The sequence below is a fragment of the Actinomadura sp. CNU-125 genome, from assembly GCF_001942465.1.
Taxonomy (GTDB): Bacteria; Actinomycetota; Actinomycetes; order Streptosporangiales; family Streptosporangiaceae; genus Spirillospora.
Map to the genome: position 1 here is coordinate 1 of NZ_MKJY01000155.1, position 56,908 is coordinate 56,908.

Annotated in this window: 52 protein-coding genes and 9 pseudogenes (1 of these 61 cut by a window edge); 26 read left to right on the plus strand and 35 right to left on the minus strand. The window is 72.7% G+C overall.

The window, feature by feature from the left end; translation table 11 throughout:
• On the minus strand, window positions 1-1,035 hold a 1,035-nt coding region (locus tag BJF79_RS19070), incomplete at its 3' end, for an NAD-dependent epimerase/dehydratase family protein (protein ID WP_075899245.1).
• A 91-nt stretch (window positions 1,036-1,126) separates the two neighbouring features.
• Here BJF79_RS19070 and BJF79_RS19075 point away from each other — a divergent pair.
• The 4 genes from BJF79_RS19075 (at window position 1,127) to BJF79_RS55575 (ending at window position 3,818) form a co-directional block, all read left to right on the plus strand.
• Window positions 1,127-2,548 carry a zinc-dependent metalloprotease gene (locus BJF79_RS19075; RefSeq protein WP_075899247.1) on the plus strand — a complete coding sequence of 474 codons (1,422 nt, stop codon included), beginning with the start codon at window positions 1,127-1,129 and terminating at the stop codon, window positions 2,546-2,548.
• On the plus strand, window positions 2,545-2,721 hold the full coding sequence (locus BJF79_RS55570; protein WP_158079233.1) for a hypothetical protein: 177 nt from the start codon (window positions 2,545-2,547) through the stop codon (window positions 2,719-2,721). Before BJF79_RS19075 ends, BJF79_RS55570 begins: the two co-directional genes overlap by 4 nt.
• A complete protein-coding gene (locus tag BJF79_RS19080; protein ID WP_316043385.1) occupies window positions 2,718-3,290 on the plus strand; it encodes an NUDIX hydrolase in 573 nt (190 codons plus the stop codon). Before BJF79_RS55570 ends, BJF79_RS19080 begins: the two co-directional genes overlap by 4 nt.
• A 177-nt stretch (window positions 3,291-3,467) precedes the next feature.
• Window positions 3,468-3,818 (plus strand): hypothetical protein, encoded by a 351-nt coding sequence (locus tag BJF79_RS55575; protein WP_158079234.1) that lies wholly within the window; start codon window positions 3,468-3,470, stop codon window positions 3,816-3,818.
• Between the two features lie 111 nt (window positions 3,819-3,929).
• On the opposite strand, the gene BJF79_RS19090 is transcribed toward BJF79_RS55575, so the two are convergent.
• Entirely contained in the window at window positions 3,930-4,472 is a 543-nt protein-coding gene (locus BJF79_RS19090; protein WP_083733580.1) for a M48 family metallopeptidase, read from the minus strand.
• A 208-nt stretch (window positions 4,473-4,680) separates the two neighbouring features.
• Entirely contained in the window at window positions 4,681-5,469 is a 789-nt protein-coding gene (locus tag BJF79_RS19095) for an enoyl-CoA hydratase/isomerase family protein (RefSeq protein WP_075899250.1), read from the minus strand.
• 174 nt (window positions 5,470-5,643) lie between these two features.
• On the opposite strand from BJF79_RS19095, the gene BJF79_RS19100 reads away from it, so the two are divergent.
• A complete protein-coding gene (locus BJF79_RS19100; protein ID WP_075899252.1) occupies window positions 5,644-6,975 on the plus strand; it encodes an ABC1 kinase family protein in 1,332 nt (443 codons plus the stop codon).
• Window positions 6,976-7,159: 184 nt separating this feature from the next.
• On the opposite strand, the gene BJF79_RS19105 is transcribed toward BJF79_RS19100, so the two are convergent.
• From BJF79_RS19105 to BJF79_RS19125, 5 genes and pseudogenes are all read right to left on the minus strand, one after another.
• On the minus strand, window positions 7,160-7,390 hold the full coding sequence (locus BJF79_RS19105) for a hypothetical protein (RefSeq protein WP_075899254.1): 231 nt from the start codon (window positions 7,388-7,390) through the stop codon (window positions 7,160-7,162).
• Window positions 7,391-7,593: 203 nt separating this feature from the next.
• Window positions 7,594-7,871, minus strand: a pseudogene (locus tag BJF79_RS19110) (WhiB family transcriptional regulator).
• Window positions 7,872-7,992: 121 nt separating this feature from the next.
• Window positions 7,993-8,382, minus strand: coding sequence for a hypothetical protein (locus tag BJF79_RS19115; RefSeq protein WP_143220035.1), 390 nt, complete (start codon window positions 8,380-8,382; stop codon window positions 7,993-7,995).
• 218 nt (window positions 8,383-8,600) lie between these two features.
• A complete protein-coding gene (gene tesB, locus BJF79_RS19120) occupies window positions 8,601-9,461 on the minus strand; it encodes an acyl-CoA thioesterase II (protein WP_075899258.1) in 861 nt (286 codons plus the stop codon).
• Window positions 9,462-9,543: 82 nt separating this feature from the next.
• A pseudogene (locus tag BJF79_RS19125) lies at window positions 9,544-11,612 on the minus strand (ATP-dependent DNA helicase UvrD2).
• 153 nt (window positions 11,613-11,765) lie between these two features.
• On the opposite strand from BJF79_RS19125, the gene BJF79_RS19130 reads away from it, so the two are divergent.
• The gene (locus BJF79_RS19130) at window positions 11,766-12,059 is read left to right on the plus strand and encodes a mycoredoxin (RefSeq protein WP_075899260.1); all 294 of its coding nucleotides are present in this window, start codon (window positions 11,766-11,768) and stop codon (window positions 12,057-12,059) included.
• 175 nt (window positions 12,060-12,234) lie between these two features.
• On the opposite strand, the pseudogene nudC reads toward BJF79_RS19130, so the two are convergent.
• A pseudogene (nudC, locus tag BJF79_RS19135) lies at window positions 12,235-13,144 on the minus strand (NAD(+) diphosphatase).
• A gap of 22 nt (window positions 13,145-13,166) precedes the next feature.
• Window positions 13,167-14,549 (minus strand): dipeptidase, encoded by a 1,383-nt coding sequence (locus BJF79_RS19140; protein WP_075899318.1) that lies wholly within the window; start codon window positions 14,547-14,549, stop codon window positions 13,167-13,169.
• A 100-nt stretch (window positions 14,550-14,649) separates the two neighbouring features.
• Between BJF79_RS19140 and BJF79_RS19145 the strand changes: the two genes are divergently transcribed.
• Entirely contained in the window at window positions 14,650-14,961 is a 312-nt protein-coding gene (locus tag BJF79_RS19145; RefSeq protein ID WP_075899262.1) for a DUF4031 domain-containing protein, read from the plus strand.
• Here the strand turns inward: BJF79_RS19145 and BJF79_RS19150 are convergent.
• Window positions 14,947-15,555 carry an HD domain-containing protein gene (locus BJF79_RS19150; RefSeq protein ID WP_075899264.1) on the minus strand — a complete coding sequence of 203 codons (609 nt, stop codon included), beginning with the start codon at window positions 15,553-15,555 and terminating at the stop codon, window positions 14,947-14,949. The two genes, BJF79_RS19145 and BJF79_RS19150, sit on opposite strands and share 15 nt — an antisense overlap.
• Window positions 15,556-15,687: 132 nt before the next feature.
• On the opposite strand from BJF79_RS19150, the gene BJF79_RS19155 reads away from it, so the two are divergent.
• The 5 genes and pseudogenes from BJF79_RS19155 (at window position 15,688) to BJF79_RS19170 (ending at window position 21,145) form a co-directional block, all read left to right on the plus strand.
• Window positions 15,688-16,839, plus strand: a complete 1,152-nt coding sequence (locus tag BJF79_RS19155; RefSeq protein ID WP_075899266.1) for an acetyl-CoA carboxylase biotin carboxylase subunit family protein — start codon at window positions 15,688-15,690, stop codon at window positions 16,837-16,839.
• A 71-nt stretch (window positions 16,840-16,910) separates the two neighbouring features.
• Window positions 16,911-18,173 (plus strand): annotated as a pseudogene (locus BJF79_RS19160) (IucA/IucC family protein); the annotation flags it as partial.
• Between the two features lie 38 nt (window positions 18,174-18,211).
• Window positions 18,212-18,484 (plus strand): hypothetical protein, encoded by a 273-nt coding sequence (locus BJF79_RS60690; RefSeq protein WP_262402277.1) that lies wholly within the window; start codon window positions 18,212-18,214, stop codon window positions 18,482-18,484.
• Between the two features lie 146 nt (window positions 18,485-18,630).
• Window positions 18,631-19,878, plus strand: a pseudogene (locus BJF79_RS19165) (IucA/IucC family protein); the annotation flags it as partial.
• A 193-nt stretch (window positions 19,879-20,071) separates the two neighbouring features.
• Window positions 20,072-21,145 carry an alanine racemase gene (locus BJF79_RS19170; protein ID WP_075899268.1) on the plus strand — a complete coding sequence of 358 codons (1,074 nt, stop codon included), beginning with the start codon at window positions 20,072-20,074 and terminating at the stop codon, window positions 21,143-21,145.
• Window positions 21,146-21,338: 193 nt separating this feature from the next.
• On the opposite strand, the gene BJF79_RS19175 is transcribed toward BJF79_RS19170, so the two are convergent.
• Genes BJF79_RS19175 through BJF79_RS19185 form a run of 3 tightly spaced genes read right to left on the minus strand, consistent with a single transcriptional unit; the run spans window position 21,339 to window position 22,995 of the window.
• Complete coding sequence (locus tag BJF79_RS19175; protein WP_075899320.1) at window positions 21,339-21,752, minus strand: hypothetical protein; 414 nt, start codon at window positions 21,750-21,752, stop codon at window positions 21,339-21,341.
• The gene (locus BJF79_RS19180; RefSeq protein WP_262402265.1) at window positions 21,749-22,363 is read right to left on the minus strand and encodes a maleylpyruvate isomerase N-terminal domain-containing protein; all 615 of its coding nucleotides are present in this window, start codon (window positions 22,361-22,363) and stop codon (window positions 21,749-21,751) included. Before BJF79_RS19180 ends, BJF79_RS19175 begins: the two co-directional genes overlap by 4 nt.
• Entirely contained in the window at window positions 22,360-22,995 is a 636-nt protein-coding gene (locus tag BJF79_RS19185) for a maleylpyruvate isomerase N-terminal domain-containing protein (RefSeq protein ID WP_075899322.1), read from the minus strand. Before BJF79_RS19185 ends, BJF79_RS19180 begins: the two co-directional genes overlap by 4 nt.
• 238 nt (window positions 22,996-23,233) lie before the next feature.
• On the opposite strand from BJF79_RS19185, the pseudogene BJF79_RS19190 reads away from it, so the two are divergent.
• Window positions 23,234-24,213 (plus strand): annotated as a pseudogene (locus tag BJF79_RS19190) (AMP-binding protein); the annotation flags it as partial.
• 165 nt (window positions 24,214-24,378) lie between these two features.
• Window positions 24,379-24,669, plus strand: a complete 291-nt coding sequence (locus tag BJF79_RS60695; RefSeq protein WP_262402275.1) for an AMP-binding enzyme — start codon at window positions 24,379-24,381, stop codon at window positions 24,667-24,669.
• 24 nt (window positions 24,670-24,693) lie between these two features.
• Here BJF79_RS60695 and BJF79_RS19200 read toward each other — a convergent pair whose 3' ends face one another.
• The 8 genes and pseudogenes from BJF79_RS19200 to BJF79_RS19230 form a co-directional block, all read right to left on the minus strand.
• On the minus strand, window positions 24,694-25,833 hold the full coding sequence (locus tag BJF79_RS19200; protein ID WP_262402266.1) for a class I SAM-dependent methyltransferase: 1,140 nt from the start codon (window positions 25,831-25,833) through the stop codon (window positions 24,694-24,696).
• 118 nt (window positions 25,834-25,951) lie between these two features.
• Window positions 25,952-27,547: a PD-(D/E)XK nuclease family protein gene (locus tag BJF79_RS67085; RefSeq protein ID WP_410050112.1), complete on the minus strand. Its 1,596-nt coding sequence runs from the start codon at window positions 27,545-27,547 to the stop codon at window positions 25,952-25,954.
• A 223-nt stretch (window positions 27,548-27,770) separates the two neighbouring features.
• Window positions 27,771-29,336: an ATP-dependent helicase gene (locus tag BJF79_RS67090; protein ID WP_410050113.1), complete on the minus strand. Its 1,566-nt coding sequence runs from the start codon at window positions 29,334-29,336 to the stop codon at window positions 27,771-27,773.
• A 24-nt stretch (window positions 29,337-29,360) separates the two neighbouring features.
• Window positions 29,361-32,518 (minus strand): annotated as a pseudogene (locus tag BJF79_RS19210) (ATP-dependent helicase).
• A 141-nt stretch (window positions 32,519-32,659) separates the two neighbouring features.
• Window positions 32,660-33,864, minus strand: a pseudogene (locus BJF79_RS19215) (RNA-guided endonuclease InsQ/TnpB family protein).
• 192 nt (window positions 33,865-34,056) lie between these two features.
• Window positions 34,057-34,365, minus strand: coding sequence for an MGMT family protein (locus tag BJF79_RS19220; protein WP_075899272.1), 309 nt, complete (start codon window positions 34,363-34,365; stop codon window positions 34,057-34,059).
• Complete coding sequence (locus BJF79_RS19225) at window positions 34,365-35,705, minus strand: S8 family serine peptidase (RefSeq protein ID WP_083733587.1); 1,341 nt, start codon at window positions 35,703-35,705, stop codon at window positions 34,365-34,367. Before BJF79_RS19225 ends, BJF79_RS19220 begins: the two co-directional genes overlap by 1 nt.
• On the minus strand, window positions 35,699-36,439 hold the full coding sequence (locus tag BJF79_RS19230) for a hypothetical protein (RefSeq protein WP_083733581.1): 741 nt from the start codon (window positions 36,437-36,439) through the stop codon (window positions 35,699-35,701). Before BJF79_RS19230 ends, BJF79_RS19225 begins: the two co-directional genes overlap by 7 nt.
• 214 nt (window positions 36,440-36,653) lie before the next feature.
• Here BJF79_RS19230 and moeZ point away from each other — a divergent pair, with 214 nt between their 5' ends.
• Window positions 36,654-37,835, plus strand: coding sequence for an adenylyltransferase/sulfurtransferase MoeZ (moeZ, locus tag BJF79_RS19235; RefSeq protein ID WP_075899276.1), 1,182 nt, complete (start codon window positions 36,654-36,656; stop codon window positions 37,833-37,835).
• A 49-nt stretch (window positions 37,836-37,884) separates the two neighbouring features.
• Here the strand turns inward: moeZ and BJF79_RS19240 are convergent, their stop codons facing one another.
• Window positions 37,885-39,858, minus strand: a complete 1,974-nt coding sequence (locus BJF79_RS19240; RefSeq protein WP_083733582.1) for a hypothetical protein — start codon at window positions 39,856-39,858, stop codon at window positions 37,885-37,887.
• 139 nt (window positions 39,859-39,997) lie between these two features.
• Between BJF79_RS19240 and BJF79_RS19245 the strand changes: the two genes are divergently transcribed.
• Window positions 39,998-40,639, plus strand: coding sequence for a TetR/AcrR family transcriptional regulator (locus tag BJF79_RS19245; RefSeq protein ID WP_075899278.1), 642 nt, complete (start codon window positions 39,998-40,000; stop codon window positions 40,637-40,639).
• A 49-nt stretch (window positions 40,640-40,688) separates the two neighbouring features.
• On the opposite strand, the gene BJF79_RS19250 is transcribed toward BJF79_RS19245, so the two are convergent.
• Window positions 40,689-40,955 carry a hypothetical protein gene (locus tag BJF79_RS19250; RefSeq protein ID WP_143220036.1) on the minus strand — a complete coding sequence of 89 codons (267 nt, stop codon included), beginning with the start codon at window positions 40,953-40,955 and terminating at the stop codon, window positions 40,689-40,691.
• Between the two features lie 197 nt (window positions 40,956-41,152).
• Here BJF79_RS19250 and BJF79_RS60700 point away from each other — a divergent pair.
• From BJF79_RS60700 to BJF79_RS19260, 3 genes and pseudogenes are all read left to right on the plus strand, one after another.
• Window positions 41,153-41,311, plus strand: a pseudogene (locus tag BJF79_RS60700) (helix-turn-helix domain-containing protein); the annotation flags it as partial.
• An 85-nt stretch (window positions 41,312-41,396) separates the two neighbouring features.
• The gene (locus tag BJF79_RS19255; protein ID WP_262402267.1) at window positions 41,397-42,005 is read left to right on the plus strand and encodes a DUF5753 domain-containing protein; all 609 of its coding nucleotides are present in this window, start codon (window positions 41,397-41,399) and stop codon (window positions 42,003-42,005) included.
• Complete coding sequence (locus BJF79_RS19260; RefSeq protein WP_075899282.1) at window positions 42,002-42,250, plus strand: DUF397 domain-containing protein; 249 nt, start codon at window positions 42,002-42,004, stop codon at window positions 42,248-42,250. The genes BJF79_RS19255 and BJF79_RS19260 overlap by 4 nt, the downstream gene beginning before the upstream one ends.
• Window positions 42,251-42,268: 18 nt before the next feature.
• On the opposite strand, the gene BJF79_RS19265 is transcribed toward BJF79_RS19260, so the two are convergent.
• Complete coding sequence (locus BJF79_RS19265) at window positions 42,269-42,628, minus strand: hypothetical protein (protein WP_143220037.1); 360 nt, start codon at window positions 42,626-42,628, stop codon at window positions 42,269-42,271.
• A gap of 406 nt (window positions 42,629-43,034) precedes the next feature.
• Window positions 43,035-43,607, minus strand: a complete 573-nt coding sequence (locus tag BJF79_RS19275) for a TetR/AcrR family transcriptional regulator (RefSeq protein ID WP_083733583.1) — start codon at window positions 43,605-43,607, stop codon at window positions 43,035-43,037.
• Window positions 43,608-43,670: 63 nt separating this feature from the next.
• Between BJF79_RS19275 and BJF79_RS19280 the strand changes: the two genes are divergently transcribed.
• Window positions 43,671-44,642, plus strand: a complete 972-nt coding sequence (locus tag BJF79_RS19280) for an SDR family NAD(P)-dependent oxidoreductase (protein WP_075899286.1) — start codon at window positions 43,671-43,673, stop codon at window positions 44,640-44,642.
• A 175-nt stretch (window positions 44,643-44,817) separates the two neighbouring features.
• On the opposite strand, the gene BJF79_RS19285 is transcribed toward BJF79_RS19280, so the two are convergent.
• The 4 genes from BJF79_RS19285 to BJF79_RS19295 all read right to left on the minus strand — a co-directional run bounded on the left by BJF79_RS19285 (window position 44,818) and on the right by BJF79_RS19295 (window position 46,908).
• Complete coding sequence (locus BJF79_RS19285; RefSeq protein ID WP_075899288.1) at window positions 44,818-45,444, minus strand: LysE family translocator; 627 nt, start codon at window positions 45,442-45,444, stop codon at window positions 44,818-44,820.
• Window positions 45,445-45,461: 17 nt separating this feature from the next.
• On the minus strand, window positions 45,462-45,644 hold the full coding sequence (locus tag BJF79_RS60705) for a hypothetical protein (RefSeq protein ID WP_262402268.1): 183 nt from the start codon (window positions 45,642-45,644) through the stop codon (window positions 45,462-45,464).
• Complete coding sequence (locus BJF79_RS19290; RefSeq protein WP_262402269.1) at window positions 45,599-45,997, minus strand: DUF1707 domain-containing protein; 399 nt, start codon at window positions 45,995-45,997, stop codon at window positions 45,599-45,601. Before BJF79_RS19290 ends, BJF79_RS60705 begins: the two co-directional genes overlap by 46 nt.
• A gap of 86 nt (window positions 45,998-46,083) precedes the next feature.
• A complete protein-coding gene (locus BJF79_RS19295; RefSeq protein ID WP_075899290.1) occupies window positions 46,084-46,908 on the minus strand; it encodes an SDR family oxidoreductase in 825 nt (274 codons plus the stop codon).
• A gap of 91 nt (window positions 46,909-46,999) precedes the next feature.
• Between BJF79_RS19295 and BJF79_RS19300 the strand changes: the two genes are divergently transcribed.
• A complete protein-coding gene (locus BJF79_RS19300; RefSeq protein ID WP_075899292.1) occupies window positions 47,000-47,599 on the plus strand; it encodes a TetR/AcrR family transcriptional regulator in 600 nt (199 codons plus the stop codon).
• An 8-nt stretch (window positions 47,600-47,607) separates the two neighbouring features.
• On the opposite strand, the gene BJF79_RS19305 is transcribed toward BJF79_RS19300, so the two are convergent.
• Window positions 47,608-49,086 carry an MFS transporter gene (locus BJF79_RS19305; protein WP_075899294.1) on the minus strand — a complete coding sequence of 493 codons (1,479 nt, stop codon included), beginning with the start codon at window positions 49,084-49,086 and terminating at the stop codon, window positions 47,608-47,610.
• A gap of 71 nt (window positions 49,087-49,157) precedes the next feature.
• Here BJF79_RS19305 and BJF79_RS19310 point away from each other — a divergent pair, with 71 nt between their 5' ends.
• Window positions 49,158-49,340 carry a YciI family protein gene (locus BJF79_RS19310; RefSeq protein ID WP_083733584.1) on the plus strand — a complete coding sequence of 61 codons (183 nt, stop codon included), beginning with the start codon at window positions 49,158-49,160 and terminating at the stop codon, window positions 49,338-49,340.
• Between the two features lie 7 nt (window positions 49,341-49,347).
• On the opposite strand, the gene BJF79_RS19315 is transcribed toward BJF79_RS19310, so the two are convergent.
• The 3 genes from BJF79_RS19315 to BJF79_RS19325 form a co-directional block, all read right to left on the minus strand.
• Window positions 49,348-50,106: an SDR family oxidoreductase gene (locus BJF79_RS19315; RefSeq protein WP_262402270.1), complete on the minus strand. Its 759-nt coding sequence runs from the start codon at window positions 50,104-50,106 to the stop codon at window positions 49,348-49,350.
• A gap of 46 nt (window positions 50,107-50,152) precedes the next feature.
• A complete protein-coding gene (locus tag BJF79_RS19320; RefSeq protein WP_075899296.1) occupies window positions 50,153-50,599 on the minus strand; it encodes a VOC family protein in 447 nt (148 codons plus the stop codon).
• A gap of 97 nt (window positions 50,600-50,696) precedes the next feature.
• Entirely contained in the window at window positions 50,697-51,713 is a 1,017-nt protein-coding gene (locus BJF79_RS19325; protein WP_262402271.1) for an MFS transporter, read from the minus strand.
• Between the two features lie 241 nt (window positions 51,714-51,954).
• Here BJF79_RS19325 and BJF79_RS19330 point away from each other — a divergent pair, with 241 nt between their 5' ends.
• Complete coding sequence (locus BJF79_RS19330; protein WP_075899298.1) at window positions 51,955-52,872, plus strand: LysR family transcriptional regulator; 918 nt, start codon at window positions 51,955-51,957, stop codon at window positions 52,870-52,872.
• Here the strand turns inward: BJF79_RS19330 and BJF79_RS19335 are convergent.
• Window positions 52,833-53,564 carry a TetR/AcrR family transcriptional regulator gene (locus tag BJF79_RS19335; protein ID WP_075899300.1) on the minus strand — a complete coding sequence of 244 codons (732 nt, stop codon included), beginning with the start codon at window positions 53,562-53,564 and terminating at the stop codon, window positions 52,833-52,835. The genes BJF79_RS19330 and BJF79_RS19335 overlap by 40 nt on opposite strands.
• A gap of 167 nt (window positions 53,565-53,731) precedes the next feature.
• Here BJF79_RS19335 and BJF79_RS19340 point away from each other — a divergent pair, with 167 nt between their 5' ends.
• The 3 genes from BJF79_RS19340 to BJF79_RS19350 form a co-directional block, all read left to right on the plus strand.
• Window positions 53,732-55,903 carry an MMPL family transporter gene (locus tag BJF79_RS19340; protein WP_075899302.1) on the plus strand — a complete coding sequence of 724 codons (2,172 nt, stop codon included), beginning with the start codon at window positions 53,732-53,734 and terminating at the stop codon, window positions 55,901-55,903.
• A gap of 174 nt (window positions 55,904-56,077) precedes the next feature.
• Complete coding sequence (locus BJF79_RS19345) at window positions 56,078-56,380, plus strand: hypothetical protein (RefSeq protein ID WP_075899304.1); 303 nt, start codon at window positions 56,078-56,080, stop codon at window positions 56,378-56,380.
• Between the two features lie 187 nt (window positions 56,381-56,567).
• Window positions 56,568-56,908, plus strand: the 5' portion of a protein-coding gene (locus BJF79_RS19350; protein ID WP_075899306.1) for a hypothetical protein. It continues 322 nt past the right edge of the window; only the first 341 of its 663 coding nucleotides appear in the window; the start codon lies at window positions 56,568-56,570; its stop codon lies off the right edge, out of view.

Below are 56,908 nucleotides of genomic sequence, written 5' to 3' on the forward strand. Positions count from 1 at the left end.
CGGCGGACGGCGGCGCCCGCGGCGGTCGCCGGCGGCGGCCTCCCGGCCCCCGACGCGGCGGCCGACGACCGCGTGCCGGCCGGCGATCTCGTCCATCAGCCCGCGCAGGGCGGCGGCGTTGTCGTACATCGGTTTCCAGCCGGCGGCGCGCAGCCGGGCGCAGTCGACGACCCACGGGTAGGCGACGTAGCGCAGCTCGGTGGCGGGCGCCGGGGTCATGCCGAGGCGGTGCAGGCGCTGCGCCGTCCCGAAGGTGAGGGCGGCGGGCAGTTCGAAGCCGCGCTTGCCGGTGATCTCGGTGACCTCGTCGAGCCCGATCCAGCCCTCGCAGCCGACGGCGACGGGGCCGGCGATGTTCTCGGTGACGATCACGTCGAGGGCGGACGCGAGGTCTTCGAGGTGGCAGAACTGCCAGCCGGGGGTGCTGCCCTTGACCGACAGCAGCCGCGGCGCCTCGAAGTGGCGGGTGACGAGCGTGTCCACGCCGGGCCCGACGAGCGCGGCCGGGCGGACGACGGTGATCTCCAGCCCGGGATGGGTGAGCGGCGCGGCGGCGGCGAGCTCCTCGATCTCCAGGTGGTCGCCGGCGATGCCGGTGTCGGCCTCGGCGAGCAGCGGCGCGTCCTCGGGCAGCGGGACCTCGTTGCCGGGTTCGGCGCCGTACACCATGGCGCTGGTGACGAGCACGACCCGGCGGACGCGCGCGGCGGCCGCGGCGGTCACGACGGTCTGCGCGCCCCGCACGTTGTGGGTGCGGCGTTCGCGCTGCTCGACCTCGGGCGACTGCTCGACGTCGAGGTGGACGATGACGTCGACGTCCGACAGCCGCCCGGACAGCAGCGGGTCGCGGACGTCCATGACGCGCCAGGTGACGCCGGGCACGTCTCCCCGCTGCCCGTCGATGGCCACGACCTTGCGGATCTCCTCGCGCTCGGCGAGCCGGGCGGCCAGCAGCCGCCCCGCCCCGGTGGCCGCGCCGGTGACCGCGACGACCGGGCCCTTGCTACGCCGAGGGCGAACCTTGCCCGTTGCCACGGAGGTGCCCCCTTCCTTTTGTTCGCGACCTTGCCTGGACCGGCTAACGTTGCGGATATGAGCCCATCATGCATCCCAGGGGCGAACCGATATGAGTGACACACCCTTCGGCTTCAACCGTCCCGGTGACGGAGACGACGACCGGCCCCAGGATCCATTCAAGGGCATGGGCGGCGACATGGCGCAGTTCGCCGACATGCTGCACCGGTTCGCCGACATGATCGGCGGCCAGGGCGCCGCCGGTGCGGGCGGCCCGGGCGGCGGCCCCCTGAACTGGGATCTGGCCAAGAACATCGCGCGGCACGCGGTCGCCGAGAAGGGCGACCCCTCGATCGTGGACGCCGAACGGCGCCAGGTCGAGGAGGCGCTCCGGCTGGCCGAGCTGTGGCTCGACGAGAGCACGACGCTGCCCGCCGGTATCCGGACGCCGCAGGCGTGGAGCCGCTCGGAGTGGATCGAGCAGACGCTGCCGGTGTGGGCGAAGGTCTGCGACCCGATCGCGACGCGCATGGTCGAGTCCATGGGCGGCGCGCTCGGCGGCGGCGAGATCCCCGCGGACGTCCAGGCGATGGCCGGGCCGCTGATCGGCATGGTCAAGCAGATGGCCGGGGCGATGGTCGGCGGGCAGGCCGGGCAGGCGCTCGGCGAGCTGGCCCGCGAGGTGACCGGTTCGGCCGACGTGGGCCTGCCGCTGGCGCCGGACGGCGTCGGGGCGCTGCTGCCCGCGGGCGTCGAGGCGTTCGGGTCGGGCCTGGAGGTGTCGGGCGACGAGGTGCGGCTGTACCTGGCGCTGCGCGAGGCGGCCCACCAGCGGCTGTTCGCGCACGTCCCGTGGCTGCGGTCGCATCTGCTGGGCGCCGTCGAGGAGTACGCGCGCGGCATCACCGTCGACCTGTCGGGCATCGAGCAGGCCGTCCAGGGCCTCGACCTGAGCAACCCGCAGGCGATCCAGGACGCGCTGGGCGGCGAGCTGTCGCTGCAGCCGGAGGAGTCGCCGCGGCAGAAGGCGGCGCTGGCCCGGCTGGAGACGGCGCTGGCGCTCGTCGAGGGCTGGGTCGACACGGTCGTCAACGAGGCGGCGCGCAACCGGCTGCCCGAGTCGGTGAAGCTGGCCGAGGCGGTGCGGCGGCGCCGCGCGACCGGCGGCCCGGCGGAGCGGACGTTCGCGACGCTGGTGGGGCTGGAGCTGCGGCCCCGGCGGCTGCGCGAGGCGGCGGCGCTGTGGCGGACGCTGACGGACGTGCGGGGCGTGCAGGGCCGCGACGCGCTGTGGGACCACCCCGACCTGCTGCCGACGTCGGACGACCTGGACGACCCGGAGGGGTTCGTCCACGGCCGCGAGGACGCCCTGTCGGACTTGGACCTGTCGAAGCTCACCACGGGCGAGGGCCCGTCCGAGGCGCCGTCCGAGCCCAAGGACGAGCCCAAGGACGAGACCGACGCCAAGGGCGACGCCGACGACGACGAGAACGGCGGGGACGGCGGGTCCGGCGACGCGGGGCCGCAGCGGTGAGCCGGCAGCGGCAGCACCGGGTGGGCGGCTGCCGGTACGAGCCGGGATCGTCCACGAACGTGATCCGGCGGCGGGTCGAACGGGCGAGCCTGTGCTGGCAGCGCCCCATCGACCAGGAGCGCCGGCGCCGCCATCTCGTCAACTCCCGTTATCCGCGCATCGGCCGCGCGTGACCGGCGACACCGAACGCCTGCTCGCCACGGTCCGGCTCGGCAAGGACGTGGTCGACGTGCTGCACCGCTGGCGCCCGCCGGACGACGCGCAGCGCGACCTCGCCCTCGATTTCATGCGGCACCTGCGCGATCACACGCAGGACGGCGTGTGGCGGGAGTGCGCGGCCGGGCACATCACCGCGAGCACGCTCGTCCTGGACCACACCCGGACCCGGGTGCTGCTGACGCTGCACTCGAAGGTGAAGGCGTGGCTGCAGCTCGGCGGTCACCTGGAGCCGGGCGACAAGACCCTGGAGGCGGCGGCGCTGCGCGAGGCGCGGGAGGAGTCGGGCATCCGGGGCCTGCGGTTGCTGGGCGAGGGCCCCGTCCAGCTCGACCGGCACTCCGTGCGCTGCCACCCCGAAGGGTCGTGGCACCTGGACGTCCAATACGCGGCGATCGCCCCGGCGAGCGCGCGGCACGTGCGCAGCGACGAGTCCGACGACCTCGCCTGGTGGCCGGTGGACGCGCTGCCCGAACCGACGGACGACGCGCTCCGGCGGCTCGTCGCACGGGCCGTCGCGTCCTGAGGCCGGGTCAGCCCCGGAGCGGGTGGCCTTCCAGCAGGGCGCGGGTGTTCTCCCAGCCCTCCAGTCCCGGGTCGAGGAAGCGCAGGTCGGCGGCGGTGCGGATGCGGTGCCAGCCGGGTCTGCGGGACGAGCCCGGGGCGGGGCGCGGCGGCGCGGAGCCGGGCGAGCGCGTCGGGGGTGTCGAGGTCGACCTCCGCGAGGATCCCGGCGAGCCAGCCGGGCAGCGGGAGCCCGTGGACGGCGAGCGCGACGAGCCCGTCCGGACGGGCGGCGCACGCGGCCGCCGGGGCCTGCCCGAGCGCCCGGAACAGCTTGCCGATCAGCAGCGGCGGCAGGTCGGGGGCGTCGCCCGCGACGAGCACCCGCTCCGCCGCCCCGGCCGCGTGCAGCGCGGCGAACGCGTCCGGCGGGGTCGCGGCGCGGACGATCTCGGTGCCGGGCCACGTGACGGCTTCGGCGTCCGGCTGGTCGGGCGGGTCCAGCACGAGGGCCGGGACGACCAGTTCGAGTCCGGCGACGACCTCGTAGGCGTCTTCGAGCAGCGCGAGCCGGAACTCGGCGGGTCGACCCCGGGCGGGGCGGCGGGCGCGTCCGGACGGCCGCGGAGCTTCGACAGCACCGCGGCGTGGCGGGCGGAGCTCAACCGGCGACCCCGTACCGCTGGTCGCGGTGCAGGACGTCGCCGCTGTGGGCGTCCTTGCCGGGGTCGTCGCCGGGCGCGTCGGCCTCCATCGGCAGGTGCGCGGCGGCGGCGACGCCCTCCAGGTAACCGCGGGCGCGGTCGGCCTTCGGGTAGTTGCCGACGAGTTCCCAGAAGTCGGCGCCGTGACCGGGGATCAGCAGGTGCGCCAGCTCGTGGACGAGGACGTAGTCGACGACCCAGCCGGGCATTCCGCGCAGCCGCGTGGAGAGCCGGATCGTCCCGTCGTCGGGGGTGCACGATCCCCAGCGGTGCCGCTGGTTGTCCACCCAGCGGACGCTGACGGGATCGGCACGGCCGTCCAGGTAACGGCGGGAGAGCTCGCGAGCGCGCGATTCGAGGTCGGCGTCGCTGGGACGCCGTTTGCGTTCGCGCTCCTCCAGCCGTTCCAGGATGGTCGCGATCCACTGTTCCTCTTCGGCCTTGCTCAGCCTGGACGGAACCATCACCACCACCTTGTCCCCGTCGCGGTAGGCGGACACCGTCCGCCGGCGGCGGGAGCTGCGGCGGACCTCAACGTTTGGGGGCACGCCAGAACCGTACCCAAAAATTTGCGTCCGCCACAGGGGGTGTTTGGTGTTATCGCAGGTCAGACACCATCTTTTAACTGCCTCATTGGGCCCGGAACACGCCCGCGCAACCTTGTGGAGACCGTTCTCGGCGGTCGCACCGCCGCGAGCATGGTATTGATCATTCGCCGGTGAAGCGCGGAGTGCGGCGCTCCCGCTGTGCGGTGAGGCCCTCGATCATGTCCTTGGTGGCCATCGTGACGGGCTGCGCGAGCGATTCCCAGCGCAGCGCCGATTCCATGTCGGGGTGGCCGCCGCCGGCGAGCGCGACCTTGGTGAGCCGGGTCGCGACGGGCGCCTGCGCGGCGATCCGTCCGGCGACCTCCAGGGCCGTCTCCAGCACGTGCTCGCGCGGGACGGCCCGGTTCACGAATCCGGACGCCTGCGCCTCGTCCCCGGTGAGGACGCGTCCGGCGAGCAGCATCTCGCGGGCGATCGGCAGCCCGGCGACCTCGGGGAACAGCCAGGTGGCGGCCATTCCCGGGTGCAGGCCGAGGGCGGTGAACGGGGCGAGGAGCTTGGCGTCCCGCGCGGCGTACCGCAGGTCGCAGGCCAGCGCGAGGCACAGTCCGGCGCCGACGGCGTGCCCGTTGACGGCGGCGATCGTGGGGACCTCCAGGTCCCGGATGGCGAGCCACGTCCGGTAGAAGGTCAGCATCCGGTCGCGCAGCGCGGGGACGGCCACGGAGTTCGTGTCGGCGAGCCACGAAAGGTCGCCGCCGGAACTGAACGCGCTGCCCGTTCCGGTGACGACGACGCAGCGGACCGCCGGGTCCTCGCGCAGATCCGCGACGGCCTTTTTCCAGGCGGCGGTCATCGCGTCGGCCATCGCATTGCGGCGGTCGGGGTCGTTCAGCGTGAGAACGGCGATTCCGTCCGGGCGGCGTTCGACGAGCAGCTCTTCGGGCACGGGACGCACCGTACCCTGCGGGCCCGCGGCGCCGGGCGGCGGGGTTCGGCGACGCGTGAGAAAGCGCACACTTACCACATTCGTACTGGTCACGCGAGTGCACCGTTTCCGGCCATCCTGATTATTCGCGCCGCACTGTGGCGGAATCGGCGGCGGATCACGGAGAATGGCCGGGTGAGCGATCTTCCCCGCCGCGCGGTGACGCGGTCAGCAAAGCTGGCGTCCCTCCCCCTCGGCTTCGCGGGGCGTACCGCCCTGGGCGTGGGGAAGCGGACCTTCGGTAAGCCCGCCGAGGCCGTCGCGATGGAGATCCAGACGCGAACCGCCGAGCAGTTGTTCAAGGTGCTCGGCGAGCTCAAGGGCGGGGCGATGAAGCTCGGCCAGATGCTGTCGATCTTCGAGGCGGCGCTGCCGGCGGAGATCGCCGGGCCGTACCGCGCCACTTTGACGAAGCTGCAGGAGGCCGCGCCGCCGCTGCCCGCCTCGGCCGTCCACAAGGTCCTGGCGCAGGCGCTCGGGGAAGACTGGCGCGACTCGTTCGCCGAGTTCGACGACGAGCCCGCCGCCGCGGCGTCCATCGGGCAGGTCCACAAGGGCGTCTGGCACGACGGCCGCGTGGTCGCGGTCAAGGTGCAGTACCCCGGCGCCGGGAAGGCCCTGATCAGCGACTTCAACCAGCTCGCCCGCGTCGGCCGGCTGTTCGGCGTGCTGATGCCCGGCCTGGACGTCAAGTCGATGCTCGCCGAGCTGAAGGAGCGGGTGGCCGAGGAGCTCGACTACGAGATCGAGGCCGAGTCGCAGACGATCATCCGCGAGGCCTACCTCGACGACCCCGACTTCTACATCCCCGAGGTGATCGCCCAGGCCGGCGACGTGCTGGTCACCGAGTGGATCGACGGCACCCCGCTCTCGAAGATCATCAGCGAGGGCGACCAGGAGACGCGGAACCACGCGGCGCTGCTGTACTGCCGGTTCCTGCTGTCCGGGCCGAAGCGCTCCGAGCTCCTGCACGGCGACCCGCACCCGGGCAACTTCCGCCTGATGGAGGACGGACGCCTCGGCGTCCTCGACTTCGGCGCGGTCGACCACATCCCCGGCGGGTTCCAGAAGCGGCTCGGCCTCCTGCTGCGCATCGGCACGATGGCCGACATCGACGAGGTCGAGGAGGCCCTCCGCCGGGAGGACTTCATCCGCGACGACGTCGAGATCGACGCCGAGTCCCTGCAGACGTTCCTCGGCCCGATCACCGAGCCGTTCGTCACCGAGACGTTCGCGTTCAACCGCGAGTGGCTGCGCGACCAGGCCGCCCGCGTCACCGACCTGCGCCCGACCAACGTCGTCCGGCAGCTCAACCTCCCGCCCGAGTACGTGATCATCCACCGCGTCCTGTCGGCCGGCACCGGCGTGCTCTGCCAGCTCGACTGCGAGATCCCCGCCCGCGGCGAGTCCCTCAAGTGGATCCCCGGCTTCGCCGACGACGAGGACGAAGAGCTGGCCGTCGGCTGAGCGGCCCGAGCCCACGAAAAGGGCCCCGCGCACCGGACCGGTGCGCGGGGCCCTTCTTCGCGGCGTCCGGCAGTGGGTCCGGACGCCTCCCGAGGCCCGCCGGGAGGCCGCGCGCCCCCGTCCATGTCCGTAGCCGGACATGGACGGCGGGCGCCGCCTGCGAACCGGACGGGCCGTCGACGCCTCAGGCCCGGCCGTGCCTCCGAGGACGGCCGCGCGGCGGCGGGTGGGGGTCGCCGGTCGCCGTCGGGGCGAGGAGCACGCGGCGGACGCGCGACGCGCGGATCTGCGCGTCCCGGCGGGCGCGGCGCAGGGCTCGCACCCGCACGGCCAGTTCGTCGGCGGCGATCGTGGTCGTCGGCTCCGTGGTCGTCGGCTCCGGCCCGATACCGGGCCCTTCGGTCATCGTCGTCATTTCGTCCTCCCGGGTCCGTATTGCCTTCCCGGGTGTTATTTCCCCTTTGGGGTATTTGCGTTTCGGTTCGGCCGGCGGGAGGCGCGTATCGATTCGGAAACGCGCCTCCCGGCGGCGGTCGGGACCGGGTCGCGACCTGGGCATATCACCCACGGTCGCCGCATCGGTGCTCGACGAGTGAGCGGCTGCCGCCGTCCCGTCCGTCAGACGGTCACGTCTTCCGGGCGGGGGTGCTTGCGCGGGCGGCCACGCGGCCGCTTGCGGGGCACGATCACGCCGCGGACGAACAGCTCACCGCCCCAGACGCCCCAGGGCTCCTTCCGCTCGAGCGCCCCGGCGAGGCACTGCTTGCGGACGGGGCACTCCTGGCACAGCGCTTGGCGAGCTCGACGTCGGCGGGGTCCTCGGCGAAGAACAGCTCCGGGTCGGTCCGGCACGGAAGCGTGAGGTCCTCCTCGCTCACTGCGAGAGCCCCCTGCATCACAGTCACCCTTGTTCCTCTCGTTGGATCTTGGCGGGCGTGTCGGTGGGTCGTCTGGGCAAATGAAAAGGCCGCGGATCCGGTGTCTGGATCCGCGGCCTGGGGGCTTGCCGGTGTCTTGCTAGACCGGTCGCCTCCAGGGGTACGGACCCGACACGCCGCCCATCAGGGGGGCGCCCTCGCGGGCCTTGGCCGAAGCCTGGATGGTCACGTCTTCGAGAAGCCGTTCGAAGACACTCCACCCCTGCTCGTCCTGGAATCGCTGCGCACGACGGACGTCGCGCAGATCGCGCGAGTCATGCCGCTTGCCGCCGAGTTCGGCGCAACGCTCATCGGTGCGAATCGACTCGTTGCCGAGCGCCGATCCGCCGATCCGCCCGTTGCCGCCGACGGCGGACGCGCCGCGTAGTCTCGGCGTGCGCGGGGTGACGGACATCGGGGAATAGGCCATCGAGGCACCGGGGCGCGTGGCGTTCCGGGACGGCGTGTTCACGAACAACGTGTTGATCACCGGACTGCGCACCACCTCTCTGGTTCCTCGGGCCGGTCCGGTCGGATCAAGATCCATCCGGCGGCCGCCTGATTGCTCGCGTACGAGACTACGGGGACTTCGGCAAATCGAGCAAGGTATTTTTGACCTGCGCTTTTGTGGGTCACTTCACCACATTTCCCGGGAACCCGCGCCGCCGTGCCGGCGTCGAAACTCTCGGGAGACCCTTACGGGACGATTCAGTCCGACACGCGGATGAGCCCCTCCTGCATCACCGACACCACCAGTTCCCCTGAGCGGGTGAACACCTGTCCCCGGGCGAGCCCGCGCGCGCTTCCGGCGAACGGGGTGTCCTGGTAGTACAGCAGCCAGTCGTCCGCGCGGAACGGACGGTGGAACCACATCGCGTGGTCGAGGCTGGCGCCCATCGTCCGCTTGTCGCCCCAGGCGAGACCGTGGTTGAGCAGGACGGTGTCGAGGAGCGTCATGTCGGACGCGTACGTCATCAGGCACACGTGCAGCAGCGGGTCGTCCGGCAGCTCCCCGTCCACTTTCAGCCACACCTTCGACTCCGGCGTGGTCAGCGACGGGTCCTTGGCCGCCTCCCACGTCAGCGGGGTCGCGTGCCGGATGTCGATGGGGCGCCGGTTCACGAACTCCTCCGCGCCGCGCCGTCCGAACAGGGGCGTCAGCCGGGTGAGGGAGTCGGGGAGGGTTTCGGGGGCGGGCGCGTCCGGCATGGACGCCTGGTGCGCCGGCCCATCCTCGACGATCTGGAACGACGCCGACAGCGTGAAGATCGCCTTGCCGTGCTGGACGGCGGTGACGCGGCGCGTGGTGAAGGACCGGCCGTCGCGGACGCGGTCGACGGTGTAGACGATCGGGACGAGCGGGTCGCCCGGCCGCAGGAAGTAGGCGTGCAGGGAGTGCACGGGACGGTTCACCGGGACGGTCCGGCCGGCGGCGACGAGCGCCTGCCCGGCGACCTGACCTCCGAAGACGCGTTGCCGGTGCTCGTCGGACGTGCGGCCGCGGAAGATGTCGTTCTCGATCTGCTCGAGGTCCAGCAGGTCCAGCAGTGCCTTCAGAGTCTCCTTCACGCCCGACAGTCTCCCCCATCCGGCCGTGTGACCGCCCTCTCACCCCGCCGGAACCCGCGACCGGACGCCGCGACGCGCCTGCTCAGCCGCCGCAGAGCCCGAGGACGGCGGTGCCGTACCGGTCGAGCTTGACCTTCCCCACACCGGGGATCCCGGCGAGTTCCTCCATCGACTCCGGGCAGCGCTCGGCGATCGCCTGCAACGTGGCGTCCGTGAACACGACGTACGCGGGGATCCGCTGCTCGGACGACACCCCGGCGCGCCAGTCCTTGAGGGCGACGAGCAGTTCCTCGTTCAGCTCGGCGGGGCAGTCCTCGCAGCGGCCCAGCTTGCGCTCGACGGCCGCGGTCAGCGGGCGTGCGCACACCCGGCACGGCTGCGGCCCCCGGACCGGACGCCGCTTGGTGGACCGGTCGAGACGGGCGGGGGTGTGCGTCGCGGTCTTGCTCGTGAGGCCGTCCAGGAACCGGGACGGGCGCCGCGCCTGGGCCCCGCCGGGCGAACGCGCCAGCGCCCACGACAGGTTCAGGTGGACGCGCGCGCGCGTGATGCCCACGTAAAGCAGGCGGCGCTCCTCCTCGACCTGCGCGGGCGTCTTCGCGTAGATGATCGGGAGCGTGCCCTCGGCGACCCCCACGAGGAACACCGCGTCCCACTCCAGGCCCTTGGCGGAGTGCAGCGACGCGAGCGTGACGCCCTCCAGCGGCGGCGCGTGCTGCGCCGCCGCCCGCTCCTCCAGTTCGGCGACGAAGTCGGGCAGCCCGGCCTTCGGGTTGTCGGCGGCCATGTCCTCGGAGAGCTGGGCCAGCGCCGCCAGCGACTCCCAGCGCGCCCGCGCCGCCCCCGCCCCCTCGGGCGGCCGGTCGGAGAACCCCGCGCCCGACAGCACGTGCCGGACCGTCCGGATCAGCCCGGTGCCGTCGGTCTCGGCGTCCGCGCCCGCGCGGGCCGCGCCGCGCAGCCGCACGACCGCCTCCCGCACCTCCGGCCGCTCGAAGAACCGTTCCGCGCCCCGCAGCACGTACGGGACGTTCGCGGCGGCCAGCGCCGCCTCGTACGCCTCCGACTGCGCGTTCACCCGGAACAGGATCGCGATCTCGCGCGCCGGGACGCCCTCGTCGACGAGCTTGCGGACGCCCGCGCGGTGTCGTCGGCCTCGGCGATCTCGTCGTCGTACTCGTTGAACGCCGGCTCCGGCCCGTCCGCGCGCTGCGCCACCAGCTCCAGCCGGTGACCGGACGCGGGCGACCGCCCCAGCAGCCCGTTCGCCAGCCCCACGACCTGCGGCGTCGACCGGTAGTCGCGGACGAGCCGGACGACCGTCGCGCCGGGGTGGTCGGCGGTGAAGTTCAGCAGGTGCGCGGCGCTCGCGCCGGTGAACGAGTAGATCGTCTGGTTGGGGTCGCCGACGACGCAGATGTCGTCGCGGTCGCCGAGCCAGACGTCCAGCAGCATCTTCTGCAGCGGGTTGACGTCCTGGAACTCGTCCACGACGAAATGCCGGTACTGGTCGCGGACCTGGGCGGCGACCTCCCGGTGCTCGGTCAGCACGGCGGCGGTCAGCTCCAGCATCCCCTCGAAGTCGAGCAGGTTGCGCTGCCGCCGCAGCTCCTCGTACATCGCGTACACCCCGGCCACGTCGGCGATCTCGACGGACGGGCGCCGCGCCGCCTTCGCGGCGGCCGCCGCGTAGTCCTCGGGGCGGTTCTGCGTGACCTTCGCCCACTCGATCTCGCCCGCCGCGTCGCGCAGCTCGCCGCCGCCCAGCGACACCCCGATCTCGCGCGCCGCGTCCGCGACCAGCCGGATCTTCGACTCCAGGATCTTCGGCGGCTCGCCCCCGACCACCCGCGGCCAGAAGTAGGTGAGCTGCCGCAGCGCCGCCGAGTGGAACGTGCGGGCCTGGACGCCCGGCGCGCCGAGCGACCGCAGCCGCCCGCGCAGCTCCCCCGCCGCCCGGGTGGTGAACGTCACGGCCAGCACCCGCTGCGGCGCCATCACACCGGACCGCACCGCGTACGCGATCCGGTGCGTGATCGCCCGCGTCTTGCCCGTCCCGGCCCCCGCCAGAACGCACACCGGCCCCCGCACCGACTCCGCGACCGCCCGCTGCTCGGGATCGAGTCCCTCCAGCACCGACTCCATCGACATCCCCCCATGGTCGCAGGAGTCACCGACCGGGTCGGCCCGCCGCCGCGATTGTGGACGGCCGATCCCCGCACGGAATGCGAACCGGACGTTTAGTGTTCTTCGGTACGCGCGATCTCGCGCATCACACGAACGACGAGGGAGGACGACGCACCGATGGCGACGCCCACCGCCGACCGGGCCGAGGTGCCCGCCGGACAGCTCACCATGTACACGACGACCTGGTGCGGCTTCTGCCGGCGCCTCAAGAGCCAGCTCGCCCGGGAGGGCATCGAGATGGTCGAGGTCGACATCGAGAAGGACCCGAAGGCCGCCGAGTTCGTGATGAGCGTCAACGGCGGAAATCAGACGGTACCGACTGTCACCATCTCGGGCAGCGACGTCGTCCTCACCAACCCCAGCGCGAAGGAAGTCAAGCGCCACCTGGCGGAACTCGCCGCCGACGCCTGAGGCCGAGAACTTTCGAGAAAGGCCCGCCGACCAGGCACCAGCCCGGTCGGCGGGCCTTTCCATCCCCGCATGCGGGGGGAGCACGTACCGCCAATGGTCACCGTCGGGACGGTTTGCGGAACATCCCCGCAGCGGCGGGGAACTCACGCACCGTTCACCCTAGGTGAACCCTCCGTCAGAACGGGGGCATCTTGGGGAGTTCGCCGCCGTACCAGCGCATGATCAGCTGGGCGGCGATGGACAGGATCCCGGGCGCGACGATCTCGTCCGCTTCGATCGCGGCGCGCAGTTCCTCGCGGGTGTACCAGCTGGCGTCCAGGATCTCCTCCGGGTCGGGGCGCAGCGCGGTCTCGTCGGTCACGGCGGTGAAGCCGAGCATGAGGCTCCGCGGCAGCGGCCACGGCTGGCTGCCCAGGTAGCGGACGTCCCGGACGTGCAGGCCGACCTCCTCGTGGACCTCGCGGGCGACGGCCTGTTCGAGGGATTCGCCGGGTTCGACGAACCCGGCGAGGATCGAGCGGCGGTCGGCGGGCCACTGGGGGCCGCGGGCGAGCAGGATGCGGTCGTCCGGGTCGGTGACCAGCATGATCACGGCCGGGTCGACGCGGGGGAAGTGCTGCGAGCCGTCCCGGGGGCAGGTGCGGACGTGTCCGGCCTGCGTCTCCCGCGTCTCGGCGCCGCAGCCGGGGCAGAACCGGTTGGTGGCGTGCCAGTGTTCGAGCGCGACGGCGTGGGTGAGCAGCCCGGAGTCGCGGTCGCCGAGGACGGCGCCGACGCGGCGGAGCCCGGCGGGTTCGGCGCCCTCGACGGCGAACTCTCCGGCGACCGTGAAGTAGGCGGTGCCGTCGCGTCGACGCCGAGCAGCGGCGGACGCCGGGCGGGGCCTGGGCGGGCGGGACGAAGACGAGCGCGGGCGCGGGGTCGAACACGACCGGGGCGCGGCCTTCGTGGATCGGCAGGACGCGGGTGCGCGGGTCGTCCCACGCGGCCGCGAGCCAGGCGTCGTCGCCGCGCCGCAGGGCGGCCCGGTCGAGCGTGCCGCGGGCCAGCGCGAGCCATTCGAGCGGGCCGTCGGTCACCGTCATGTATCTCCCCCCAAGGTTGGTGTCAGCGCAGGGCGCCGGCGAGTTCTTCCCACAGGTGCGCGGCGGCTTCGGCGCCCTTGAGCAGCAGCGGGATCTCGACCTTCTCGTTCGGCGCGTGGATGCGGTCGTCGTCGAGGCCGACCGCGACGAAGATCAGCGGCGCGTCCAGGACGTCGGCGAGGTCGGCTTCGGGGCCGCTGCCGCCCTCGCGGGTGAACAGCACCTCGCGTCCGAACGCGCGTTCCATGGCGCGGCGGGCGGCGAGCACGCCGGGCGAGTCGATCGGGGAGAAGCAGGGCCGGACGCCGCCGCCGGGGATCCGGACCTCGGCCTCGACGCCGGGCGGGGTGCGTTCGGCGACCCAGGCGCGGAAGGAGTCCTGCACCTTGACCGGGTCCTGGCCGGCGACGAGCCGGAACGAGATCTTGGCGTGCGCGTCGCGCGGCACGATCGTCTTGCCGCCCGCGCCGGTGTGCCCGCCCCACATGCCGTTGATCTCGGCGGTGGGGCGCGCCCAGATGCGTTCGAGGGTCGTGTAGCCGCGTTCGCCGTGCGGGGCGCGGCTGTTCCCGGCGGTGCGGAGCCATTCGTCCTCGTCGAACGGGAGTTTGCCGAACAGGGCGCGTTCCTCGTCGGTGAGGGGGACGACGTCGTCGTAGAAGCCGGGGAGGGTGACGCGTTCGTCGGCGTCGTGGAGTCCGGCGAGGAGCGTCGCCATGGCGTGCAGCGGGTTGGGGACGGCGCCGCCGAAGGAGCCGGAGTGCAGGTCGGTGGCGGGGCCGCGCAGCGTCACCTCGGCTTCGGTGAGCCCGCGCATGCCGGTGCACATGGACGGGACGTCGGCCGCCCACATCGTCGTGTCGCTGATGACGACCGCGTCGCAGGCGAGCCGGTCGCGGTGTGCGCGCAGCAGGTCGGCGAAGTGCACGGAGCCGGACTCCTCCTCGCCTTCGACCAGCAGTTTCACGGTGACGGGCGGGGCCTGCGCGCCGGTCGCGGCGAGCAGGGCGCGCAGTCCGAGGGTGTGGAAGAAGACCTGGCCCTTGTCGTCGGACGTGCCGCGCCCGATCAGCCGGTCGCCGCGTTCGACGGGGACGAACGGGTCGGTGTCCCATTCGTCGAGGGGTTCGACGGGCTGCACGTCGTGGTGGCCGTAGACGACGACGGACGGCGCGTCCGGGTCGGCGGCGGGCCATTCGGCGTAGACGGCGGGCAGTCCGGGGGTGTCCCAGATCTCGACGGTCGGCCAGCCCTGTTCGCGCAGGTGCGCGGCGAGCCAGTCGGCGGACCGCCGGACGTCGGCGGCGTGCGCGGGGTCGCCGGAGACGGAGGGGATCGCCAGCCATTCCTTCAGGTCCGCGACGAACCGGTCGCGTTCTTCGCGGATGTATCCGACAACGTCGATGTTCTCGACCGCGTCGTTCACCACTTGCCATGCCCCTTTGCATGTCGTCGTACTGTCGTGCACAGTACGGGATCGCCGTACTCGCCCACGGGAGGGCCTCTTGATCCTCATCGATCCGCCGCTGTGGCCCGCGCGCGGCCGGGTGTGGTCGCACATGGTCAGCGACGTGTCCTACGCGGAACTTCACGCGTTCGCGGAGGAACTGGGTATGTCGCCGCGCGCGTTCGACCGCGACCACTACGACGTCCCGTCCGAGTTCTACCAGGCCGCGGTCGCGCGGGGGGCGGTTCCGGTGGGTTGTCAGGAACTGCTGTTGCGTCTGACGCGTGCGGGGCTGCGTCGCCGGAAGGTCGTGCGGGAGGCGCTGCGCGCGCGCACGTCCGTCCCGGGGGCGGCGTCAGGTGCCGAGTAGGGCCAGTTCTGTCTGCATGTTGTGCCGGGCCGTTTCTTCGAAGCGCGCGCGGGCCGGTGGCGTGTTGAACAGGGACGGCAGCGCGAGCAGCGATTCGAGCACCTGGGCGCGTCCGGCCCGGTAGAGCTCCTCGGGGACGAACGCGTACTCGTCGCGGACGGCGGCGGCGTAGGCGGCGTACCGGTCGGGTCCGGCGCCGAGGATCGCGAGGTCGGCGTCGCAGAGCACCTGCCCGTCGCGGTCGCCGGGCTCGGGCGCGTGCGCGGCGGTCAGTTCGACGAGCCGGACGACGCGGGCGATGTCGTCCGGGGGCAGGTCGGTGTCGGCGAGCATGCGCTCGGCGAGGCGGGCGCTGCGTTCCTCGTTGTCGGCGCGCTCGGGGTCGTAGACGGCGTCGTGGAACCAGGCGGCGAGGCGGACGGCGTCGGGCGAGTCGGCGTGGCCGGCGAGCTCGTCGACCAGGTCGAGGACGGCGGCGAGGTGCTCGCGCGTGTGGTAGCGGCGGTGCGGCTCGCCGTAGCGGGCGTCGAGTTCGGTGCCGATGTGCCGGGTGTGCGGCCCGGCCAGCGCGACCCACCGCTCGATGAGATCCATGGCTTCATCTTGGCGGATCGCGGGACGGCGGGGGACACGCGGTGTCATCGTTCTTGCCCGGGCGGCGCGGTCCGGCCAGTATGGTGACGATTCTTGAGTTAGGCAAGGCTTACCTCACTGGAAAGGGCCCACTTGGCCGCCTCCCTCTACCTGGTCGCCGGGAAGGCCACCGACTCGGTGACGCACGGATTCCTGCCCGCCGCCGCGCGCCTCGGTCTCGACGTCGTGCTCCTCACCGACCGTCCCGCGGAGCACGCGGAGGCTCCACCGCCGGTCGGCGCGGTCGTCGAATGCGACGTCTCCGACTTCCGGGACATCATCGACCGGATCCGCGACCGGCCCGCCGCGATCTTCTCCAACAGCGACTTCCTGCAAACACCGGCCGCCCTCGCGGCGGCGTACTTCGGGCTGCCCGGCAAGGACTGGCGGGCGGCCGCGCGGGCGAAGAACAAGGCGCTGATGCGCCGCTGCCTCGCGCACCTCGACCCGGTCTTCTCCGCGGACGCCCGCGCGGTGCCCGCGGACGCGCCGTACCCGCTCGTCCTCAAGCCGCGCGAGGGCGTCGCGAGCGAGGACGTCTTCCTGGTGCGGGACGCGCCGGAGCTGCGCGCCCGCGTCGCGGAGATCGCGGCGCGGCGCGCGGACCCGCTCGTCGCCGAGGAGTACCTGCCCGGGGAGCTGCACACCCTCGAAACCCTCGGGGACGGGCACGAACTGCGGGTGCTCGGCTCGTTCCGCACGCGAATGTCCCCGCCGCCGCACTTCGTCGAGGAACGCCTCGAATGGGCGCCTCCTCCGCCGGAGACGCCGCAGGTCCTCGCGTCGCTGGAGGCGCTCGGCGCCGGGTTCGGCGCGTGCCATACCGAGTTCGTCGTCCACGCGGGCCGCGCCCGGATCATCGAGGTGAACTACCGGCTGATCGGCGACCACTGCGACTTCCTGCTCGCCGACCTGCTGGGCGTGCCGCTGCACGAGCGGATCCTGCGGGTGCACCTCGGCGGGCGGCTGGACGCGGCCGTCCCGCGCCCGCGCGGGCACGCGGTCGCCGAGCCGGTCATCGCCGACCGCGCGGGCCGCCTCACCGCCGCGCCCGGCCCGGTCGAGCTGGACGACGGCGACGTGCGGCTCGCCTACCGGCCGCAGCGCGCCGTGGGCGACGAGATCCCGCTCACCCGGACGAACCGGGACTATCTCGGCACCGTGCGGGCCATCGGCCCGGACCCGGACGGCGTCCGGGCGGCGCTCGCCCGATTCCGCGCGGCCCACGAGTGGACGATCGCGTGACCGAGCCCGACTCCCCCGGCGCATCCGCACGCGACTCTTCGGGCGCATCCAGGCCTGTCGCCGCTGCTTCGATGGACTTGGAGGGTCCCCTGGCGGCGCGTGTCCTGGACGCGTTGCTGCGGGAGAACTACGGAGGCTTGCAGGAGCTGATCCGGGAGGAGACCCTGCAGTTGCCAAGTCGTCGAATACGGCTTGTGGCGGCGCGCCCGGCGTTCCTGTCGGACGTCAAAGTGGACCCTGCGCAGATCCTGAAACTGGACGACGTGTTCCGCGCCGTACGGCACCTCGCCGACCCCACGGACGACGTCGCCGCGTTCGAGCGCGAATGCCGGGACGCCCTGGCCGCCGCCAAGCTGCACCGTGACGCGCGCCCCGCCGTGTACCGGCGTCTGGCCCGCATCCCGGACGAACTCCGCACCGGCCCCGGCACCTTCTACGACACCCTCGCCGCGTACAACGAGCACCCCGTGCACCCCACGAGCCTGGGCCGCGCCGGGCTGAGCCTGGCCGACCTGAGCCGGTACGCGCCCGAGTTCGGTCCCGCGTTCCCGCTGCGCTGGGCGCTCGTCCGCGACGCGATCCTCGCCGGGGCCCCACCGCCGTGGTGGCCCGCGCCGTCCGACGTGGGCCTGCCCCCCACGGACGGCGGCGCACTGTTCCCCGTGCACCCGCTCGCCGCCCCGCACGTCCGCCGCCGGCCCGGCGCCGTCCTCGCCCCGGACCCCTACCTCCGGGTCGGCCCCACGCTGTCGATGCGGACGGTCGCCGCGGCGCGGCTCGTCCACGTGAAGGTGCCGCTGCCGACGAGCACGCTCGGGCTGCGCAACCGCCGCACGATCACGCCGGGCACGCTGCCGGACGGCGCGCTCGTCGAGCGGATCCTGCGGCGCGTCCTCGACCGCGAACCGTCCCTGCCCGTCCTGCTGGCGGACGAGCAAACCTACGGGCACGCGCAGAACCCGCTGCTGGGGTACCTGGTGAGGCGATTCCCGGACGAGACGGCGCGCGCGCACGTCGTTCCCGTCGCCGCATTACTGGCCGAGGCCCCCGAACACGGTCACGTCATCGAACGCTGGGACGTCGAGTCGCTGTTCGCCTCCTACCTCGACGCGCTGTTCGCCTGGAACGTCACCCTGTTCCGCTACGGCATCGCCCTGGAGGCGCACCAGCAGAACGTATCCCTCGTCTTGGACGACGGCCCGCTCCGCCTCCTCGTCAAGGACAACGACGGCGCGCTCATCGACCCGGCCCGCCTCCGCGAACGCCTCCCGCCGGACCCGGACGCCGACCCGCGCGACCTCATCGACCGCCGCATGACGACCGCCGACCCCGACGCCCTCGCCCGCGTCTTCGTCACCATCACGCTGCACCTGTGCGCGGCGGCCCCCGCCCTCGGCCTGGCCGAACGGGGGCTCCTGCCCTGGCGGACGGGACGCGCTGCTCGTCCGCGACCGGCCTCGCCGCGGCGCTCGGCCCCGGCGACGCGTTCCTGCGCTCCCGGACGCTCGACGCCGCGACGCTGCCGGGCAAGGCCATGGTCACCGCCGGAACCCTCGTCGACAAGGCCAGGACCGGCGCCGCCGACATCAACAAGCACTACGGCCCGGCCGGGCCCAACTATCTACGGGACACCACGTGCTGCTGACCGGATCCGCGACCCCGGCCCTCACGGCCGACGACGCCACCTCGACCGCGCTGCTGAACTGCCTGATCCGGGAGGTCTGCGCGCCCGAGCAGCAGGTCCGGGCGGACGGCGCGCACCTGGTCGTGCGGCTCCCCCGCGCCGACGTCGTGCTGCGCACCGGCCTCGCCAGACCGCCCGCCGGGCCCACCTACCGCCTGGAACCCCCGTACGAGGAGCGGCGCGGCGACGCCTGGACGCCCGCGCCGTGGAACCGGCTCGCGGGCCTCGTCGCGGGCGAGCTCGAACTGGCGACCGGACGGGCGAACCCCGAGTTCCTCGCGCAGGTCGGCGACAGCCGCACCGCCCTCGCCGCGATCATCGCGGCCCGCACGGGCGCCGCCGGCCCGCCGGACGACCGGTACATCGCGTCCGAGCAGTCGCTCGTCGCGGGGCACCGGTTCCACCCGTCCCCGAAGTCGAGGCAGGGCGCGCCCGACGACTGGCTGAAGTACGCACCGGAAGCCCGCGCGCGCTTCCGCCCGCACTGGCTGGCCGTCCCCGAGGACCTCCTCGCCGAAGAGGGCGACCCGGACGCGTTCGCCACGCTGGAGAAGTACGGCCCGCCCCCGGGTCCCGGCCGCCGCCTGGTCCCCGCGCACCCGTGGCAGCTCGCGCTGCTCTCCGAACGCCTGCACCGCGCCCTGCACACCGGAATGGTCACGGACCTGGGCCCGTCCGACGCGGAGGCCGTGCCCACGTCGTCCGTCCGGACCGTTTACCTCCCGGACGCCGACGTCTTCTGCAAGTTCAGCCTGGACGTGCGCATCACCAACTGCGTCCGCAAGAACGCGTGGTACGAACTCTCGGGTGCGGTCGCGTTGAACGACCTCCTGAACCCGGTGTTCGCGTCCATGGGGGCGACCCTCCTGTCCGAACCCGCCTACCGCACGACCACACTCGCGGACCGGCGCCTGTACGAAGGTTTGGGCGTGATCCTGCGGCAGGGCGTGAAACACCTTCCCGGCACTCCACTCCTCGCAGGCGCCTTGGCCGACCCCTACGGCGACTTCCTCTCCTCCCTCCCCGCCCTGTCGACCCCCGACGGCGCACTCGCCTGGTGGGACGCCTACGTGGCCCACGTGGCGCCGCCCGTCCTGCGCGCGTACCTGGACCACGGGATCGTCCTGGAGCCGCACCTCCAGAACGTCCTCGTATGCGTGGACCAGGACGGCATGCCGATCCACACCGCGTTCCGCGACCTCGAAGGCACCAAGCTCGTCCAGAACCGCTGGGACCTCGCGCACCTCCCGCCCCGCGTCGCCGAAAGCCTCACGTACGCGCCCGACCGGGGCTGGAACCGCGTCGTCTACTGCCTCCTGATCAACCACCTCACCGAGATCGCCGCCGCCGTCGCCGACCTGCACCCCGACCTCGAACTGTGGCCCGCCGCCCGCCGCCACTTCGCCGCCCACGACCATCGTCCGCAGGTCCGCGCGCTCCTCGCCGGGGTGCCGCTGCCCGCGAAGGCAACCTGCGCACCCGCTGGTCCCGGACGGCCGACCGCGGCGCCACGTACGTCCCCGCCCCTAACCCCCTGGCGCGACCGCTGTGAACCCCGACGACGTCCCCGCCGACCTCCCCGCGTACGTCTACGACCTGCGCGGCCTGAAAGAACACGTCGCGTCCGTGCGCGCGGCCCTCGGCCCCACGGAACTCTTCTACGCCGCGAAGGCGAACCCGGACGCGGAGATACTCCGCACGGTCGCCCCCCACGTGGACGGTGTCGAAGTGTCCTCGGGCGGCGAACTGACCCACGTCCGGGAGACGCTCCCACACACCCCCCTGGCGTTCGGCGGCCCCGGCAAGACCGACGACGAACTGGCCCTGGCCCGACACCACGCGGACCGCATTCACATCGAGAGCCCACGCGAACTGACCCGCCTAGCCGCACTCGGCCCGGCGGACGTCCTCCTCCGCGCGAACCTCCCCTTCCGCACGCCGGGCGCCGCCCTGTCCATGAGCGGCCCGTTCGGCATGGACGAGGACGCCCTCGACGAGTGCGCCCGGCGCCTCCCCGGCACGCCCCTCGCCCTTCGCGGTGTCCACGCGCACCTCGCCTCGGGCCTCGACGCCCCCGCGATGCTCGACCTCGCGGCACAGATCGTCGAGTGGGCCCTCCCGTTCCTCGAAAAGCACGGCGTGGACGACCCGGAGATCAACGTCGGCGGAGGCATGGCCGTCGACTACGCCTCCCCCACCACCCGCTTCGACTGGGAAACCTACGGAAGGGGCCTCCCCGGAAACACGAGACTCCGCGTCGAACCGGGCCGCGCCCTGACCGCCTACCACGGCCGGTACGTGACCGACGTCCTCGACGTGAAGACGACGCGCGGCGAGACCTACGTCGTCCTCCGAGGCGGCACGCACCACCTGCGAACCCCGGTCACCAAGGGCCACGACCATCCCTTCGAAGTTCTGACCTCGAAGCAAGCCCCGACGTCCCGCGCCACCCTCGTCGGGCAGCTCTGCACCCCGAAGGACGTCTTCGCGAGCAACGTCCCCGTCCCGCCCCTGTCCCCCGGCGACATCGTCGCCTTCTCGATGGCGGGCGCCTACGCCTGGAACATCTCCCACCACGACTTCCTGATGCACCCGAAACCCACGTTCCACTGCCTCCGCTGAGCACCGAACCCGGCCGTCGGACGGCTCGAAAGTGCGGCTGCTCGACCAGGGACCCGCCGGACCCATCGTGGACGCCCACACCGGCGCGCTCGCCGCCGAACTACCGCGATCCAGGACGAGCCGACCTGACGGGCGACGCGCTGCGGGTCCGCCACACGGGCTGGACCCGCGACCGCCTGCGGCACCGGCGCCGTCAGCACTCGTCCAGCAGGTGCGCGGACGGCCCGTAGTTGATCTTCCAGTCGGCGTACACCCCGACCGCCCCGTCGGCCACGCATCGGAGCCCGACGCTGATCCAGCGAACCTCGCGATCGGCGTGGAGCGAGAATCCGACCCCGACTTCGAACTCCGCCTCACCGCACGGGCACTCGCAGATGACGAGCTCGGCCTCGTCGAGGTGATCCGCGCCGTCCGCGATGTACGCGGCGGTCCCGCACCGGACGCACGTCCGCTGAGCGACGCCGTTCAGATCGTCCAGAAGCACCTCGAAGACGCGCCCGTCGCAGGTCGCGCACTTCGACTGGACGACCTCGTCAACGCGATATCCCTCGGCCTGGAACGTCCGTATGTACTCCGCGAGACCGGTGGAGTCACCCGACTCGGTCATCGCGGCGTGCCGTTCCAGCGCCAGGTCGTGGGGCGGGGGCGGCCGGGGAGGTCGGCGCGGCCCGTCGCCCAAAGGAGCGTCGGCCACGGGGGCTCGTCGGACGGGGCGTCCGGGAACAGGCGCGCCAGGACGCGCGCGCACACGTCGGCGGGCGGGTCCCACGGCAGGCCGAGGCCCTCGGCGAGGTCGTGCGTGTGGACGAGCGTTTCCACGACGCCCATCGCCGCGAAGCCCTCGGGGTCGGACGCGCCGAACACGTGGTGCGCGCGGACGTGCGGCCGCGTGACGCGGGCCATCGCGACGAGCAGCGCGCCGGACGCTTCGAGCACCTGCAGCAGTCCGGAGGGGCCCGCGTCGCGGTTCGCGTGGACGGCGTTCGCGGGGCCGCCGAGGCGGCGGCTCTCCCACACGAACGGGACGAGCCCGTCCATCGGCGGCGTGCGCGGGCCGATCTGGACGGCGTAGGCGAACAGGTCGTCGGCGAGGTGTTCGACGGTCTCCCAGCAGGTCCAGTCGAGGGAACCGGCCTTGGCGTCCCACGCGTCCGGCGGCGCCGCGCGCAGGGCGGCGACGGCCAGGTCGACCGTCCGGTCGAGGTCGTCGGCGATCACCGCGGCGTGCCGTCCCAGCGCCAGTCCGTGACGCGGGGGCGGCCGGGGAGGTCGGCGCGGCCCGTCGCCCAAAGGAGCGTCGGCCACGGGGGCTCGTCGGCGGGGGCGTCCGGGAACAGCCGGTACAGGACGCGCGCGCACACGCCCGCGGGCGGGGCGTACGGGATGCCGAGGCCCTCGATCAGGTCGTAGGTGTGCAGGAGCATCTCCACGGCGCCCATCGCCGCGAAGCCCTCGGGGTCGGACGCGCCGTAGACGTGGTACGCGCGGGCGTCCGGTGACGTGACGCGGGCCATCGCGACGGTCAGCGCCGCGCAGGATTCGAGGACCTGCAAGAGCCCCTCGGGTCCGGCGGCGGTGTCGGCGCGGATCATGGTCGACGGGGCTGCGGGCCTGCGGCCCGCGCGGGCGAACGGCACGTTGCCGTCCATGGGCGGCTTCTTCGGCCCGAACTGCACGGCGTACAGCATGAGCGCGTTGCACATGTGCTCGACGGTCTCCCAGCGGGTCCAGTCGAGCGAGGCGGGGTCGCCGTCCCACGCGTCGGCGGGGACCTCGCGCAGGGCGTCGAGGGAGACCTGGACGGCCGAGTCGAGGTCGTCCGGGGTCAGGGGTCCGGGGTTCGCTGGCATCGACGTCACCCTAGTCTTTTGCGCGCCGTTGAACATCTCGTCTAATGGGTATGGCGACCTTCCCGACAAAGGAGAGATTTCGGTGCTCGACCGGGTGCGTTCGTTCGCGGGACACGGAGTACGGGCGGCACGCGCGGTCTGGGACGTCGGCGCGCTGCGTCCGGTGCGTCCGGATCGGGCGGTCCGGATGCCGCTGGCCTTCCTGCGCTACGGTCCCGTCCCGGCCACGGTCGGGGCGATGGCCGCGCTGCGGTTCCCCGGACGGACGGCGATCATCGACGAGCGCGGCGAGCTGACGTACGCGGAGCTGGAGGCGCGGGCGGCGGCACTGGCGACGGCGCTGCGCGACCGGGTCCGCGCGGACGACCGCATCGGGATCCTGTGCCGCAACCACCGGGGGTTCGTCGAGGCGGTCCTCGCGGCGTCCCGGCTGGGCACCGACGTGGTGCTCCTCAACACCGACTTCTCCGCGCGGCAGCTCGCGGACGTCGTCGAACGGGAGGGCGTCGGGCTGCTCGTCCACGACGAGGAGTTCGCGCCGGTCGTGGACGACGCCGCGTTCGGCGGCGCGCGGATCCTCGCCTGGACGGACGCGCCCGCACTGGAGAGCATCGACGCGCTCGTCGCGGAGACCCGCGCCGAACCGCTGAACCCCGCCCGGACGAGCAACGTGATCGTCATGACGTCCGGCACCACGGGCACCCCGAAGGGGGCGCGGCACGAGATGTCGGTCGGGGCGATGATCCCGGCCGCGCTGACGCACCTGATGCGCGTCCCGGTCCGGTCGGGCTCGCCGATCGTGATCACTCCCCCGCTGTTCCACCTGCTCGGCTTCGCCTACTCGACGGTCGGGCTCGGCATGGGCATGCCGCTGGTGCTGACGCGCCGCTTCGACGCGGCGGGCACGCTGCGGTCGGTCGCGGAGACCGAGGCCGGAACGCTCGTCGCCGTCCCGATCATGCTGCAGCGCATCTTGGACGTGCCGGACGCGGCGGCGCGTCCCTGCGGACGGTCGTGTGCGGCGGCTCGGCGCTGCACCCGCACGTGTCGGACGCGTTCATGGAGCGGTTCGGCGACGTCCTCGTCAACGTGTACGGGGCGACGGAGGTCGGCTGGGCGACCATCGCTACCCCGGACGACCTGCGCGAAGCCCCCGGCACGGTCGGGCGGCCTTCGCTGCGGCTGACGATCCGGATCCTCGCCGAGGACGGCCGCGAGCTGCCGACGGGCGAGCCCGGCGAGATCTTCGTCGGCGGCGGGCTGCGGTTCGCCGGCTACACCGGGGGCGGCGGCAAGCAGGTGCGGGACGGCCTGACGAGCACCGGCGACCTCGGCCACTTCGACGACGCGGGGCGGCTGTTCGTCGACGGGCGCGCCGACGACATGATCGTCTCCGGCGGGGAGAACGTGTTCCCCGGGGAGGTCGAGGCGCTGCTCGGCGGGCACCCGGACGTCGCCGAGACGTCGGTGACCGGGGTGGACGACGCCGAGTTCGGGCAGCGCCTCGCCGCGTACGTGGTGCGGGCGCCCGGCGCCGGGGTCGGCGCGGACGACCTCAAGGCGTACGTGAAGGAGCACCTCGCGCGCTACAAGGTGCCCCGCGACGTCCATTTCGTCGACGAGCTGCCGCGCACCAGCACGGGGAAGGTCAGGTCGAAGGCCCTCCACGGGTAGCCATGCAGATCCGGGCGAGGTCGTTCAGGGCGTCCGCGCGGCGCTCGTCCAGCGGCCGCTCGTCGCCCGGCGCGGCCTCCGCGAGGGTGTCGATGACCAGGGAGAACAGCGGCCATTCGGCGGGGCCGATGGCGCCCTGGAAGTCGATGCCGTCGGCCAGGTCGTCCACGTCGAGGTTGCGCGCGAACGCGGCGAGGGCGGCCTCGGCGGCCACCACGCCGATGCGCATCGCCAGCGCGGCCGGCTCGCGTTCCAGAGGCCGGTCGAGGGGAAGGGTGCTGGATGCCATGCGCGACAACATAGAACACATGAGCGAGCGACGTCGAACGTTTGCTCGAAAAAGTGCCGCGTGTCGCGCCCGGATCGTCGGGGCGTTCCCGGAATGTCAGCCCGCGATGGCGTGCAGGAAGAGCAGCGAGTGCGTGAAGTGCGGCTCCCCATCCCGCTCGCTCGGACGCATCCCGGTCGCGGCCCGCCGGACAGCTCGTCCCGCAGCTCGCGCCGGATCCCCTCGCGCACGTCCTCCGGCGTGCCGGAGAACTCCAGCCACGGCTCCAGCGGACGGACGACGTCGAACCGCTCGGCCCGCTTGAGCTCCGCGCCCGCGCCGGTGACGAGCTCGCCGATCTGCGACTCCGTCAGGACGGTGCCGTGCGACGGGTCGCGGAGCCGCTCGATCCGGTCGGGGTCGCCGCCGAGGTCGTCCGGGCGGACGAGGTCGGCGATGAAGATCGCCGCGCCGGGTCGGCTGACCCGCGCCATCTCCTGCACGACGGCCTTCGGATCGGCTGCCTGGTGCAGGGAGAACCGCGTCGCGACGAGGGTGAACGACCGGTCGAGGTAAGGCAGGGCGGCGGCGTCGCCGTGCGCGAAGGTGACGTTGGTGACGCCGTCGCGGTCGACGGCGCGCTTGCCCTCGGCGAGCATCGCGGGCGTCAGGTCGAGGGCGGTGACGTGCCGGACGCGCCGCGCGACCGCGCGCGACACCAGCGCCGTCCCGGCGGCGACCTCCAGCACGACGTCCTCGTTGTCGATCTCGGGGTCCATGAACCGGACGAGCCGGTCCAGGTGGCGGGTGAACGCCTCGTTGCGGACGGGGTCGGCGAACCCGGCCGCCTGCTTGGAGAACTCGCGGACCACCTTCTCGTCATGGGACACCGGCACGACGCCTCCCTGGGTCGGTTCCCCGGATCATCCCCGAAACCACCCCCCGGTGAACAGAGGCGGGTGACGATGATCACCCGGTGATCGGCGGGCGGCCGTCCGGTGAACGCCGGGGCGGTCACCCGGCCGGGACGCCGTCCAGCAGCGCCGCGAGCCCGGCCGCGTCCAGCAGGTCGGCCGGACGGACGGTCACGCCCGCGCGCACGTAGTGGAACGCGGCGCTCACCTCCGCGACGGGGACGCCCGCGAGCTGCGCCCACGCGACCCGGTAGGCGGCGAGCTGGACGGACGCGAACCGCGCGTCGTCGCCCGACGGGGGCCGTCCGGTCTTCCAGTCGACGACCTCGTAGCCGGTCCCGTCGCGGGACCGGAACACCGCGTCCATCCGGCCCCGTACCAGCCGGTCCCCGATGATCGTCTCGAACGGCACCTCGATGTCGAGGGGTTCGCGCGCCGCCCACTCCGACGACTCGAACGCGTCCTGCAGCCGCGCGAGGTCGCCGTCGTCGGCGGCGTCCTCGTCGGCGGCGCCGGGCAGCTCGTCCGGGTCGAGGAGGCGCTGCTGCCCCCAGCGGCCCTCCAGCCAGGAGTGGAACGCGGTGCCGCGCCGCGCGTAGGGGGCGGGCGGGCGCGGCATGGGGCGGCGGATCTGCCGGGCGAGCGCGGCCGGGTCGCGGGCGAGCGAAACCAGCGACGACACCGACAGGTGCCCGGGGAGTTCGACGAGCGTCCCGTCGCCGCCGCGGCCGCGGTCGCGCTCGGCGAGCAGCAGCTCGACGTCGCGCGCCCACGCCGACATGCGGGCCCGCTCGGACGCGGCGAGCCCCTCGTCGCCCGCCCACGGCCGGACGCGCCCGGCCATGGCGTCCTCGACCATGCGGGCGCCTTCGACGACAGCCTCGTACCGTTCCCGCGCGGACAGGTCGGTGTGCCCGCGGTCGCCGGGCGCGGCGGGCCAGGGCGCCTCCTCGGGGTCGGCGAGCAGCGGGTTCGTCGCGTCCTGCGGCGGCCGGGCGGCCCACGCGACGATCTTCCCGGCCCCGGCCGCGCACACTTCCCGGACCTCCTCCAGGAACGGCGACGGCCCGAGCGGGCGCCCCGACGACCCCCACCAGTACCCGGTGACGATCAGCAGGGCGGACGCGCGCGTCACCGCGACGTACGCGAGGCGCCGCTCCTCGCGCACGTCCCGTTCGGCGCACGCCTGCTCGAACGCCGCGAGGTCGTCCTTCTCCAGCCCGGCGAGGTGCGGCAGGTCGGCGCGGTCGCCGCGCAGCGGGAACGGCAGGACGCGCGGGTTCGCGGTCCAGCGGGTCGCGTTCGCGGGCGGCGACGGGAAGATCGAGCCCTTCGCCGGGTTGCCGTTCTTCTGCGCGGTGAACGACAGCCCGGGGACGATCACGACCGGCCATTCCAGGCCCTTGGACGCGTGAACGGTCAGCAGCTTGACGCTGTCGGTCTCCCCGACCCGCCCGGCCTCCAGCCCGAACTCCTCGGTCTCGGCGGCCTTGAGGTAGGCGAGGAACGCGCCGAGCGTCGGATCCTCGGCGTCCCCGGCGAACCGCGCGGCGGAGTCGATGAACGCGTCGAGGTCGGCGCGCGCGGTGACCGGGTCGAGCCCGGACCGGGCGGCGACCTCGATGTCGAGCCCGAGCGCCCGCTCGACCTCGTTGACCAGGTCGGGCAGCGGCAGCCCGACCTGCCCGCGCAGCACCCGCAGCTCGTCGCGGAGCCGCCGCAGCCGCCCGAACCCCTCGGGCGAGTACGCGGCGGGGTCGCCGAGGTCGTCGAGGGCGTCGACGAGGCTGCCGGTCTCCTGGTTCAGCTCCCCGACGAGCTGCCGCAGCGGATCGTCCGGCGCCTCCTCCCCCGTTCCGCCGGACGGCTCGGCCTCGACCGCGACCGGCTCGGCCTCCTCGTCGCGCTCGCGGCGCGCGTCACGTCCCGCGCCTGTTCCTGGGCCAGCGCGCCGCCCGCCACCCCAGCGCGACGAGGTCGCGGGGGCCGAGCCGCCAGCGCGGGCCGGTGAGCAGCCGCGCCAGCGACGCCCCGGCGGACGGGTCGTGCATGACGCGCATGGTCGCGACGACGTCCTGCACTTCGGGGACGGTCAGCAGCCCGCCGAGCCCGACGACCTCGACGGGGATCGCGCGGGCCTCCAGCGCGCGCCGCAGCAGCGGGAACTGCGACCGTTTCCGGGCGAGGACGGCGACGTCGGAGAACCGCAGCGGCTCGACCTGCGGGGCGCCGTCCGGGGCGGTGTCCTGGTCGGCGGTGAGCAGCGCGGCGATGCGGGCCGCGATGCGGTCGGCCTCCTCCTCGACGGTGTCGAACAGCGCGCACTCGACGCGCCCGCGCCCGTCCCGTCCGGCGCCCGGCACGAGGACCGGCACGGCCTCGGTGTCGGCGCGCAGCTCCTCCTGGATGCGGGCGGCCGCGTCGAGGATCCGCTCCCCGTTCCGGAACGACCGGCTGAGCTGCACGACCGGCGCCGGAACCGGCCGCCGCCCCCCGATCGAAGGCTGCACGGGGAAGTCGGACGCGAACCGCAGCAGGTTCCCGGCGCTCGCGCCGCGCCACCCGTAGATCGACTGGCAGGGGTCGCCGACCGCCGTCACCGGGTGCCCGGAGGCGAACAGCGACCGCAGCAGGACGAGCTGCGCCTGGCTCGTGTCCTGGTACTCGTCGAGCAGCACGACCGAGAACCGCGACCGCTCGATCATCCCGACCTCGGGGTGCCGGTGCGCGATCCGGGCGGCCAGGGCCATCTGGTCGCCGTGGTCGACGATCTCCTTCACCGACTTGGCCCGCCCGTACGCCTCGATCAGCGGCATGAGCTGCTCGCGGACGGCCTGCTTGGCGAGGACGTCGCGCTGCGCCTTCAGCGGCTTGCGCAGCGCCGCGAACATCTCGTCGAGCCGCGCGCCGACGCCGCGCACGTCGTCGGCCGTCCGCAGATGCTCGGACAGGTCGCCGGAGAGCTCCATGACCGCTTTCGTGACCGTGTCGGGCGACCAGTCGATGCGGTCCATCGGGCCGTTGTAGGCGTCGACGACCCGCGAGCAGATCTGCCACGCGACGGCCGGGGAGATCAGCCGCATCGTCGGTTCGAGCGCCTCGCGCAGCGCGTGGTCGCCGAACAGCCGCGCCGCGTACGAGTGGTACGTCGACACCATCGGCTCGCCGTCGAACAGGGACTCGCCGCCGAGCCGCTCCAGTTCGTCCGCCGGCAGTACCTCGCGCAGCGTGTCGAGCCGCCTGCGGACGCGCGCGCCCAGTTCGGCGGCGGCCTTGCGGGTGAAGGTGAGCCCGAGGACGCGTTCGGGCCGGACGAACCCGTTCGCGACGAGCCACACGACGCGCGCGGCCATCGTCTCGCTCTTGCCGGATCCGGCGCCCGCGACGACCGCCATCGGGGCCATCGGCGCCTCGATCACGCGGGCCTGCTCGTCGGTGGGCTCGGGGATCTCCAGCAGCCGCGCCAGCTCGGCCGGGGTGATCACCGAAGGCCCCCCGCGTCCGCCCGCCTAGTCACCGACCTGCCCGCCCTCGTCGTGGACGGGGCAGCAGGAGCGTACGGGACACGTCCGACACTTGTCGTTGGCGCGGGCCTGGAAGACGTCCGAGGCCATGCCGGTGGCGACGACCTCGATGAGCTTCTTCGGCCACTCGGGATCCGGGTCGTCGGCAGGGGGCGGCTGTTCCTGTTCCCGCGCGCGCGCAGAGAACGCCGCCTTCCCCACCTGGATGAGCTTCGCGCCTCCCGGCTCGATCAGTCCGTGGCGTTCGAACGCGCCCAGCATCACCGCGTACTGGTACACGCCGAGCTGCGGGTGCCGCGCCAGGTCGTCCTTCGGCACCGCCGTCGTGGACGTCTTGACGTCGATGATCACGGCCCGGCCGAGCTCGTCGCGTTCGGCGCGGTCGATGCGGCCCTTGATGACGACGCGGCCGAGGTCGACCTTGAACGACTCCTCCAGCGCCACGACCTCGTTGGGGTTGTCGCGGTGCCAGCTCAGGAACTTGTCGACCATCCGCGTGGCCTGCTCGCGCTGCTTGTCGGAGTACCACGAGCTGCGGAACTCCAGGTCGTTCCAGATGTCGTCGAGCCGCTCGGCGACGTGCACCTCGTCGATCCCGTCGTCGGCGCCCGCCATCTCGGCGACCGCGTGCACGACCTTGCCCATGGTGCTGTACTCGTTCGGGCCGCCCTCCTGCGCGCCGACGGCCGACGCGAGCAGCCACCGCAGCCCGCAGGTCGTGAACGCCTCCACCTGCGACGGCGAGATCGTGATCTGCTCGTCGTCGGTGAACGCCGGGCCCGGGTCCGACAGGGCGGTGATCGCGTACCAGTTCTCCGGACGGGCGCCGCGCACGCCCGCCCGCGCGAGCCGCGCGAGGTGCCCGGCGGCCGCGCGCCGCAGCGTTCGGGACGTCCGGGGTCGGCGACGACCGAGCGCAGGTCGGCGACCAGCGCCGCCAGCGACAGCCACCGCGTCTTCTCGTCGAGCTGCGACTGCTCGATCGCGCCCGGCAGCAGCTCGTTCAGGAAGCGGGACGGCCGCTCCTCGGCGTCGTCGCCGCCCACGGCCGTCACCACCAGCCGCTTGCGCGCGCGCGTCACCGCGACGTAGAAGAGGCGGCGTTCCTCGTCGAGCATCTTCGCCGACATCGACGCGCCCACGGCGGGCCCGTCCGCCGGGCCGTCCTCCTGCGAGCCCGCGTGGTGCTCGACCAGCTCCTCGACGCCCAGCAGCGAGCCGCGCAGCCGCAGGTCCGGCCAGACGCCCTCCTGCACGCCCGCGACGACCACGACGTCCCACTCCAGGCCCTTCGAGCGGTGCGCGGTGAGGATCCGGACGGCCTCGCCCTCCGGCGCCTGCTCGGCGAGCGTGTCCCCGGCGATCTCCTGCGCGGCGATGTTGTCGACGAACAGTTCCGGGCCCGCCTGCGGCAGCCGGTCGACGAACCGGGCCGCGTGGTCGAACAGCGCGACGACGGCGTCGAGGTCCCGGTCGGCGGCGGCGCCGCGCGTCCCGCCCTTGATGCTCTGCGCCAGCAGCCCGTCGGCCTGCCCGCTCTCGCGCCACACCTCCCACAGGACGTCCTCGGCGGTGCCGCCGTCGGCGACGCTCCGCCGCGCCGTCTCGATCAGGTGCGCCACCCGTTCCGCCGGGCCCCGCACCCGCTCATGGACGAGCGACACTTCCCGTGGGTCGTTCACCGCCGCCACCAGCAGGTCCCCCAGCGGACGGTTCCCGCCCGAGAGCTCCTCCAGGTCGCGCAGCGCGCGCTTGAGGCGACGCATACCGAGCGCGTCCGCGCCCCCGAGCGGGCCGGTCAGCAGATCTTCGGCGACGGCGTCGTCCAGGTAGTCCTTCTTCAGCGCCGCCCGCAGCAGCACCAGGAACGGGCGCACCGCGGGCTCCGACACCAGCGGCACCTCGTCGCCCGCGACCACGACCGGCACGCCCGCCTGCGCGAGCGCCCGCCGCAGCACCGGCACCTGCCGGACGGCGCTGCGCACCAGCACCGCCATCCGCGACCACGGCACCCCGTCGAGCAGGTGCGCGCGCCGCAGCTCGTCCGCGACCAGCGCCGACTCCTGCGACTCCGAGTCGGCGATCACCGCCCGGACCTCGCCCTCCTCCAGGTCCTCCGGCGGGATCAGCGCCCGGTGCTCGGCCGCGACCGCCGACCCGGCGGGCAGCCGCCGCGCGATCCGGCGGGACGCCGCCAGGATCTCCGGGCCCATCCGGCGGCAGTTCCGCAGCGCGACGACCGGCGCGGGCTCGCCCTTCAGGGTCCGGAACCGCTCGGGGAACTCCAGGATCCCGCGCACGTCCGCGCCCCGGAACCCGTAGATCGACTGGTCGGGGTCGCCCACCGCGACCAGGTCGCGGCCCCCGCCCGCCAGGTGCCGCAGCAGCGCCTCCTGCGCCGGGTCCGAATCCTGGTACTCGTCGACGAACACGACGTCGTAGGCGTCCTGCTCGCGGATCCGCGCCTCCTCTTCGAGGAGCGCCGCCGCCGCGATCTGGATCAGCTCGCCGTAGTCGTAGGTCGGGACGGGATCGAGCGCGAACCGCTCCTCGTAGCGGTCCATGAACCCGGCGATCGCGTGCCAGTCGTCCCGTCCCCGGATGCGGCCGAGCGCGTCCAGGTCGTCCGGCAGGTAGCCCCGCTCGACGGCCCGCAGCACGAAGTCACGCAGTTCCTCGGCGAACCCGCGCGTCGCCAGCGCCGCCCGCAGCCGCTCCGGCCAGCCGGGCGCGCCGTCCGCCAGCTCGCCCTCCAGCAGCCGCCGCACTTCGAGGAGCTGCTCGGGGCCCGACAGCAGCCGCGGCGACGGCTCCTCGTTGTCGACCGACTCGCGCCGCAGCAGCGCGTACGCGTACCCGTGGAACGTCAGCGCGAGCGGCGTCCGCGTCGTCCGCCGCAGCCGTCCCGCGATCCGCTGCCGCAGCTCCCCCGCCGCCTTCCGGCTGAACGTGAGGACGAGCACGCGCTCGGGGTCGACGCCGCGGTTCTCGATCCGGTCGACGACCGCCTCGACGATCGTCGTCGTCTTCCCGGTGCCCGGCCCCGCCAGGACCAGCAGCGGCCCCCCGGCATGCTCGACCACGCGCCGCTGCCGGTCGTCCAGGACGGGCGCGGCTGCGCGCGCGGGACCGGCGCGGCGCACGAGACGGTAGGAAGCAGGCGGCACAACAGTTCATTGCAGCAGATCAACGAGCATGATCGGACCACAACGCACCCATGTCGCGGAAGTGTGCAGGGTGGAACGCCGAATTGACTTCCTCCCCTCCCTGAAGGGAGGGGATTCCTACGGCTCGCGCCGCAGGGGTTTCTGCTTCTCCGCCGTCGGCGGCCGAGGAACCCCCGGCCGTCTTACATCGGCTCCACAGACATCGCCGGGGGACAGACGCCCGGCTGCGGCGTGACCGGCCGCAAGGATGTTCTTGGCCGCGTTGACGTCCCGGTCGTGCCGGGTGCGGCAGCCCGGGCACATCCAGCACCGGGCGGAAAGACTCAGATGCTCCAGGCGTGCCCGCAGTGCGAGCACGTCTTGGAACTGGGGAACCAGCGATCGATGACGATCAGGGTGCGTCCGGCGCGTTCGGCTTTGTATTCGAGCATGCGGCGGAACTCGCCCCACCCGCAGTCGGAGATCGCCCGCGCCAGGTTCCGGTTCTTGACCATGTTGGCGACGGCGAGGTCTTCGATCACGATGGTGTCGGCGTCACGGACCAGGTTGGTGCTGGTGCGGTGCAGGAAGTCTTGGCGGGCGTCGCGGACCTTGCGGTGGGCGCGGGCGACCTTGGTTTTGGCTTTGCGGCGGTTGGCCGAGCCGGGCTGTTTGCGGGCCATGCGCCGCTGGTACCGGGCCAGGTTCCGCTGCTTGCGCTCCAGATGCTTCGGATTGGGGATGCGCCGCCCGTCGGAGGTCACCGCGAAATCCTTGATCCCCACGTCGATGCCGATCGCGTACCCGACCGGCGGCGCGGGGTCCGGGTCGCAGGTGTCGACGCCGAAGGTGAGGTACCAGCGGCCGTCGGGCTCGCGCGAAACCACCACCATGGTGGGCTCCAGCCCGGCCACGTCCACATCGTCGAACGACCACACGAACTCAAGCGGCGCGGTGGTCTTGGCCAGCCGCAGCTCACCTTCGCGCATGCGGAACGCCGAGCGGGTGTAGTGCGCGGACTGGCGGCCGGTGCGGCTCTTGAACCTCGGATACTTCGCGCGTCCCGCAAAAAAGTTGGCGAATGCGGTGTGCTGGTGCCGCAGCGCCTGCTGCAACGGCACACTGGACACCTCGGAGAGAAACGCCAGATCCTCGGTTTTCTTCCACTCCGTCAGCGCGGCGTCGGTCTCCTTGTAGGACGTGTGCTTGCCCTCGGTGCGGTGGGCATGGGTGCGTTCGGCGAGGGTCTTGTTCCACACCAGGCGCACACACCCGAACGTGCGGCCCAGCATGGCCGCCTGCTCGGGGTCCGGGTACGCCCGGCACCGATACGCCGTCCTCACACTCTGTGAGTTTACGTGTTCATGGGGTTGTCTTGCGGTTGTTCTGAAGATTTCTTCGGGTGTTCCGGGGGTGCGGGAGTGTCCCGGCTTCGCCGGGACGCTCCTGACGGAGTCCGGATTCCTGCCCCGGCCTGAAGGCCGGGGCATCCTCCGGAAGAGCAGGTAAATGTGACCGGACGGGCTCAGGCGGGCTCAGGCGGGGTCGTCCGGGTGCCAGCGGGCGCGCGCCATGTCGACGCGGCGCCCGTCCGGACGCAGCGGCGTGCCCTCCGCCCGCCACTCCTCGTACGCGCGCACCTCATTGCAGCGCGGCGGGCTCCCGTCCGCGCGGATCACGCGCCACCACGGCACCCCGCCGCCGAACAGCGACATCACCCGGCCGACCTGCCGGGGCCCGCCCCGGCCGAGCAGCTCGGCGATGTCCCCGTACGCCAGCACCCTGCCGGGCGGGATCCGCTCGACCGTGTCCAGGACGGCCTCGGAGTACTCGTCGGGTTCCATCACCCGATCGTCTCGCGTCCGCCGGGCGGCCACGACCCGGAACCGCGGACCGCACCGTGACCGGGCACCGGACCGGCCCCGAACCGCGGCGGGCCGAAGCCCGGTCCCGGTCCCGAGCCCGGCGGCGGGCCGGGGACGGGCGGCGCGCCCTCGGCACGCGGGTGGCGGCGGGCGAACAGGGCCGAGATCCACACCGCGGCGACCGTCCCGGCGAGGACGCCGCCCACGACCAGGACCAGCACGCCCGTGAACCAGCCCGGACGCTCGATGACCCGCACCGGCTCCGGCTCCCCCGCACCGAACCGCTGCCCCGGCGGCTTGCCCCCGGTCGTCTTCGCCCGCGCCTGCACCAGCTTCGCCGCCGCCGACAGCGACCGCGCCGCGTGCACCACCCCGAAGCCGGTCTCGGCGTCGTAGGTCTCCGCGGGCCCGTTGCGCGTCCCGTCCACGATCGCCTGCGCGACCAGCGCGGGCGGCAGCTTCGGGTACTCCGCCTTGATCAGCGCCGCGATGCCCGACACGATCGCGCTGGAGTCGCTGGTGCCGCTGCTCAGCACGTACCGTCCGCCCGGCAGCGCGACCGGCAGGCCCGTGCCGGGCGCCGCCACGAGCACCGAGTAGTTGCTGTTGGAGAACGGGGCGCGCGCTCCGCCGGGCCGCGACGCCGCCACCGCGATCACGCCCGGGTACGACGCCGGGTAGGAGTACGGCGCGAACCCGTTGCCGTCCAGGACGCCCGCGTCGTCGCCGTCGTTGCCGACGGCCGACACCACCACGATGCCCTTCGACATCGCGTACGCGATCGCCTCCCGCTCCGCGGGGATCTCCCCCTCCTTGCCGAGCGACAGATTGATGACGTCCGCGCCGTTGTCGGCGGCGTGCCGGATGCCGCGCGCGACGGCCTCCGCCGCCTTCTTCGAGCGGCGGAACGCCGCGTACCCGGCGTCCTCCTCCTCCGCGATCGCCCGGATCGACAGGATGTGCGCCTCCGGGGCGATCCCCATGACCCCGTCGTTGCCGCCCGGCCCGTGCCCGTGCCCGGCGATCAGCGACGCCATGCCGGTGCCGTGCAGCCGCTCCGGCCGCGTCCCCGCGTCCGTCTCCGCGAGCATGTTGGGCCCCTCGGTGACCGAGCCCCGCAGATCGGCCTGGTTCGGGTCGACGCCCGAGTCGACCACCGCGACCGTCACGCCCTCGCCGCGCGTCAGCCCCCACGCCTCGTCCACGCCGAGGACGTCCAGGACCCCCTGCTGCCGCTGCCGCACCTCGTCGGCGTGCGCGGGCCCCGGCACCCACACCACCGCGAACGCGGTCAGTGCCGCCGCCGCCCGCCTCAGCATCGCCACTCGCGCTCGGAGCAGTCCGGCAGCGCCGGCGTCGACAGCGACTCCTCCAGCGCGTTCGCGAGCTGCGGCGCCAGGACGAACGGGCGCCCCGGCCGCTCCCGCTCGACCGCCGCCGCGGGCCGACCGTCGGCGTGCCCGGACGTCGTCAGCAGCACGTACGGGCCGCCGCGGTCGCTGCCCCGCGCCTGCCGCGCCGCGTCGGTGAACCGTCCCGAGGCCGTCCCCGGGAACGCCGCCGCCTTCAGCGCGGGCGCCACGCCGCCCGACCCGTCCGGCTGCTTGTCGCCCGGAAGCTCCTTGAACGCCCGGTCGGCCTTGAACGCGTCCGGGAAGACCACGACGCCGACCGTCGTGACGATCCCGTTCAGCGCGCCCACGTACGTCGCGCGCAGGACCGCCTCGCATCCGTGCCGCTGCAGCGTCGCCACGAGCTTGGCGTCCACGGCGTCCGCGCAGCCCTTGTCCGGGACGATGCCGGTCCGCGTCGCGTACTCGGTCGCGCCCTCGTCCACCCGGTACGGGATCCGGTCGGGGAAGATGCGCTCCGCGGGCCACGCCCGCCACCGCTGCGCGACCTCCGCACGCGACGCGATCTCCAGTTCCGCGTCCGTCGGGTCGCGCGTGTAGGTGTTCCACACGCTGCCCAGCGCGGCCACGGACGCGAGCAGATAGCAGCAGCCGACGACGATCGCGACGACCATCCACTGCCGGCCGCGCAGCCCGAGCACGGTGACACGGGGAGGCGGTTCCGGGGGGAACGGCACTTGGGGGGAAGGGGGCAGGAACGCCACAACAGCCAAGATTAGCTGCGCTTCCGGCATTACGCCCCTCTCGCCGGGGTGACGGGAGGGAATGCGGCCGGTCATGGCAAGGTTGTGCCGAGTGGGGACGACGATGTCCCGCCCCCTTGAACAGCCGAGCGTCAGCACAGGAGCACCCACCGTGTCGTTGCCACCTCTGGTCGAGCCCGCAGCGGAGCTCACCCGTGACGAGGTCAACCGCTACTCGCGGCACCTGATCATCCCCGACGTCGGAATGACCGGCCAGAAGCGCCTCAAGAACGCGAAGGTCCTGGTCGTGGGCGCGGGCGGCCTCGGTTCCCCCGCCCTGCTCTACCTCGCCGCCGCCGGCGTCGGCACCCTCGGCGTCGTCGACTTCGACACCGTCGACGAGTCGAACCTGCAGCGGCAGATCATCCACCGGCAGTCGTCCCTCGGCAAGCCGAAGGTCGAGTCCGCCGCCGACACCGTCCGTGAGATCAACCCGCTGATCGACGTCGTGGTCCACAACACGGCGCTCGACCGCGACAACATCATGGACATCTTCTCCGGGTACGACCTGATCCTGGACGGCACCGACAACTTCGCCACCCGCTACATGGTGAACGACGCGGCCGTCCTGCTCGGCAAGCCGTACGTGTGGGGCTCCATCTACCGCTTCGACGGCCAGGCGTCGGTCTTCTGGGCCGAGCACGGCCCCTGCTACCGCTGCCTCTACCCCGAGCCCCCGCCGCCCGGCATGGTCCCGTCGTGCGCCGAAGGCGGCGTGCTCGGCGTCCTCTGCTCGTCCATCGGCTCGATCCAGGTCAACGAGGCCATCAAGCTCCTCGCCGGCATCGGCGAGCCCATCGTCGGGCGCCTGATGATCTACGACGCCCTGGAGATGACGTACCGCTCGGTCAAGGTCCGCAAGGACCCCGAGTGCCCGCTCTGCGGCAAGAACCCCACGCAGACCGAGCTCCTCGAAGACTACGAGGCGTTCTGCGGCGCCGTCTCCGAAGAGGCCACCGAGGCCGTCAAGGACTCGACGATCTCCGTGCACGACCTCAAGGCCATGCAGGAGCGCGCCGACGACATCTTCCTCGTCGACGTCCGCGAGCCCAACGAGTACGAGATCGTCTCGATCCCCGGGGCGACCCTCATCCCGAAGGGCGACTTCCTCAACGGCTCGGCCCTCGAGAAGCTGCCGCAGGACAAGAAGATCGTCCTGCACTGCAAGTCGGGCGTCCGCTCCGCCGAGGCCCTCGCGGTCGTGAAGAACGCCGGCTTCGCCGACGCCGTCCACGTCGGCGGCGGCGTCGTGGCCTGGGTCAACCAGATCGACCCCAGCCTCCCGTCCTACTGACCCGCACGCGCAAGGCCCCCCGGACGCCCGGGGGGCCTTCGCCGTTCCCTCAGCCGACCACGACCCGGACGCGCGCGAGGTCGTAGATCCGGCCGTAGGGGGTGCGGGTGTCTCCGTCTCGGTGCGCGGCGACCCGCACCGTCACGAAGTACGTGCCGGGCTCGTCGAACGAGCAGCGACGCTCGACCGTCACCGACTCCGCGGGCTCCGGCGCGTCCGCCACCGCGAACGCGCCCGACCCGTCGAGGTCCCACTCCACCGCGACGATCGCGCCCGTCCCGCCCGGCGCCGCCGCGACCGCCCGCAGCGTCACGTCCCGTCCGGGCGGGACGTCCGCGCGGTCGGAGCCGTCGACGGTGAGCGCGACCACCGGTTGCACGCCGCCCCGCCCGTCCGCCGCGACCCGCACCTGCCCGTCCGCGACCGTGTACGCGGTGCTCGGCGCGGGCGCCCGTCCGGTCTCCACCCACGCGCTCAGGTCGCGCAGCGCCCGGTGCAGCACGCCGAGGTAGGGGACGGAGCGCGTCGGGTCCTCCTGCGCCTCGTCGTCGGCGTGCAGCGCGTTGTCGACGTACCAGAGCCGGAAGCGGTCGTCGGTCCGCTCCCCGAGATGCTCGCGGACCTTCGAGCGGTACCAGTCGGCCTGCCACGGGAACGCCTCCCGGTCCAGCAGGCACGCGACCACGATCATCTTGCCGGTGAACCGTCCGGTCTGGACGTGCCCGGCCGCGGCCTCCGCGAACAGCGGGCCGAGGAGCATCGGCCGCTGCGGGAGCGCCGGGGAGCCGTCCGGCAGGCGGAACTGGTCCCACACCGCGTACTCGGGGCCCGGCACCTGGTGGCGGTGGTAGGTCTGCGCCGCGAGGAAGTTCCCGTTGTCGATCTCGACGGCGTCGCCCGGCCGCACCGCGTCGAGCGCCCGGTCCGGGACGTCGATGACCGCCACGTCCCCCGAGATCTCCCGGACCGTCCGCCGGACCCCGGCCGCGGCGCCCGTCCGGATCACGAGATCCGCGGCCTGCACCCGTTCCGGCGGCGCCGCCGACAGGCGCAGCGCCGTGACGGCCGCGCCGTCCCGCGGGCCCCGGAACGACTCGTCGACGCCACCGCGCCCGTCCTCCCCGCCGTGCGCGATCGTCTCGGTGACCTCGCAGCGGTGCCGGACGCGGTCGCGGTGCACGGACGAGCCGGGATCGGCGCCCAGATACCCCTCGACCGTCCAGAAGTCGTCGAAGTACCCGGGGTCGACGGTGACGATGTGCGGATACAGCACGCCGAACGCGTGGATGCCCATCGTGCGGTGCCCGAACCAGGAACGCGGCGGGAACCCCATCCGGGTGACCTCGCGGAGCGCCGCACGCTCCTCGTCGTCCAGCCCGTCGTACATGTCGCGGCCCGAGCCGGGCTCGACGGCGTCCACGATCCGGTCGAGCTTCCCCCGCAGGACGCGCTGCGCGTGCATCCGGACGGCGAACACGTTCGGGATCGCCATCGGGCTGCCGATCACGTACGGGACGAAGCCGTCCCACACGTCCGTCGTGCTCTCGGCCCCGCCGATGGTGCGGTACCCGCCGCCGCTCCCCCCGTACGCGTACCCGTACGCACGATGTTCGCCGTAGCACCGCCTCGCGACCTCCCGCGAGAACCGCGCCGCCGCCGCGTTCGCCCGATAGGCGGCGATCGTCGGGTCGACGCCCGCATCGCCCGGCGTCCCCGAGGCGCCGCCGCCGTTCGTCTCCAGGAAGTAGGCGCCGCTGTCGGCCGCGAAGCCGATCCGATCCTCCTGCCCGGTCGCCCCCTGCGCGAGGAGCTCGCTCTCCGGGACGGGGGTGATGTGCTGGAAGAACCGTCCGCGATACCGCTCGGCGGGCGGAAGGTAGATCGAGAACCGGGTGGCGGTACCGGTGAACCCGCCGTGGACGTAACGGTGCCGGACGGGCTCGTCGCGCCACTCGTCCACGTCGATGTACGGGTCGTCGAAGCCGTCCCCGAGGTCCGGTCGCCGCGCTGCGTGCTCGTCCAAGGCCCGTCTCCCGTCTCAGCGAAACCTGAGTAAAACAGAGACAAATCCACAGAGTCAACCAGCAATCCCACCTTTGCCGCACAGAACAGCCACCAAAACCATCAACCACTCAACTTTGAGAGGTGCGTACAGTCTTGCCATGACCTCCGCAGCGACCGGGAGCCGGGGACGGTACGCCAGGACGGCCGAGCGCCGCCGGACGATCGCGCGCGCCGTGCTCGACATCGTCCGGGAGAAAGGCCACGGCGGCGTCACCACCGCCGAGGTCGCCGACCGCGCGGGGACGAGCGAGGCGACCGTCCTGTACCACTACTCGACCAAGGACCACCTGCTCGTCGCCGCGCTGCGCCGCTTCTACGAGGAGGACGACGAGCGCCTCTCCCCCGGCGACGCGTCCCTCGACCTGGAGAGGCTCGGCGCGTACGCGCGGTCGCTCCAGCACGACCACGCCATCGTGCGGCTGCACACGCTGCTGGCGGGGCACGCCGCGACGCCCGGACATCCCGCGCAGGAGTACTTCGCCGAGCACTACCGGGCCGCGGTGACGCGCTGGGCCGCCATCATCGAGCGGCGCCAGAGCACCGGCACCGCCCACCCGGACCTGGACCCCACGGACGTCGCCCGCCAGTTCATCGCGACGTGGGAGGGGCTTCGCGCCCAATGGCTCGTCGACCCGGGCTTCGACCTCGGCGACACGGTCGTCGCGGCGTTCCGCCGCCTGACCGCGCAGAACTGGATGGAAGCCCGCAGCCTCCTCCTCGCTCCAGGCACCGGCACCTGACGCGGAACGGAGGCCCCCGAACTCCCGGGAGCCTCCGCCAAGCCCGGGGTCACCCCCAGACGACCTCCGCGTCCAGCCGCCGGGCCGCACTCTCCGGGCTGAGCCACCGCCCGAACGAACACCCCTGGGCCGGGACGGTCGCGGCGCCCCCGTCCGGCAACGCGATCCCGTACGCGACGACCTCCCGCACCACCGAGTCGTCCGCGTCCAGACCCTCCCGGACGAGGACGAACGCACGCGGATGCCCGCACGCACTCGTCCCCGCGTCCCCCGCGTGGTAGACAGACGATTGTTCGGACCCGTGCACGCCGTCCATCGGCTGCTCCCTTCCGAGCACCGGGCCGGGACGGACGTGCCGGTAAGCGTTGATCCGTCCCGGCCTCTTCCTCGATCTTTCATTGCAGACCGTGACGCATGGTCTACGGTGTGCATAGTCTCACCGCGTCCAGCGATGAACAAGTTGTTCAGATGGATTCTTGTAAGAATCTGTCACCAGAGGAAGGAAGCCCGGCAATGGCCGAGCGGCAACGCGTCACCCTGCGATCCCAGTGGCTCGGTCAGCAACTCCGCGAACTGCGCGAGACCAAGGGCCTACTGATCAAGGACGTCGCCGAGTACCTCCAGCGCGATCCGGGCACGGTCAGCCGCTTCGAGACCGGCTTCTACCCCATCCGGCGCCCCGACCTGATGGCACTGCTCGATCTCTACGGCGTCTCCAGTTCCCGCCGCCGCGACGCCCTCATGACCCTCAGCCAGGATGTCTGGCAGAAGCTGGGGGGACGGCTACTCCCGCGACGTCGCAGGCTCGCTCATCGACTACGTATGGCTGGAGTCCCGGGCCGCCCACATCCGCTCCTACGCCGCCATCGTCGTCCCTGGCCTCCTTCAGACCGCCGCGTACGCAGAGCACGTGATTCACGCAGACGAGCCCGAAGCCACCACAGAGCAGATCCGACGCTGGTATGAACTTCGCATGAACCGCCAAAGAGTCATGGAGGAACCGAACGCGCCACAGGTGACCGCCATCCTCGACGAGGCGGTGCTCCGCCGTAAGGTCGCCTCACCGGACGTCACGCGCGACCAACTACGGCACCTGGTCGAGCTCGCGGCACTGCCGAACGTGGAGATCCGGGTGCTCCCGTTCGAGGCGGGGAAACTCGCAAGCGTGCACGGAAGCTTCGAGATCTTCCAGATGCCCGACCCCTTCCCCGAAGTCGCCTACACCGAGTCGCTCGCGGGCGGAATCTACGTCGAAGCGCCCGACATTTCACGATTCACTCATGCCTACGATGGCCACATGGCCATGGCCCTCGGGTCAGCCGAGTCAATCGAGATGATCGCGGCGATTGCGAAGGACGAGCGTTGAGCACACCGGAGCCAAGCACCCTCCTCAGCGAAGAGCAACTCAGCCGAGTCACCTGGCACATCAGCACCTACAGCCCCAATGGCGGTGGCAACTGCGTCGAGGCCGGTCCCCTCGCGGACGGGACGGAGCGCGTCGCCGTCCGGCACAGCCACCGGCCCGACGCCGAAGTCATCGTCTACACCCGCGCCGAATGGGAAGCCTTCCTCTCCGGCGTCCGCAACAACGAATTCGACTTCTTCCAGTAGAGACGCGAAGCAGGCTCGTCAATAGAGCAGGTCCCAACGACTCAGTTGGTCATCCTCGGGGCATTCCACCTGCCGGTACGTCGATTTCCCTCCACCTGGCGGCAAGAGGGTGCAGTCAAAGCAGTACTCCAGATGAGAAAGTCGCCCGGTGGAGTTGTCGGCGTATTCGTGAGCCCTGATCGTCAGCTCGGTACGGTCGGCCTGGGGCTTGAATCTCTCGATCTCCACGGCACGTCCGGCCATCGCACCTTGGAAGGCGGACTCCGGCGCGGACGGCGGCAGGGCCGCGAACTTCTGGAATGCGTATTGTCCGGTGCGCTGGGCATCTCGTTCCGCCCTGCGCATATTCTCCTGCGTCCGCTCGTTGTTATAGTGCACAATCCAGCCATAACCGGCCAACAAGCCGCAGATGCCGAGGGCGAGAACGATCAGGGCGGCGTGGTCGGAGAACGAGCGATACCTGTCGGTCTCCAGCCTGGCGACGGTTCCACGGCGGCACCCCTCTTGTCGGCAGACACACGTATGGTAGTCCGCCGAAATTCACGCGAGCAGGGTGCGCCGGGACGGCGCCCGCCGAGCGGTCGGCGAACTGCGGGAGGAACGCGCCGAAGAGCAGCAGCGCCTTCGGGTTCGTCATCGCGACGCCGAACTCTTGGCGGGGCAACTCCCAGCGACCTCGGCAGCCGACGGGCGAACATGTCCTCCACCGTGGCCAGATACAGCGGCCTTCCTCGCTGCGCATGCGCCACTTGTAGAATTTAATCTGTCGGCGAGGTCGGCGTTCTCAACGGATCAGAAGGTCGATCGCGACCTTCAGTCGTTCGAGGTAGAACTCTCGCGAGGTGGCCTGATGTTTGAGGCCGGTCGATGCGCTGATCATCGTCTGTGCGATGGAGGGCGCTGCCTCTCGTCCTACCTCGGCGGCGATCGCGTCTGTGATGAGTTCCTCAAAACGGCGCGGCGTGTTTTCGACGATTTCTCCGAGGAGGTCGGGGTTGTCCTCGATGACTGTCGTGACGTCGCGCGTCAGTGGGCCGATGTAGCGGCCCGCCCAGTGGTCGAACGCTTCGGCCAGACGCTCTCCAAGAGGGCGGCCGGCGTCGGCCAGGACGTGTTCGACCGCCGTGATGTCCCGTTCCAGGGCCTGGGTGACCGCGGCACGGAACAGGGTCTCCTTCGAGGAGAAGAGGAAGTAGAGCCCGGGCCGGGAGATGCGCGCCGCCCGCGCCACCTCCTCCATCGAGGTCTTCCTGTAGCCGAATCGCGCGAACGTGACCATGGCGGAGTCCAGAACCATGGCCCGACGGTCGGTCTCGGCCACCGTCGACGACGGCGGGCCGGTATCGGGACTGCGCATGAGTCGAGCATACGAACGAGAGTCGAACTATACAAGTTGTGTCTACTCTGTATAGTCGATGTCGTGAACACACGCACTCTCATCACCACACCGTTCACCGCCTCCAGCAACGCGGACGAAGTGCTGCGGGGCGCCGACCTCTCCGGCATCCGCGCGATCGTGACGGGCGCTTCCTCCGGACTCGGGATCGAGACCGCACGCGTGCTGGCCTCCGCCGGGGCGGAAGTGACGCTCGCCGTCCGGAACACGACCGCAGGTGAGACCGTCGCCGAGACGATCGGGAAGTCGACCGGAGGGATCCGGCCCCGAGTCGTCCGGCTCGACCTCGCGGACAGGGCCTCCGTCACGCGGTTCGTCGACGTATGGACCGGACCGCTTCACCTACTGATCAACAACGCGGGTGTGATCACCGGTGCTCTCGAACGAACCCGTGAGGGATGGGAGCTGCAGTTCGCGACGAACCATCTCGGCCACTTCGCCTTGGCCGCCGGGCTTCACGACGCCCTGGCCCGAGGAGCATCCGACCGGGACGGAGCGCGGATCGTTTCGGTCAGTTCGACGGCGCACATGCGTTCCGGCATCGACTTCGACGACCTCCACTTCGAGCGTCGCGACTATGACCCGCAAATCGCCTATTCGCAGTCGAAGACGGCGAATTCTCTCTTCGCGGTCGAGGCGACCCGTCTTTGGGCATCCGACGGCATCGTCGCCAATGCGGTGAACCCCGGCGGGATCGCGACGGGACTGCAGCGCAACTTCACACCGGAACAGAAGTCGTCGCTCGACGCGGCCGAAGCCGCGGGAGTCTTCACGTACAAAACGGTCGAACAGGGGGCCGCTACCAGCATCGTCGCGGCAGTCGCCCCCGAGTTCGCTCACTCCGGAGGCCACTACCTCGACGATGCGCAAGAGGCCTACACCGTGCCGAACGACACCGACCTCGCGCAGCACCCGCACGGGGTCAAGGAATGGGCGCTCGACCCTGCCATCGCCAAGCGCCTGTGGACCGTCTCGACCGACCTGCTCAGCGTCTGACCGACCAAGTGTCCTCAACGGGATCTGTCGCCCTCCCGGACAAGAACAGGACGACGATCACCGCCGTTGCACCCGAAGGCCGACATGAGCGCCTGGCCACCCCGCACACGGAGACGTCCGGGCCCCGCATCGATGAGGCCGTTTCTTGCCCCCTGACCGACCGATGCGGCCCGTTTCAGGGGCGGGCTCGGGTGAGGGAGGCGGCGATGGCGAGCATGGTGATGCCCGTGGCCCGGTCGAACAGGCGGCGCGTGCGGGCGGTGAGGTCGAAGGAGGCCAGGCGTCCTCCGACGCCCGCGTACACCAGGGCGGCGGCGAATTCCACGGCGATGTAGGCGAGGCCGAGCGCCAGCAATTGCGCCGGGACGGCGCCCGCCGAGCGGTCGGCGAACTGCGGGAGGAACGCCCCGAAGAGCAGCAGCGCCTTCGGGTTCGTCATCGCGACGCCGAACTCTTGGCGGGTCAACTCCCAGCGCGTCCGCCGGACGCCGGTCGACTCTGTGTGGGCCGGTTCGGCGGCGTGCGTCCACAGCAAGCGTCCGCCCAGGTAAAGCAGGTAGGCCACGCCGCACCATTTCACCGCGGTGAACACGGGCTCGGACGCCAGGAGGATCGCGCCGAGGCCCGCGGCCGTCGCGAGGATCAGCACGAAGAACGCCGAGAATCGGCCCGCGAGTGCGATGAGGGCGCCCGCCGTACCTTGCTGGAGCGCGTTGCGTAATGAGAGCAGCTGGTTGGCGCCCGGCGTGAGCGCGAGCAGGACGGACGCGGCGAGGAACTCCTGCCAATGTGCGTTGAACACGCGGTCCTTTCACCGCCTCAGCGGCGAACGCGCTCGATCACCTTCGCGTGCTGGAGCGTGCCGGTGAGTTCGATGTGGAGACGGGCGTCGGCGGCGAGATCCGTGGAGTGGATCTTGAGTTTCGAGTAGGTGAGGTTGAGGCCGTCGGTGTCGATCACCGTGCCGGGCGAGGTGACGAGGACGAGCCTGCCGTGCACCATGTCCGCGTCGATCCGCAGGCGTTCGAGGTGATCGTCGCCTCGGTGAGGTCGAGGGTGACCTTGCAGAGTTGCGTGCGGATCTCGATGTGCGCGGGCATCGGCCAGCGGCCGTCCTTGACGTACTTGCCGCCTTCCTGCGCGATCACGAGGGCCTCTTTGGTCCCGGGGACGGACGGGAGGTCGGCGGTGAGCGCGGCCAGTTCGCCGAGCGTCCGGGCGTTCAGCGCGCCCTCCACCCGGGTTTCGAGTTCCTCGGCACCGAGCCGCCCGTCGCCTCCGGCGACCCGCAGAGCCTCCAGGGCACGCTCACGATCGTCGTGCGACGCTCGCATTGCGGGCAGATCGGTCGGCATGCCGACCACGCTACCGGCCCGGCCCCGGGCGGACGCGCCGACGGCCCCGGCCGTCCGCCCGTTTATCCGCGCTGACGTGCGCGAATTCAGGCGAGGGTGCCGGTGGTGACCGTGGCGGTTACGCCGCCGTCCACGAGGAGGTCGGTGCCGGAGATGAACGTGGCGGAGGGGCCGAGCAGGAATTCGGCGGTCGCCGCGATGTCGGCGGGGGTGCCCACGCGCTTGGCGTTGGAGGCGTCGATCATCTTCCGCATCGAGGCGCCGTGCTCGCTGTCGAGTTCGGCCTGGCCCATGGGGGTGGCGATGACCCCCGGGCTGATCGAGTTGACGCGGGCGCCGCGGGCACCCCACGTGGTGCTTGCGGCCCGGACGCGCAGCAGGTTGGCGCTCTTGGCGAACGAGTAGGCGCTGCCGCTGTCGGCGAAGCCGGACTCGGCGCAGACGGGGAGGGACAGCAGGTCGTCGGCCGGGGTGGTGGCCAGCCGTGCCCTCTCCTCCGGGGAGAAGCCGGGGTGGAAGTGGCCGGCCATGCTGGCGATGACGACGCCGGCTCCGCCGGGGGCGACGACCGCGCCGAACTCCTCCAGCACCAGCGCGACCCCGAGCAGGTCCACCGCCAGGATCGCCGGTACGGGCGCCTGGACGGGCGACAGCCCGGCGGTGTGCACGACCGACCGGACGTTGCCGAGGGACGCCGCCCGCGCGGCCAGCGCGGCGACCGATTCGCGTGACGTGACGTCCACCGGCTGGGCGGTGACCCGGTGGCCCTCTCCGGTCAGTTCGGTGGCGGCGGCGTCGAGGATCTTCTCGCTGTGGTCGGCGAGCAGGACGTGCGCCCCGGCCCCGATGCGGCGTGCGATGGCGCGGCCCATACCGCCCGTTCCGATCACCACTGCGACGTGCTGGGTCATGTTCGCTCCCGTTCGGCTCGGACGTCTCGGCGGCACCTCTCCGCCACATGTCCGTTATACAACACCTGTCGGAGACGAGTATCCTGGTCGGATGATCGCCGAGCCGTCCCCGGACCGTCGCGCGCGCCGCTCCCGCGCGGCATTGCAGGCCGCGCTGCTGAGCCTGATCGGCGAACGCGACCTGGCCCGGATCTCGGTCTCGGACGTGACGAAGCGCGCCGACGTCAACCGCTCGACCTTCTACGAGCACTACGCCGACGTGCCCGACCTCGCCGCCGCCGCGTGCGCGCGGACGTTCGACGAGCTGATCGCCGCGACGCCGGTGCTGCTGCCCGGCGACGATCCGGACGAGCGGCGGCTCGGGCGCGAGGCCCTGGCCGGGGTGTTCGCCCACTTCGCCGAGCACGCCGGCCTGTACCGGGCGGTGCTGGGGCCGGGCGGCGGCGCCCGGGTGATCAACCATCTGCACCGGCGGCTGACCATCGCCGTCCACGTCAACCTGGTGGGTCCGCGCGCGGGGACGCACGCGGACGACCCGAGCGACGTCCCCCACGATCCGGTGGCGGCCTACCTGGCGGGTGCCGTCCTCGGCGCGGCCGCCGACTGGCTGGGCCGCGGCTGCCCGGGCACCCCCGAGGAGCTGAGCGCCGCACTGGTCGGGGCGTACGGCATCCCCGACGCCCGGACGTGACGTCCGCGTCACTTCCGGACGGCGTCCACCGGACGGTCGTCGTCGGCGGGAAGGGCGTCGCGCAGGGTGACGGGCTTCAGGAACACGGCCGCCACCGCTCCGGCGATCGCCACGGCGGCGGCGACCAGGGACGTCTCGCCCAGGGCGAATCCGTAGGCGGAGGCGATGGCTTCGCGTGCGTCGTCCGGTGTCGCGAGCACCCCGTAGCCCGCCATCTCGTCGACGATGTCGGCGAGGCGGGTCTGCAGGAACGTGCCGTACAGCAGCATCAACGCGAGCGCCCCGGAGAAGAACGCGAAGAACGTCACGGTTCCGGTGGCGGCGCCGGGCTCGCCCGGCGAATCGTCCTGGACGACCAGCAGGAGACCCTGCGCCGCCATGCCGACCCCTGCGCCGAGCAGGAACCCGCTCGCGAGGACGAGCGACAGCGGGCTCTGGCCCCCGATCGCGTGCTGGACGGCGAGACCCGCGGTGATCAAGGCCGTTCCGGCGACGACGAACGGCTTCGGCGCGCCGGTACGGGCGGTGATCCCGGCGGCGACGAGGAACGCGGCGAGCAACCCGACGATCATCGGGATCAGGCCCGCGGACGCCTCGTGCAGCGAGAATCCCCGCGCGAACTGCATCCGGCCCGTGAGGACGGCGGGCCCGGCGAACATCGCGATCCCGACGGGCAAGGCGGCGACGGCGGCGAGCACGGTGTTGCGTCCGGAGCGCGCCGCCTGGGCGCGGAGCACGACGGCGACGACGGGCAGGGCGATGCCCGCAATGATCGCCAGGGCCGTCTGCACGGACGTCCAGGCCCACAGGTCGCCCACGTATCCGCACCACACCATCAGCACGACGGCCGCGGCGGCCAGCAGTGCCGCGCCGCCGAAGTCGGCGCGCGTCCCCGGGCGGCGTCCGCCCGGGAGGGTCGCCTGCACGAGGACGAACGCGACGACCAGGACCGGGACGGCCGCGACGTGCGACCAGCGCCACGACGCGTCGGCGATCCACCCGCCGAGCGGCCATCCGGCGACCACGCCGCCCGCGATCGCCGCGCCGGTGAACCCGTAGGGGAGGCTCCGGGCGCGCGGCGCGGCGAGGTCCGCCACGACGGCCTGCGCGAGCACCGCCACCGCGCCGATTCCCAGCCCGCGTACGGCGCCGGACGCGATGAACACGTAGCCGTTCCCCGCGAGCGCGAGGGCGGCCGACCCGGCGACGAGAACGGCGATCGCGATCTGGAGCAGCGTCTTCTTGCCGAAGCGGTCGGCGAGCGCTCCCGCGAGGGCGGTGGCGACGGCCACGGCCGTCCAGGACGCCGTGACGTACCAGGTGTAGGACGCGCCGGACTCCCACGCGACGTCCCGCAGCACCATCGGCCCGGACGCCGACCCGAGCGTCGTGCTCGCCATCGCCGCGAACGTCGCCAGGACCAGCCCCGCGTGTACCGCGAAGAGCCGTCCGCCGGACATCGGGGCGGGGCCGGGCTGCGTGTTCATGTGGTGCCTCCGGTCATGGCAGGGGCCGGACCGGCCGTGACGACTCGCGCGGCGACCCTACGCCGAATGCGCTGAAAGCGGCAACGACCCCCCATTTCGCCCGGCGCGGACCAGTCGTGGAGGCGAAGGAGCAGCTCGCGGGCTATCTCCTGGTCGACTGCGCGACGCCGGAACGCGCGGTGGAGATCGCGGCGGCCCTGCCCGACGCGCGCCTCGGCGCCGTCGAGGTCCGCCCGGTCGTCGCGGGGGGCTGAGCCGGGCTCAGGTCGCGGTGTGGACGGCGGCGCAGACGCCGCCGTCCACGAGGACGTCGGTGCCGGTGACGAACGCGGCGTCGTCCGAGAGCAGGAATCCGACGACGGCGGCGACGTCCTCGGGACGGCCGCTCCTTCCCACGGGCGTGCGTTCCACGAGGGCGGCCATGCTCGGATGGTTCTCCGCCTCCTGCCGTCCCTGCGGCGTGTCGATGATGCCGGGTGAGACCGAGCAGACGCGGGCGCCCAGCGGGCCGAGCCGCACCGCCTCCCGCCGGACGAACCGCCGCACACCGAGCTTCGCCCACGCGTAGGCGGCGCCCGGGTCCTCGACGGCCGGGCCGAGCACCTCGCGCACCCGGTCGAGGAAGCGTTCGCCGAGGGGGTCGTCGAGGACGGCCGCGGCGTCCGGTGCCGGGTCGACGCGGGCGATCACCGGCGCCATCGACGCGAAGCACACCATCGCCGTCCCGGTGGTGGCGAGGGGCCGCAGCGCCTCGGCGAGCCGCGCGGTCGCGACGAGGTCGACGGCGAAGATGCGGCGCCAGTCGGCCATCGTGGGCGAGATCCCGGCGGCGTGCGCGACGGCGCGCAGCGTCCCGGCGCGGCCGGCGCGCTCGGCGAGCCGGGCGAGGCCGCCGGGGTCGGTGACGTCGAGGACGAACGGTTCGGCGCCCTCGATCTCGTCCGCCGCCTCGCGGCCGACGTCTCGTCGCGGTCGACGAGCAGCAGCGTGTCGACGCGTCCGGCGAGCCGCCGCGCGCACGCGCGGCCCATGCCGCGTCCGGCGCCGGTCACGATCCCCACGGTCGTCATCGCGGCTCCCCCCAGCAGCGTTCGAGGCCGGGCTGCGACGCGCGGCTCACGAGTTCGACGAGCAGGCCCGCCCGGCTCCGGCAGAACGCGAACGACGGGACGCCGTCGGCTCCCACTCGTTCGGCTTCGAGCGTGTAGCCGTGGGCTTCGAGGTCGGCGCGGTCGGCGGCGACGTCGTCGGACCAGAAGCCGATGTGGTGGACGCCGGACGCGGCGGGTTCCCAGAGCGTCCCGGGGATGCGCCCGACGATCTCCAGCCGGGGCGTCGTCGTCGAGTAGACGCACCGCATGTTCAGGACGGTCTCGCCCGCCGGCGTCCGCACCGGGGTGGGACCGCCGAGCTCGACGGTCCAGCCGTGGCCGAGCAGCGCGGCGTACTCGTCGAGCGCGGCGTCGATGTCCTCGACGACGATGCCGACGTGGAACTGGTCCTCGGCCCTCACGTCGCGTCTCCCAAGACCGTCATACACCCTCCCGCAGAACGTCATTCTTCCTATCGAGAGAGATGTTCTCAGCATTGCCGGGCGACCGCAATGGGCGTCACCTCCCTCGCCGCGCCGCCGTCAGGGTGACGGCGAGCGCGGCGGCGGCCAAGGCGGCGGCGACGGCCGTGAGCGGGCCGGTCCCGGCAGTGTCCGTCACCAGGCCGCCCGCGAAGGCGCCGAGGGCGATGCTGCCGTTGAACACCCCCACGAACAGGGCGGTGACGCGCTCGGCGTCGTCCGGTCCGGACGCCGCCAGCAGCCACGTCTGCACGCCCACCGACACGCCGCCGTAGGCGAGCCCCCACACGACCATGAGGACGGACGCGCCCGCGTGCGTCGTGCCGACGACGGGGACGAGGACGACCGCCGCGGCCAGCCCCGCGGCGAGGACGGCGAGGGTCGCGCGGGGCGCGTGCGGGGCGCGCAGCCCGGCCGCGAAGTTCCCCGCGACGCCCGCGACCCCGTACAGGAGCAGCAGGGCGCCGACGCCGCCCGGCCCGAGGCCCGCGGTCTCCTCCAGCACCGGACGGACGAACGTGTACGCGGCGAAGTGCCCGGTGACCAGCAGGATCGTGACGGCGAGCCCCGTCGCGACCGCCGGGCGCCCACGGGACGGACGGGCCGTGCGGGCACCGGACGCCGGTTCGGCGGCGGGCAGCCGGGGCAGCAGTGCGGCCATCGCCGCCGCGACGGCCGCGGCGAGGACCGCGACGGCCGCGAAGGCCGCACGCCACCCGGCCGACGCCTGGACGAACGCGCCCGCCGGCACCCCGAGGACGGACGCCGCCGCGACCCCGCTGAAGATCAGCGACGTCGCGGCGCCGACCGAGTCCGGCGGGACGAGCCGGGGCGCGAGGCCCGCGGCGAGGGCCCACACGCCGCCCATGCCGAGCCCGACGAGGACGAGCGCGGCGAGCAGCACGCCGAAGTTCGGCTCGCACGCCGCGAGCAGGTTCGCCGCCGCGAGCAGCAGCATGAGGACGACGAGCGCGGTGCCGCGGTCGGGCGCGCGGCGCGCGGGACGAACGGGGCGGACGCGGCGGCGACGAGGCCGGTGACGGTCAGCGTCCATCCGGCCGTGCCCGCGCCGACGTCGAGGGACGCGCCGATCGGGGTGAGCAGGCCCACGGGCATCATCTCGGCGGTGACCACGGTGAACGTGCCCGCCGCGACGGCGAGTACCGGGGCGCGGCCGCCGGTGCGTTCGGCCGTCCCCACGGAATCGGAAACTTCGTGCATGTCGCCCATCCCACGGTCCGGGGAGGCGCCGAACAACGCCGGATCCCTCATACTTCGATGAGCGTGACTCATCGATGCAGGCCGGAGGGGGCGCCGTGGGGCTGGAGATCCGGGAGCTGGAGTGCTTCCTGGTCCTCGCCGAGGAACTGCACTTCGGGCGGACCGGCGAGCGGCTCTACGTGTCGCAGAGCCGCGTCAGCCAGCTCCTGCGGTCGCTGGAGACCCGGATCGGCGCGCGGCTGGTCGAGCGGACGAGCCGCCGGGTGCGGCTGACGGCGTCCGGCGAGGCGTTCGCGGCGTCGCTGCGGCCCGCCTACGGCGCCCTCGCGGGAGTCGTCGAGGAGGCGCGGGCGACCGCGCGCGGGCGCACCCGCATCGGTTTCCAGGGCGCGGTGTACGAGCAGGTCACGCGGGCGATCGCGGCGCTGCGCCGGGACCGTCCGGAGCACCGCGTCGACATCGCCGAGATCCCGCTCGGCGACCCGTTCGGCGCGCTGCGGCGCGGCGAGGTCGACGCGGCGGTGGTGCTGCTGCCCGTCGCCGAGCCCGACCTGACGGTGGGCGCGGCGTTCTCCCGGCGGCCGATGACGCTCGCGGTGCCCGCCGGGCATCCGTTCGCGCGGCGCGCGCGGCTGGCGGCCGAGGACATCGCCCGCACCCCGCTCATCCCGGTCGACGGCCCCGCCCCCGGGTACTGGCGGCGGTTCCACTGCCCGGCCGCGACGCCGGACGGGCGCGCGATCCCGCACGAGGACGGCGTCCGCACGCTCCAGGAGGGGCTGACGCTCGTCGGGGCGGGACGCGGCGCGATGCTGCTGTGCGACGCGACGGCGCACCACAACCGGCGGGGCGATGTCGCGTTCGTCCCGGTCGGCGGGCTGCCGGAGTCGGCGCTGGGCCTGGTGTGGGCCGGGGACGGGACGGCGGTGCTGCGGGCGCTCGGCGCGGCGGTTCAGGAGGCGGACGGCGGCGCGGACCCGGGCGGCGCGTAGGGCAGGTTCAGGATCGCGGCGAGCTCGCCGAGCATCAGCTCGAACATGGGCTCGGGGTCGTCCAGGGCGAATTCGAGGTGGCCGAAGACTTCGAGGCTGACGGCGCCCTGCAGCCGGACCCAGCACTTGAGGAACTGCAGGACGACGCCCAGCGGCAGCGAGACGCCGAGGTCGGCGCGGTAGCGGGCGAGCTGGTCGCGCAGGTCGGCGGGGATGTCGTCGTCGGCCGGGACGGGGAACGGCCGCTTCTTCCACAGTTCGAGGAACAGGGACATGAACGTCCAGCCGAACTGGCGGGCGCACTCCTGGGCGAAGTCGGTCTCGTCCTGCTCGCCCGCGCCGCGCACCGGCACGCCGAACAGCAGCGCGTACTCGCGGGGGTGGGCGTGGGCCCAGCGGCGGAACTGCCGCGCGACCTCCAGGAACTTCGCGCTCATGTCGTCGGGCGGGACGCCCTTGGCGGCGGCGATCAGCTCGGCGGTGAGCTCGGTGAAGATCTCGCCGATGAGGTGCCGCAGCAGCTCGCCGTGGCTGCCGAAGTAGCGGTACAGGGCGGGGGCGGTCATGCCCATCTCGCGGGCGATGGCGCGGAGCGTCACCGCGTCGGGCCCCTGCTCGATGAGGATCCGGCGAGCGGTCTCGGAGATCTCCCGGACCGTCGCCGCCCGCAACCGGTCTCGCCGTGTCGCCACTGCGCCGTCCTCCTTCCGTTCGACCTTCCGTTCAACCGGCGGTCCCCTGTCGTTCCCGCATGATCCCGCACATACACCGTTGACGAAAGTGAACAGGTTATGCGAAGTTTACGGTGTTCGCAGTTAACGGCATTCACTTTCGTGACCGAGTGTAATGGGGGTCGGCCGTGTTCGACAGATGGGGACGATGGGTGGAGCGGCGGCGCCGCTGGGTGCTCGCCGTCGCGGGAGCCGCGCTGGTGTTCGCGGGCGTGTGGGGCACCGGCGTCTTCGGCGCGCTGAGCCCGTCCGGCGGCTTCGACACGCCGGGCAGCGAGAGCGACCGGGCGGCGGCGATCGCCGAACGCGACCTCGGGCGCGACGCCGCGGACGTCGTCGTCCTCTACCGGGGCGACATGACGGTCGACGACCCCGCGTACCGGACGGCCGTCGAAGCGGCCCTCGCCGACCTGCCGAAGGACGAAGTCACCTCGACCGCCACGTACTGGACGACCGGGGCGCCTCGGTTCGTCGACGCGGACCGCACCGGCACCTACGCCGTCCTGCGGCTGGCCGGGGCCGACGACGCGGAACGCGAGGAGAGCTACGAGGCGATCAAGGACGGGCTGACCGAGGTCGGCGGCGGGCTGACCGCGCGGGTCGGCGGCGCCGTCGCGACGAACGTCGCGATCAACGACCGGGTGTCGCAGGACATCGCCCGCGCCGAGATGATCTCGCTGCCGGTACTGCTCGTCCTGCTGGTGCTGATCTTCGGCGGGCTGGTCGCGGCGAGCCTGCCGCTGCTGATCGGGGGCCTGGCGATCCTCGGCTCGTTCACCGCACTGCACGTCCTGACCTACATGACGGACGTGTCCATCTTCGCGGTGAACATCACCACCTTCCTCGGGCTCGGCCTCGCCATCGACTACGGACTGTTCATGGTGAGCCGGTTCCGCGAGGAGATCGGGCGTCGCGACCGCGCCGACGCCCTCGCCGCCACCATGGCCACCGCCGGACGGACCGTCGCGGTCTCCGGCGTCACCGTCGCGGTCTCGCTGTCCGGGCTCCTCCTCTTCGACCAGACGTTCCTGCGGTCGATGGGCTACGGCGGCATCGCCACCGTCTTCGTCTGCATGATCGGCGCGCTGACCGTGCTGCCCGCGCTGCTCGCCGTCCTCGGCCCCCGGGTGAACGCGCTGTCGTTCCGCCGCAAGCCGTCCGGCACGGGGCGCGGCGAGGGCTGGTGGGGACGGCTCGCGCACAGCGTCATGCGCCGCCCGGTCGTCTACGCCACCGCCACCGTCGCGCTGCTCCTCGCGCTCGGCGCGCCCTTCCTCGGCATCAACTGGGGCGGCGTGGACGCCAAGGTCCTGCCGGCCGACGCGGAGGCCCGCGTCGTCGCCGAAGCCCTCGAAACCCGGTACCCCGGCGGTTCGACGAACCCCATCGAGGCCGTCGTGACCGGGACGTCCGACCGGACCGCGGTCCAGGCGTACGGGGACCGCCTGGGCGCGCTCGACGGCGTCACCGGCGCGGCCGTCACCGGCACGAACGGCGGCACGGGCGGCGACACCACCCGCATCGCGCTCGCCTACACCGCCGACCCGAACTCCGACGAGGCCCGCGACCTGGTCGAACGCGTCCGGGACGTCCCGCCGCCGCCCGGCGCGGACGTGCACGTCGGCGGCGCCACCGCGACCGTCGTCGACCAGCTCGCCAGCGTCGGCGCGACGCTGCCGTGGGTCGGGCTGCTCGTCGGCGCGGCCACGTTCGCGCTGCTGTTCCTCGCGTTCGGGTCGGTCGTGCTGCCGCTGAAGGCGATCGTGATGAACGCCCTGTCGCTCGCCGCCACCTTCGGCGTCGTCGTGCTGATCTTCCAGGACGGCAACCTGTCCGGCCTCCTGGACTTCACCGCGACCGGCGCGATCGCGCCCGCGATGCCGATCCTGATGCTGGCGATGCTGTTCGGGATCTCGATGGACTACGAGGTGTTCCTGCTGTCGCGCGTCCGCGAGCAGTACGACCTGACCGGGTCGAACACCGCGGCCGTCGCGGCCGGCGTGCAGCGCACCGGCGCGATCATCACCAGCGCGGCGCTGCTGTTCATCGTGGTCATCGGCGCGTTCGCGACGTCCGGCATCACGTTCATCAAGATGACGGGCGTCGGGATGGTCGTCGCGATCCTCGTGGACGCCACGATCGTGCGGGCCCTGCTCGTCCCGGCCGCGATGCGGCTGCTCGGCCGCGCGAACTGGTGGGCGCCCGGCCCCCTCGCCCGGCTCTACGGCCGGTACGGGATCAAGGAGAGCGACGCGCCGCCCCCCGAGGCCCCGGTCGCACCCCCGGTCCCGGTGCGCTGATCGTCCGGACACCGCAAACGCACCGCCAAGTGTGCGAAAGCGCTTGTGCTCGCCCATGAGCGGGGGGAGACTGAACGCGATTCGCCCGGCTGCCCGCGCGTGACGCGCGCCGCGACGGAGCCTGCCCGGCGTGCTCTCTCACCGCTCATGGGACGTTCCCTTGGAGGCATCACCATGCCCGTGCTGGCGCTCACCGAGGCCGAAGAAGCCCTCGGACACCTGGAGCACCTGACCGACGTGCTGCGCTCGCGCGGCTGGACGGTCGAGGTGTCGGCGCACGCGGACCGCTGGCCCAGCGCACTGGTCGCCAACCCCGCCATGCCCGCGATGAACGAATCGGTCATCGCCGTCCAGGAAGCACACGACCGCACCTGGTCGTACCGCTACGGCTGGGGCGAGCGCATCGCCCCCTGCACGGACGCGGAGGCCGCCGCGGCCGCGCTCGTCCGGGTCCTGGCGGTCAAGCGCGACGCCTGACCGGCTAAGACCCCCACCCTGGTGTGGGGGTCTTTTGACCTGGTCAGGGCATGTGAGTCCGTGCGTGCGTCACTCTCCGTGAGGAAGATCGTGAGCCACCGGTCATCGCGGACCGGTACTTACGGAGAGGACCACCCATGCGACTGCCGCCCGGGCCGCCGTCACGCTGGCCGCGGCCGGCGCCGCCGTGCTGCCGTTCGCCTCGCCCGCCATGGCGTGCCCCGATGACGACCACGGAGGCAAAGGCCACCAGCACCACCAGGCCCTGTTCGACTGGACCGGCCAAGACTGGGGCCAGAACGACGAGGAGGGCCAGCAGGACGGCAAGGCCCACCACGACGGCAAGGCGCACCACGAGACCAAGGGCCACCACGACGCCAAGGGCCACCACGGCCACGGCGGCAAGGGCGACCACAAGGTCCGCACGCACACGGTGGGCGGCCCGACCTACGTGTACGACCCCTACTTCAAGAAGGTCGTCACGAAGGTCACCACGGAGTTCGACGGGCGCGGGACGACCGTGCGGCT

Coding starts and splice junctions, on each gene's coding strand:
- BJF79_RS19250 (WP_143220036.1), bottom strand. CDS start 40,955: ATGGACGGCGTGCACGGGTCCGAACAATCGTCTGTCTACCACGCGGGG.
- BJF79_RS19105 (WP_075899254.1), bottom strand. CDS start 7,390: ATGACGACGATGACCGAAGGGCCCGGTATCGGGCCGGAGCCGACGACC.
- BJF79_RS19185 (WP_075899322.1), bottom strand. CDS start 22,995: ATGCCAGCGAACCCCGGACCCCTGACCCCGGACGACCTCGACTCGGCC.
- BJF79_RS19150 (WP_075899264.1), bottom strand. CDS start 15,555: ATGGATCTCATCGAGCGGTGGGTCGCGCTGGCCGGGCCGCACACCCGG.
- BJF79_RS19345 (WP_075899304.1), top strand. CDS start 56,078: ATGCCCGTGCTGGCGCTCACCGAGGCCGAAGAAGCCCTCGGACACCTG.
- BJF79_RS19325 (WP_262402271.1), bottom strand. CDS start 51,713: ATGGACGCTGACCGTCACCGGCCTCGTCGCCGCCGCGTCCGCCCCGTT.
- BJF79_RS19175 (WP_075899320.1), bottom strand. CDS start 21,752: ATGACCGAGTCGGGTGACTCCACCGGTCTCGCGGAGTACATACGGACG.
- BJF79_RS19225 (WP_083733587.1), bottom strand. CDS start 35,705: ATGCTGAGGCGGGCGGCGGCGGCACTGACCGCGTTCGCGGTGGTGTGG.
- BJF79_RS19245 (WP_075899278.1), top strand. CDS start 39,998: ATGACCTCCGCAGCGACCGGGAGCCGGGGACGGTACGCCAGGACGGCC.
- BJF79_RS19275 (WP_083733583.1), bottom strand. CDS start 43,607: ATGCGCAGTCCCGATACCGGCCCGCCGTCGTCGACGGTGGCCGAGACC.
- BJF79_RS19290 (WP_262402269.1), bottom strand. CDS start 45,997: ATGCCGACCGATCTGCCCGCAATGCGAGCGTCGCACGACGATCGTGAG.
- BJF79_RS19255 (WP_262402267.1), top strand. CDS start 41,397: ATGTCTGGCAGAAGCTGGGGGGACGGCTACTCCCGCGACGTCGCAGGC.
- BJF79_RS60705 (WP_262402268.1), bottom strand. CDS start 45,644: ATGGTGCACGGCAGGCTCGTCCTCGTCACCTCGCCCGGCACGGTGATC.
- BJF79_RS19305 (WP_075899294.1), bottom strand. CDS start 49,086: ATGAACACGCAGCCCGGCCCCGCCCCGATGTCCGGCGGACGGCTCTTC.
- BJF79_RS19220 (WP_075899272.1), bottom strand. CDS start 34,365: ATGGAACCCGACGAGTACTCCGAGGCCGTCCTGGACACGGTCGAGCGG.
- BJF79_RS19295 (WP_075899290.1), bottom strand. CDS start 46,908: ATGACCCAGCACGTCGCAGTGGTGATCGGAACGGGCGGTATGGGCCGC.
- BJF79_RS19075 (WP_075899247.1), top strand. CDS start 1,127: ATGAGTGACACACCCTTCGGCTTCAACCGTCCCGGTGACGGAGACGAC.
- BJF79_RS60695 (WP_262402275.1), top strand. CDS start 24,379: ATGATCGTCTCCGGCGGGGAGAACGTGTTCCCCGGGGAGGTCGAGGCG.
- BJF79_RS19300 (WP_075899292.1), top strand. CDS start 47,000: ATGATCGCCGAGCCGTCCCCGGACCGTCGCGCGCGCCGCTCCCGCGCG.
- BJF79_RS19130 (WP_075899260.1), top strand. CDS start 11,766: ATGGCGACGCCCACCGCCGACCGGGCCGAGGTGCCCGCCGGACAGCTC.
- BJF79_RS19330 (WP_075899298.1), top strand. CDS start 51,955: ATGCAGGCCGGAGGGGGCGCCGTGGGGCTGGAGATCCGGGAGCTGGAG.